Origin of the sequence: Corynebacterium sp. (assembly GCF_030535495.1) — a bacterium.
Lineage (GTDB): Bacteria > Actinomycetota > Actinomycetes > Mycobacteriales > Mycobacteriaceae > Corynebacterium.
Genome location: NZ_JAUNRW010000007.1, coordinates 1 through 47,319, shown reverse-complemented (window position 1 = coordinate 47,319; position 47,319 = coordinate 1). Strand labels below are relative to the sequence as shown.

Below are 47,319 nucleotides of genomic sequence, written 5' to 3'. Positions count from 1 at the left end.
ACGGCCAGCAGCGCGGACACAGCGAGGTCTACCGCGGCGCCGAGTACGCCACCGACTTCGTGCCGAAGGTCAAGCTCGAGGTGTTGGTCACCGACGCCCAGGTCGATGACGTCCTCGACGCCATCACCCGCGCCGCCTACACCGGCAAGATGGGTGACGGCAAGGTGTGGGTCACCCCGGTGGAGCGCGTCATCCGCGTCCGCACCGGCGACCACGATGACGCTGCTCTCTAATCTGCCCGTCCCACCCGGTTGTGCCCTCGTGGCCACCGGGTCTCTGGCGCGTAAGGAGATGGCGCCGCACTCGGACCTCGACCTGGTCCTGCTGCACCCGGAAGGGCAGATCCCGGATGTGGAGAAGCTCTGGTACCCACTGTGGAACAGCGGTTACCGCGTGGACCACGCCGTACGCACGCCCGCCGAATGCGCCGGGATGATGAGCGCCGATTCGACCGCGGCGTTGGCGTTGCTGGAGATGCGTTATCTCTCCGGTGACGCGGCGCTGGCGGCCCGCACCCGGGAGCTGGTGCTGCGGGAATGGCGCGTGGAGATCCACCGCAACTTCAACGCGCTGGTCGACACCGCCATCGCCCGCTGGCGGCGCTTCGGCTCGGTGGTCACCATGACGCACCCGGACCTCAAGAACGGCCGCGGCGGGCTGCGGGACCTCGATCTGATCCGGGCGCTGGCCCTCGCCCAGCTGTGTGATGTCCCCCCGCTGGCCGCCGAGCGCCGCCTGCTTCTCGACGTCCGCGCCCACCTCCACACCCACGCCCGCCGCCGGCGCGACGTCCTCGACCCCGAGTTCGCCACCGACATCGCCGCGGAGATGGGCCTGGCCGACCGCCATGAGCTCTCCGCCCAGGTGGCGGCCGCCGCCCGGCGTATCGACGCCGCCGTCACCGCGGCGCTGGCCACCGCGCGCGGTGCGCTCGGTTCGCGGGCCCGCGGGGAACGCCGCCCGCTGGATGTCGACGTCGTCGACGCCGGGGGAGAGATCACCCTCTCCCGCCGCCCTGATCTGGGGGACCCCGCACTGCTGCTGCGTGTCGCGGCGGCCAGCGCCCGCACCGGACTGCCCGTCACCGACCACACGTGGGCGCGCCTTATCGAGCTGCCCGACCTGCCCGAGGTGCTGCCGGCGGCCGCGGCCGAGGACTTCTTCGAGCTGCTCACCCACCCCGAGATGATCAACGACCTCGACACCCGCGGCCTGTGGACACGGCTCGTGCCCGAATGGGAGCACATCCGTGGTCGCATGCCGCGCGAGCGCACCCACATCCACACCATCGACCAGCACAGCATCGTCACCGTGGCGCACTGCGCCGCCGCCGGTGTCTCCGTCGCCCGCCCCGATCTGCTCATGCTGGGTGCGCTGTTCCACGACATCGGCAAGGGGTACGGACGGCCGCACGAACAGGTCGGGGCCGAGTTCGTCGCGCGGCTGGCCGCCCGCCTGGGCCTCAACCTCCCCGACCGCTCCCGGGTGCAGACGCTCGTCGCCGAGCACACCACCATCGCCCGCCTGGCGGCGCGCTTCGACCCGGGTGCCGACGAGACCCTCGACATGCTTCTCGACGCCGTCCACTACGACCGCGACACCCTCGACCTGCTCGAGGTGCTCACCGAGGCCGACGCCAAGGCCACCGGGCCGGGAGTGTGGAACGCGCGCCTGGAGTCCGGGTTGCGGACCCTGGTGCGGCGGGCCCGGCGGGCGCTCGTGCAGTCCGAGCCGCTGCGCCCGTACGTCCACGCTCCGGAGGACCTGAGCCTGCGGGAGGAGGAGGACCTGGTCATCGTCTCCGCCCGCGACACCGATCCGCAGCAGATCCTCGCGCTGCTCGCCGCCAAGGCGTGGAAGCTGGTCGGGGCCCGGATCTCGGGGCCGCACGCGGAGTACGACGCCCGCCCGACCGTCGAGACGCTCGAGGAACTCGATACCGCCGCGGTCATCCAGTCCCACAAGTCCGGCATCCACACCGCGGTACCGGCCCCGGTGCCTGCCCCGACCTGGGTGTCCTGGCGCGGTCAGACCCTCGAGGTACGCACTGCCGCGCGGGTCGGCGCACTGGCCGCCCTCCTGCGGGTGGTACCGGAGGTGGAGTGGCTGACCATGAGCACTCCGGGTGCCACCATGATCGTCCAGACCGCCTTCACCGGGCCGGTCGACCGCCGCAAGGTGGACAGGGATGTGACCCGCGTGCTGGGCAACGGTTAGCATGGGGACGTTGATTCATCGAAGTCGTAGGAGAGTGTCCCAGTGTTCGAGTCTCTTTCAGACCGCCTTACCGGTGCCCTCACCGGGCTACGCGGCAAGGGCAAACTGACCGAGGCGGACATCAACGCCACCGCCCGGGAGATCCGCCTCGCCCTGCTCGAGGCCGATGTCTCCCTGACGGTCGTCCGCGGCTTCATCAAGCGCATCAAGGAGCGTGCCGCCGGCGCCGAGGTCTCCGAGGCGCTCAACCCCGCCCAGCAGGTGGTCAAGATCGTCAACGAGGAGCTCGTCGAGATCCTCGGTGGTGAGACCCGCCGCCTCACCCTGGCGAAGACCCCGCCGACCGTCATCATGCTCGCCGGTCTGCAGGGTGCGGGTAAGACGACCCTGGCCGGAAAGTTGGCCCGGCACCTGGCCAAGCAGGGTCACACCCCCATGCTGGTGGCCTGTGACCTGCAGCGACCGGGCGCGGTCCAGCAGCTGCAGATCGTCGGTGAGCGCGCGGGCGTGCCCACCTTCGCACCGGACCCGGGCACCAGCATCGACTCCCACGACCACGACATGGGCACCTCCCACGGTGACCCGGTGGACGTCGCGAAGCGGGGTATCGAGGAAGCCCGCCGACTGCAGCACGACGTCGTCATCGTCGATACCGCCGGCCGCCTGGGTATCGATGAGACCCTCATGACCCAGGCGCGCAACATCCGCGACGCCGTCAACCCGGACGAGGTCCTCTTCGTCATCGACGCCATGATCGGCCAGGACGCGGTCACCACCGCCGAGGCCTTCCGCGACGGCGTCGACTTCACCGGTGTCGTCCTCACCAAGCTCGACGGCGACGCCCGCGGTGGCGCCGCGCTGTCGATCCGTGAGGTCACCGGCAAGCCCATCATGTTCGCCTCCACCGGTGAGAAGCTCGAGGACTTCGACGTCTTCCACCCCGAGCGCATGGCCAGCCGCATCCTCGGCATGGGTGACGTCCTCAGCCTCATCGAGCAGGCCGAGCAGGTCCTCGACCAGAAGAAGGCCGAGGAGACCGCCGCCAAGCTCGGCTCCGGCGAGCTCACCCTCGAGGACTTCCTCGACCAGATGCTCATGATCCGCCGCATGGGCCCCCTGGGCAACATCCTCAAGATGCTGCCCGGCGGCAAGCAGATGAACGACATGGCCGACATGGTCGATGAGAAGCAGCTCGACCGCATCCAGGCCATCATCCGCGGCATGACCCCCGCCGAGCGCGAGGACCCGAAGATCCTCAACGCCTCCCGCCGCAAGCGCATCGCCGCCGGTTCCGGTGTCACCGTCACCGACGTCAACCAGCTCGTCGAGCGTTTCTTCGAGGCCAAGAAGATGATGGGCAAGATGGCCGGCCAGTTCGGCATGCCTGGCGGAGGCATGCAGCGCTCCGCCACGAAGAAGAAGCCCAAGGGCCGCAAGGGCAAGGGCGGCAAACGCAAGCCGGTGAAGAACCGGCCGACCCAGCCGCAGATGCCGGGCATGCCCGACATGTCCCAGCTGCAGCAGCTGCAGAAGCAGATGGAGTCCGGCGGCGGTATGCCGGGCATGCCAGGTATGCCGAAGCTCCCGGGGATGCCGGGGATGCCGAAGGGCATGGAGGGCCTCGACCTGGACAACCTCGACTTCGGCCAGGGGAAGAAGTAGCGATTTCCTCCCCGGCCGCCAGCCCGGTATAGTTTTCCGGGTTACTGCGTCATGCCGCTCCCGACCACGGTCGGCCGGTCAGTCACACGCAGTGAAATCCGAGGGTTGAACCGGCCCGCCGACAGGTGGCGGGTGTCTGAACTGCCCAGTGACTTTATTGAAGGAGCCCCACATGGCTGTCAAGATCAAGCTGCAGCGTCTCGGCAAGATCCGTACCCCGCACTACCGCGTCGTCATCGCCGACGCCCGCACCCGCCGCGACGGCAAGGTCATCGAGAACATCGGCATCTACGAGCCGAAGCAGGAGCCGTCCCTCATCAAGATCGACTCCGAGCGTGCACAGTACTGGCTGTCCGTCGGCGCCCAGCCGACCGAGCCGGTTCTCGCCCTGCTCAAGGTCACCGGTGACTGGCAGAAGTACAAGGGCATCGACGGCGCCGAGGGCACCCTGAAGGTGGCCGAGGAGAAGCCGTCCAAGCTCGACCTGTTCAACCAGGCTCTGGCCGAGGCCAACGAGGGCCCGACCGTCGAGGCCATCACCGAGAAGAAGCGCAAGGCCAAGGAAGAGGCCGAGGCCAAGTCTGCCGCCGAGAAGGAGGCTGCTGAGAAGGCTGCCGCCGAGGAGGCCGCTGCTGCTGAGGCTGCTGAGTCCGAGGAGGCTCCGGCCGAGGAGTCCGCAGAGGCTTCCGAGGAGAAGGACGCAGAGTAAAGCGTTCTTGCTGATCAACCCCGCTCTCGAGCGGGGTTGTTTTCATTTTGCAGTTCCGAAGGCGTGGGGTAGCAGGGCGGTGAAGTCGAGGTCGTGGCCCTCGACCAGGACGCGGCGGCACCCGAACTCGGAGAGCACCTGGCGGCAGGAGCCGCAGGGCCAGCAGGGGCCGTCGGGACCTGCGACGGCGACGGTGTCGATCTCCCGGAACCCGGCCGCGACCATCGCCATGACGGCACCCCGCTCGGCACAGATGGTTTCCCCGAACGCGGCGTTCTCCACATTGCATCCGCTGAAGATCTGACCCGTCGACGTGAGCACGACCGCGCCCACCGGGTGATTGCTGTAGGGGGCGTAGGCGTGGCGGGCGGCGGCGCGGGCGGCGTCGAGAAGCATGGTTCTCCCTAAGGTGGGGGACATGGACATGATCGACATTATCCGCACCAAGCGCGACGGCGCCGCCCTGAGCACCGCGCAGATCGACTGGGTCATCGCCGCCTACACGCACGGGCGGGTCGCCGAGGAGCAGATGTCCGCGCTGGCGATGGCGATTGTCCTGCGGGGGATGGAGCGCCGCGAGATCGTCGACTGGACGAACGCGATGATCGACTCGGGGACGCGGATGCGATGGGAGGGCAGCGTCGATAAGCACTCGACAGGAGGGGTGGGGGACAAGATCACCCTGCCGTTGGGTCCGCTCGTGGCCGCGCACGGGGTCGTCGTGCCGCAGTTGTCCGGGCGCGGGCTGGGGCACACGGGCGGCACGCTGGACAAACTCGAGGCGATCCCGGGTTGGCGGGCGGAGCTGAGTGAAGCTCAGATGCGGTCGGCGCCGGGTGGTTTCGTGGCGGCCGCGGGCGCGGACCTGGCTCCCGCGGACCGCAAGCTGTACGCGCTGCGGGATGTCACCGGCACGGTGGATTCGATCCCGCTCATCGCCAGTTCCATCATGAGCAAGAAGATCGCCGAAGGCACGGACGGTCTGGTCCTGGACGTCAAGGTCGGCCCGGGTGCGTTCATGACCTCGCTTGACGACGCCCGCGAGCTCGCCCGCACCATGGTCGAGCTCGGGCAGGATGCGGGAGTGCGCAGTTGCGCACTGCTCACGGACATGTCGACGCCGTTGGGGCGCACGGTGGGCAACGCACTCGAGGTGCGCGAGGCCGTGGAGGTGCTGGCCGGTGGTGGGCCGGCGGATGTGGTGGAGTTGACGCTGGCGCTGGCCCGGGAGATGCTCACGCTGGCCGGGGTGGATGCCGATCCCGCCGCAGCGCTGCGCGACGGTCGCGCCATGGACACCTGGCGGGCGATGGTCCGCCACCAGGGCGGGGATCCGGATGCCCCGCTGCCGCGCGCCGCCCACACCCATGATGTGCTGGCGGAGCGCGACGGCCACGTCACGCTTCTCGACGCCCGCGAGGTCGGGGTCGCGAGCTGGCGGCTCGGCGCCGGTCGTTCCCGGAAGGAGGACGCGGTGCAGGCGGGGGCGGGTGTGGAGATCCATGCTCCGGTGGGTACGCGCGTGCGGCGGGGCGACCGGCTGCTCACCCTGCACACCGACACCCCGGAGCGCTTCGAGCGGGCCTTGGAGGGACTGCACCCGGTCATCGGCGACACCCCGCCGACACCGCGCACCCTCATCCACGAGCGGATCGGCTAGAACTGGAAGGTATGAAGCGCACTGACCTCGCCCGGTACATCGACCACACCCTCCTCAAGCCCGAATCCACCGCTGCGGAGGTGGACGCCCTCGTCGCGGAGGCCGCGGAGCTCGGCGTCTACTCCGTGTGCGTCTCGCCCTCGCGGCTGCCGGTGGAGGTGCCCGGAGGTGTGAAGGTGGCCACGGTCTGCGGGTTCCCCTCCGGCGCACACCACGCCCACATCAAGGCCGCCGAGGCGGCGCTGGCGGTGTCCACCGGGGCGGACGAGGTCGACATGGTGATCAACCTCGCCTTCGCCCGGGACAACGAGTTCGAGGCCGTCGAGTCCGATATCCGCGCGGTCCGCGACGCGATCCCCACGGCGGTGCTCAAGGTGATCCTGGAGACGGCCGTGCTGAGCGACGAGCAGATCACCCATTGCTGCGTCGCGGCGGAGCGGGCGGGAGCGGACTTCGTCAAGACCTCCACCGGGTTCCACCCCGCGGGCGGTGCCACGGTGCACGCGATCGAGCTCATGCACGCCGCGGTCGGTGGGCGCCTGGGGATCAAAGCCTCCGGCGGGATCCGCGACACCGAGACCGCCCTGGCCATGATCGAGGCCGGCGCCACCCGCCTGGGTTGTTCCTCCTCGGCCGCCGTGCTGTCCGGGCTGTGAACCCGGCCGAGTGGGCGGCGCATGACCCGGATCCGGTGACCCGGGCAGAGGTGCTGGGGTGGATTGCGGCGGATGACCCGCGGCTGAGTTCCCGGTTCGCGGGCCCGTTGACGTTCGGCACTGCCGGGCTGCGGGGGCCGATCGGGGCGGGGGAGTCCGCGATGAACGTCGCCACCGTCACCCGGGCCACCGCCGGGCTGGCGGCCTGGCTGGGGGTGGGTGCACGCGTGGTCCTCGGCTGCGATGCCCGCCACGGTTCGGCCGCGTTCTACGAGGCGGCCGCCGAAGTGTTCTCCGCCGCCGGTGTCGAGGTGCTGGCCCTGCCACCGCGCCAGCCCACCCCGCTGACCGCGTTCGCCGTGCGCCACTTCCACGCGGATGCCGGGGTGATGATCACCGCGTCCCACAACCCGGCCACCGACAACGGCTACAAGGTGTTCGACGCCTCCGGCTCGCAGATCATCCCGCCCAGTGACGCCGAGATCGCCGCGGCCATCGATGCCGCCGGATGGGCCGATGAGATCCCGCGCTCGCGGGGGAACATCCGGGAGGTGGACGTCGTGGAGGACTATCTCGCCCGCGCCGTCTCGCTGATCGACGCCCCTTCCTCCCAACCCGTCATCGTCACCACCGCCCTGCACGGTGTCGGCGCCGCGGTACTGGCGCGGGCCCTGCGGGAGGCGGGTTTCGCCAACGTGCACCCGGTGGCGGAACAGCAGGACCCGGATCCGGATTTCCCCACCGTCGCCTACCCCAACCCGGAGGAGGCCGGGGCCCTGGACCTCGCCTTCGCCCTGGCGGCGGAGGTCGACGCCGACCTCATCCTGGCGCTGGACCCGGACGCGGACCGCTGCGCCGTCGCCGTAGCGGGGCGCCCGTTCACGGGGGATGAGATCGGCGCGATCCTCGGCTGGGACATCGCCTCCCGGACCGGGGAGGGGGTGCTGGCGTGCTCGCACGTGTCCTCGCGGCTGCTGGGGAAGATCGCCGCGGATCAGGGGCTGGGTTTCGTGGAGACGGACACCGGTTTCAAGTGGATCGCCCGGGTGCCGGATCTCGTCTTCGGCTATGAGGAGGCCCTGGGCTATTGCGTCGATCCGCGGTATGTGGCCGACAAGGACGGCATCACGGCGTGTCTGCGGGTGGCGGAGGTGGCGTCGAGAAGCGATCTTGCGGCGCTGCTCGATGACCTCGGTGACCGCTTCGGCCATCACCTGACCCGGCAGGTGGCGGTGCGGGTGGCGCAGCCGGCAGGCGAGCGCGTGGTGCGGGAGTTCGGCGCCGACCGCGTCATCGTGCGGCCCTCGGGAACGGAACCGAAGGTCAAGTACTACTACGAGACCGTGGCGCCGACGCGGCAGGAGGCGCAGCGGCGGCTGGAGCGGCTCATGAAAGACCACCACCCCTGATGGCCCGGGGGCCGTCAGGGGTGGAGGGTGGTGCGTGGTTTAGCGCAGGTCGCGGTTGTCGCGGTTGAGGTTGTCACCCTCGACCTCGATCTCCTCGTGAGCGACATCCTCGGACACGGTCTCGGTGTCGCGGACGGTCTCCTTGCCCAGGCTGACCTTCTCGACCGGGACGGTCTCCTTGGTCACGTTCACGCGCTCCTCGCTGAGGGTGACGGTGGTCTCGTCGTCGGCGAGGGCGCCGCCGCGGGCAGCTGCAGCGTCGTCGGCGTCGATCGGGGTGCGCTCCAGGCGGACCTCCTCGCGCTCAACCGGAACCTCGACGGTCTCGGTGTCGCGGACGACGTACTTGCGCAGGCGGGCCTCACCGGTGGCGACGCGCTCCTTGTCGACGTTGAGGCGCTCCTCGGAGCGGACCATCTCGCCCTCTGCGGCGACATCACGGTTCACGTCGCGGTCTGCGGCGACACCGGCGTGGACGTCGCGGTCAGCCACGTCGCGGTCGACCACATCACGGCGGTCATCGGTGGTGCCGTAGCCGGCGCGGTCGCGGGTGTCGACATCAGCGTCGTAGGTCTCGACGTTCTGGGTGGACTCCAGGCCGAAGTGGCGGTAGATGGTGGCCTGGTCCTCATCGGTGAGGTGGGCGTCGTTGTCGACGCTCGGTGCGTCCTCGATGCGGTCCTTGGTGAAGGCCAGCTTGAGGTTCTCACCATCGAGACGGTGGCCGCGCAGCGGGACGAGGGAGGAGCCCATGCCGAACAGGCCGTGGCCGACCTCAACGAAATCCGGCTGGCCGCTGGCGTCGTTGATGTAGACCTCCTTGACGGAGCCGAGCTTCTCACCGTCGGCGTCGTAAGCGGTTGCGCGGGTGATGTCTGCGATGTTGCGGTTAACCATTGTCTTGAATGTCCTTTCGTGGGAACGTCAGTGGAACAATCACCACGGTAGGGATCTGGGGCAGCGGCGTGGGGGCGGTGCGGGCCTCGTCAACCATCGTCGGTCACTGCTCGAATCTGGCCCTTGACAGCCTTGGAAAGTGTCGTTAGGGGGCATTCGCGCCGCGCATTAGCAATTTTGCATGCACAATCCGACATGGGATCGGCGGGCGGGCGGCCGGTTTTTCGAACTTTTCGTGACGATTCGGTTAAGAAATTTGATATGTGATATACATCACATAGCGCTGAGGGGCAGCGCCAGCTCCATCATGCGCGTCAGCGCGGTCTCCCTGTCGGCCGCCGATGTCGCCGCTCCCGTCACGATGTTGTCGGAGACGGTGAACACCCCGAGGGCATCGACACCGGCCTCCGCGGCCACCGCGTAGAGGCCGGCGGACTCCATCTCCACGCCCAGAACGCCCATCCGGGCCCAGCGGGAGATCGCTGTGTCATCGGCGTGGTAGAAGATGTCGGAGGACAGGATGTTGCCCACATGCACCTTCACCTCCTGCCGGGCGGCCTCCTCGGTGATGGCCTGCAGCAGGCTCCACGACGCAATCGGCGCGAAGGTGCCGGGCAGGTTGTACTGGGAGAGGAAGCGGGAATCGGTGCAGGCTCCCTGGGCGATGATGATCTCGTAGAGATCCAGGTCCGGCTGCATAGCACCGCAACTGCCCACCCGGATCAGACGCTGCGCGCCGTAAACGTGGATGAGTTCGTGCGCGTAGAGGGAGATGGACGGGATGCCCATACCGGAACCCATGACGGAGACCTCATGGCCCTGCCACGTGCCGGTGAAGCCGAGCATGTTGCGCACCGCGTTGAACTGGACGACATCCTCCAGGTACGTCTCCGCGATGAACTTCGCGCGCAGCGGATCACCGGGCAGCAGCACGGTCCGGGCGATCGGGGCGCCACCCGGGTTGATGTGCGGGGTGTCGGGAAGCTCAGGCATGGCGCTCTCCCGTCAGCATCGTCAGCAGGAGGATGCTGCGATCCGGGGCGTCCGCGGGGCACTCCACCCGGTGCGTGACATGCTCAGGCAGGTGGACCACCACACCCGGGTCCAGGCGCACCGTCTCCTCGCCACAGGTGAAGTCCAGCTCGCCCGCGACGCACTGCACGGTGATGGGATGAGCGGAGCGGTGGTCCGGCAGGTCCTGTCCCGGGGCGAAGGTGAAGACGATGAGATTCGCACCGTCACCCTGCAGCAGACGCTGGACCGCCGGGCGGGGTCGTGAGGGATGGGGTGCGGGGGCGGCGTCGAGAAGCGGAAGGACGTTCATGGCGTTGAGGCTAGCCGACTAGCATGAAGGCCGTGAATGACAATGAGGTCCAGATCGGACGTGTGATCAAGCCCCACGGCGTGCGCGGTGAGCTCGTCGTCGACCCCACGACGGATGACCCGGACGGGCGCTTCGCCGTCGGGACCGTGCTGTCGGGTCGCCAGACCGGTAAGACGCTCGAGTTGACGGTGAAGTCCGTGCGCCCGCACCAGGGTCGGCTGCTGGTGACCTTCGAGGAGATTCCCGGCCGCACGGAAGCCGAATCGCTGCGCGGACTGCGATTTTTCGCCGAGCCGGTCATCGACGAGGAGGATGACTCCTACTACGACCACGAACTCATCGGCCTGCGGGTGCTCAACGTCGGGGCGGTGAGCGAGGAGGAGGCCACCGCACGCGCCTACGAGGGCGCGCAGCCGGAGCCGGAGGACATCGGCGAGATCACCGGGGTCGTGCGCGGCACCGCCTACCGCCTCCTCGAGGTGCGTCTCGACGACGGCGGCGGCGAGGCCATGGTCCCCTTCGTCCACGCCATCGTGCCCATCGTCGACCTCGACAACGAGGCCGTCGTGATCACCCCGCCGGAAGGGCTGCTGGACCTGTGAGGCTCGACGTCGTCACCATCTTCCCCGAGTACCTCGACCCGCTGCGCCACGCCCTGCTGGGCAAGGCCATCGAGCAGGGCAGACTGTCTGTCGGGGTCCATGACCTGCGCCACTGGGCGACGGACGTGCACAAGTCCGTCGACGACACCCCCTACGGCGGTGGCCCCGGCATGGTGATGAAACCGGAGGTGTGGGGCCCCGCGCTCGATGATGTCGCCGCCGGGCGCGCGGGCGTGGAACTGGAGAGTTCGCTGCCGCACCTGGAGAAGCCGGTGGACACGGACGAGTCCTCCTACGCGGCCGGGGAGCGCGACGAGCGTCCGCTGCTCATCGTGCCCACCCCCGCCGGGAAGCCCTTCACCCAGGAGGACGCGCGCGCCTGGTCGCACGAGGATCACATTGTTTTCGCCTGCGGGCGTTATGAGGGTATCGATCAGCGCGTCATCGTCGATGCCGACAACCGTTACCGCGTCCGCGAGGTCTCCATCGGCGACTACGTCCTCATCGGCGGGGAGGTGGCGGTGCTCGTCATCGCCGAGGCCGTGGTGCGCCTGATCCCCGGGGTGCTGGGCAACCGCCGCAGCCACGAGGAGGACAGCTTCTCCGACGGGCTGCTCGAGGGCCCGTCCTACACCAAGCCCCGCACGTGGCGTGACCTCGACGTTCCCGACGTGCTGCTGTCCGGCAACCACGCCCGCGTCGACCGGTGGCGCCGCGATCAGGCGCTGCTGCGTACGCAGGCTGTCCGCCCCGAGCTGCTTATCGACGCCGACCTCTCCGCCGCCGACCGCAAGGTCCTGGGCCTGGAGTAGTCAGTGCAGGTCGCCGCCAGCCAGAAAGTCGGCGGCATTGACCTGGATCACGTGGTCAGTATCCAAGGCGATCCGGTCCATGGTCGACGGGTCGACGACGTAGTGTTTTCCGTTCGTGCGGAGCCAACCGCGCCCGCGGGTGTCATAACGGTGGCAGGCGTAAATGAGATGGGCGTTCTCCATGAGGGTGAGGAATCTGTCTACGGTTGGCGAATTCGTCTTGTGTCCTTCACCTCCCAGCGTTGTGACGATCTTGTTCACGGAAATCGGGGAGCCGATGACATCAACGACGGTGCGTGCCACCTTGAGGAACACTGCGGCGTCCCGGAGCTGGCCGCGCAGCGCGATTTCGCAGGTGAATATGGAATCGAAAAAGTGCATCGTTGAGCTGTGCCGTCACGTGCGGGTCCGTGGAAAGAGTGGATGCCGGAAAGCCTCCGATCTCCACCCACGCCCGGTAGGAGTGCTCAGGAGGAGTGGTGGGCGGTGTCTCGCGGAAGTGTCGAAACTCAGCCAGGGAGAGATGTAAAGCGTACTTTAAGAACTGACCCGAATCGCGAATTCTCATAACGTACTTTAAACACTCCGACCACGGCCCCATGCTCACGGGAGGGAGTAGCGTGGGGCCATGTCTCGAGTCATCTCCACGGATCTCAACATCCTCGCCCGCCCCGCCGACTGGGAAAAGGTGTCCGCGCAGCTGCCCGCGGCACTGGGCGAGGCCGGGTACGACGTGGCCTCCGTCCACGGTGAGATCGTCGACCTCACCTGCGAGCCGGACAACATGCTGCTCACCCAGTTCGCGCAGGAGCAGGGACACATGCCCGTCACCGAGTCGCTGTACCGGGTGATCATCAACGGCCGCAGCGATCTCGACCTGCGCGCGGCCACCGCGGCCGTGGTTGCTGCGCTGCCGGCGGGCACCTACTGGTACGGCACGAGCCACCTCGGGGAGACGGAGCCGGGGGTCGCGGCCGCCTGCGCCTGGCAGGACAGGTCCTAAATCCATGGCCATGTTCGACCGCGCCGCGGAGGCCTTCGACCGGCACGCCGCCGACAGCGCCTACAACGCCCACTATGACCGCCCCGCGCTGCTCGAGCTGCTCGGCGACGTCGCCGGCCTGCACATTCTCGACGCCGGCTGCGGCTCCGGCCACTACGCCGCCGAGCTGCTGGCCCGCGGGGCGTCGGTGGTGGGCGTCGACGCCAGTTCCGAACTCATCCGCCTGGCCCGCAGGCGCGCGCCGGAGGCGGAGTTTCACGTCCAGCCCCTGGAGGAACCGCTGGACTGGCTGGCCGATCGCAGCGTCGACCGCGTGCTCATGGCGCTCGTTCTGCACCACCTGCACTATCCCGTGGAGGTGTTGCGCGAACTGCACCGCGTCCTGGCCGATGACGGCCGCCTCGTGCTCTCCACCGGCCATCCCACCGATGACTGGCGACGCCGCGGCGGCAGCTACTTCACCACCGAGCGCATCGAGGAGACGTGGTCGATGGGCCTGCAGGTTGCTTATCGACGCGCCCCCCTGTCCACCCTGACCGACGAGTTCGCGGAGGCCGGGTTCGTCGTCGAGAAGCTCGTGGAACCACGACCGACCGAGACGATGAAGCAGAAGTATCCGGAGGCGCACGAGAAGCTCTCCCGGGTACCGGCCTTCATCGCCTTCCAACTGATGAAACACCCCGGGAGCATCCGATGAAACGACTGATCAGCGCCGACACCTCCGAGATCCTCGACTTCACACCCGCCCAGCTCAAGCAGGCGATCGCGGCCAGCGAGGGGCGGGTGGTGTGCGCGGAGAACATCACCGCGCTCATCCCGCAGATCACCGACATCACCAACGCCGAGATCGCCCGCGCCTTCGGGGCCGACCTCATCCTGCTCAACTTCCTCGACGTCGAGCATCCCTACATCCACGGGCTCGACGTCACCGACGATCCGGTGCGGCGCCTGCGCGAGCTCGTCGGGCGCCCCGTGGGCATCAACCTCGAACCCGTGGACCAGGCTGCGACGATGCTGGAGGAACGCCAGGATGTCGCGCCGGGCCGGCAGGCGCTGCGGGAGTCCATCATCCGGGTAAGCGAGCTCGGCGCGGATTTCCTCTGCCTGACCGGCAACCCGGGCTCCGGGGTGAGCAACGCACAGATCGCCGACACCATCGCGCTGTGCACAGAGCTTTTCGACGGCCTCATCATCGCCGGAAAGATGCACGGCGCCGGGGTGGGTGAGGGGGTCGTCGATAAGCAGGCGGTGTCGGACTACCTGGACGCGGGCGCCGACATCATCCTCGTCCCGGCAGTGGGAACCGTTCCCGGATTCACCATGGATGAGCTCGTGGAGATCGTCCGTGCCGTGCATGCGCGCGGCGGACTGGTGATGACAACGATTGGCACGAGCCAGGAGACCTCCGACCCGGCCACCATCCGCCGCATCGCGCACGACAACAAGATCGCCGGCGCCGACATCCAGCACATCGGCGACGCCGGGCCCGGCGGGTTGGCGGACCCGATGAACATCTATACGCTCAGTGAGACGATCCGCGGACGGCGGCACACAATCTCCCGAATGGCAAGGTCAATACGCAGATGACGAAGCAGGACGAACCCGAACTCCCCGGGTTTCTCGCCCACCCCGACCGCACCGACAAGATCCTTTTCACTGCGCTCATCCTCATGGGGCTGTGGGCACTGGCGCTCATCCCGCTGCGTGCCTGGCTGCTGTCGCACCCGCTCATCTACACCCTCGCCGTCGGCGGCTACACCTCCGCCGTTGTCTCGGGTGCCAACGCCTCGGTGGGCAACGGCGTGTGGTGGGTGTATCTGCTGTGCACCGTCATCGGCGCAGTGAAATTCATGCCCGTCTACTGGGCGATGGGCCGCAAGTGGGGCATGGAGTTCATCGACATGTCGCTGCAGTACATGCCCCGCGCGCACCGCTTCTTCCAGCGCGCCGTCGCCGCGGAATCGCGGAAGATGTACGCCGGCACCCTCGCCTTCATCCCGCTGGGCTACCTGCCGGGACCGGTTCCCAACACCATTGTCAACGCCGTTGCCGGCCTGCTGAAGATCCGCTTTGTCATCATGCTCGCCGTCAACGTGCTCTCTGTTCTGGCCGTCAACGGCCTGTTCCTGTGGCTCGGTTTCACCTACGGTGAGCAGGTGCTCGAGGTCGTCGAGGTGATCAACCGCTACCTGCTGTGGATCACCCTGGGACTCCTCGCGCTCATGTTCTTCCGCGCCTGGCGGCAGGGGAAGCGGAAGGCGCAGGCTTAAGAAGCCGGGAGTGCCCCGCGTAGACTGTGCCGAATGATCGTCTCCACCATCGCCCGCGAACTGCAGGTCCGCGAGGGCCAGATCCGCGCCGTCCTCGACCTGCTCGCGGAAGGCAACACCGTCCCCTTCATCGCCCGCTACCGCAAGGAAGCCACGGGCGGTCTCGACGACACGCAGCTTCGCACCATCGAGGAACGCGCCACCTACCTGCGCGAACTCGAGGAGCGCAAGCAGGCCGTCCTCGAGGCCATCGATGAGCAGGGCAAACTCACCGATGACCTCCGCGCGCTCATCCTCGCCTGCGAGACGAAGGCCCGCCTGGAGGACCTCTACCTGCCGTTCAAGAAGCGCCGTAAGACGAAGGCGGACATCGCCCGCGAGGCCGGGCTCGAGGCCCTCACCGATGCGCTTATCGACGCCCCCTCTTCCGCCCCCGAGCAGCTCGCCGCCGATTACCTCACGGACGGTTTCGAGGATGAGAAGAAGGCCCTCGAGGGGGCGCGGGCGATCCTCATCGACCGCTTCGCCCTTGATGCCGACCTGGTCGGCGAGGTCCGCGAGCAGATGTTCCGCACCGGCCAGATGACCTCCACGGTCGCCCCGGGCAAGGAGAACGAGGGGGCGAAGTTCAAGGACTACTTCTCTTTCTCCGAGCCCTTCACGAAGCTGCCCTCCCACCGCATCCTGGCGCTGCTGCGCGGCGAGTCCGAGGGCGTGCTCCAGCTGCACCTCGACCCCGGTGACGATGCTATCTACGAGGGCATGATCGCCTCCCGCTTCGACCTGCCCGTGGGGGAGTCCCGCTGGCTGGCCGACGCCGTCCGCTTCGGCTGGCGCACCAAGCTCGCCGTCTCCTCCGGCCTCGACGTGCGGATGCGCCTGAAGGAGAGGGCCGAGGAAGGTGCCCTGGACGTGTTCGCCACCAACCTCCGCGATGTCCTGCTCGCCGCCCCCGCCGGGCAGCGCGCCACCCTGGGGCTGGACCCGGGCTTCCGCAACGGCGTGAAGTGCGCCGTGGTGGACCCGACCGGCAAGGTGCTGGCCACCTCCATCGTCTACCCGCACCAGCCGCAGAACCGCTGGGACGCCGCCCGCCAGGAGCTCGCCGGCCTGTGCGCCACGCACGGGGTGGACCTGTTGGCCGTGGGCAACGGCACCGCCTCCCGGGAGACGGAGAAGTTGGCGGGGGAGATCGCGGACCTCATCGCGTCGGCGGGTGGGACGCGGCCGACCCCGGTCGTGGTCAGCGAATCCGGGGCGTCGGTGTACTCTGCCTCCGAGATCGCGGCCGCCGAGTTCCCAGAGATGGATGTCTCCCTGCGCGGGGCCGTCTCCATTGCGCGTCGCCTGCAGGACCCCCTGGCGGAGTTGGTCAAGATCGACCCCAAGGCCATCGGCGTCGGCCAGTACCAGCACGACGTCAACCAGCATGCCCTGGCCCGCACCCTCGACGGTGTCGTCGAGTCAGCGGTCAACGCCGTCGGCGTGGACCTCAACACCGCCTCGGTCCCGCTGCTCGAGCGCGTCGCCGGGGTCACCGGCACCCTGGCGAAGAACATCGTCGCCCACCGCGACGACCACGGTGCCTTCCCCAGCCGGAAGGCCCTGCTGAAGGTCCCGCGCCTGGGGCCGAAGGCCTATGAGCAGTGCGCCGGCTTCCTGCGGATCTCCGGTGGCAGTGACCCGCTCGACGCCTCCGCCGTGCACCCCGAGGCCTACCCGGTGGTCGCGCGCATCGCGAAGGCCACCGGCCTCGACGTCGCGGAACTCATCGGCAACACCCGGGTGCTCTCCGGGCTGCGTGCCGCTGACTTCGCCGACGACACCTTCGGCATCCCGACGGTCACCGACATCATCGCCGAGCTGGACAAACCCGGCCGCGACCCACGCCCGGAGTTCAAGACGGCCACCTTCAAGGAGGGCGTGGAGAAGGTCTCGGACCTGCGGCCCGGCATGATCCTCGAGGGCACCGTCACCAACGTCGCGGCGTTCGGCGCGTTTGTCGACGTCGGCGTCCACCAGGACGGACTCGTCCACGTCTCCGCCCTGTCGGACCGCTTCGTCTCCGACCCGCGCGAGGTGGTGCGCTCCGGACAGGTGGTCAAGGTGAAGGTGATGGAGGTCGATGTCGATCGCCAGCGCATCGGCCTGTCCCTGCGGCTTGACGACGAACCCGGCCAGCCGAAGAAGAAGCCGCAGCGGGGAAATCAGCGGGGTGGGCAACGCGGGCCGCGTCAGCAGGAGCAGCGCCCGGCTGGCGGCTCGATGGCCGACGCCCTCAAGCGTGCCGGCCTGGGGCGCTGAGCCCACCCGTCCTTTGTGCAAATCTCCTATGCACAAGCATGGGGGAGATGCACGAACTCAGCGGGGAGCCGTCAGCTACCCGCCCAGGCCGTTGATCCCGCCGGGCAGGTCGATAAGCTCGTAACCGAGGTCCGCGTACTGCGCGCAGAACTTCGCCGAGCGCACGCCGGAGGCGCAGTGCACCACCACGCGCGAAGCATCTCCCAGCGCGTGGCGCACGGTATCCGGCCCGGTGATCTCCGACAGCGGCAGCCGCACCGGATCCAGCTCGGCGAGAGAGTCGTTGAGAATCTTCTCGTGGGGTTCGCGGATGTCGAGGAGGATGGCTGATCCGGCGCGGACGTCGGCAAGCGGGGAGGGGCCGACCGCGCACACCACGTCGCCGTAGGACGCGTCCAGCTCCGTGACCAGCTCACGAGCCGGGTCGGCCGCGATCTGGAAGGTGCGGGTGGAACCGGGAAAGGCGTCGTAGCGCAGCATCCGGCCGGGCACTACCTCGAGGCCGGACAACCAGCCGATGGCGGTGGTGGCCAGCAGAGCACCGATGACGGCGGTGGTGGCGCCGAGGACGCCGGCGGTGGCGCAGTCCTCGATACCCGGCGGCTGCTCAGGGAAGAGGTCGCGCAGGCCCACGCCTCGTGAGGCGGGTCCGGAGTTGAACAGGCAGACATCCCCGTGGAAGCGCAGCACGGTGCCCCACACGAGGGGAGTGCCGGTGATCTCGGCGGCGTCGGCCACGAGGTATTTCGTCTGGAAGGAGTCGGAGCCGTCGAGCACCAGGTCCACGGAGCCGACCAGCTCCACCGCGTTGGACACATTCAGGCGTTCGTTCAGCGCGGTCACCTGGATACCCGGCTGCAGTTCGGCGAGGCGCTCGGCGGCGACCTCCACCTTCACCCGTCCGACATCGGAGGCGCCGAAGAGGATCTGGCGGTGGATGTTGGTGATGTCGACGGTGTCGTCGTCGATGACCGTGATGTGCCCGACCCCGGCGGAGGCCAGGGACTGCATGGCGGGGCAGCCGAGGCCGCCGGCGCCGATGACCAGGACGTGGGCGTCGGCAAGCGCCTGCTGCTGGTCCATCCCGAAGCCGGGCAGGGCCAGCTGGCGGGCCACCCGGCGCAGTTCTGTCTCACGCATCTACAGCACCTGGTCCGACCAGGACACCAGCCCGTCGAAGCTGGAGGAGGCGACGGCGTGCTCGCGGCGTGGGATCCGGCCAGCGCCAGCGGCCAGGCGACCAGCCTCCACGGCCATTCTGATGGCGGTGGCCATCGCAACCGGATCCTGCGAGCGGTTGACGGCGGAGGCCAGCAGCACGCCGGAGCAGCCGAGCTCCATGGCGAGGGCGGCGTCGGAGGCGGTGCCGACGCCGGCGTCGAGAAGCACGGGCACAGAGGTCCGCGAGCAGATCAGCTCGATGTTGTGCGGGTTGAGAATGCCCAGCCCGGTGCCGATCGGCGAACCGAGCGGCATGACAGCCGCAACACCGACGTCCTCCAGGCGCTTGGCCACGACCGGGTCATCGGAGGTGTAGGCCAGGACGACGAAGCCCTCGGCGACGAGGAGCTCGCAGGCGTCGATAAGCTCGACGACGTCGGGGAGCAGGGTGTGCTCGTCGGCGATGACCTCCACTTTCACCCAGTTGGTGCCCAGCGCCTCGCGGGCCAGCTTGGCCGTGATGACGGCGTCGCGCGCGGTGCGGCAGCCGGCGGTGTTGGGCAGCGGGGCGATGTCGAGGCGCTGGAGCAGGTCGAAGACGGACTCGCCGCCGTCCGTGCGTGCCGCGTGGCGACGCATGGCCACGGTGGTCAGCTCCGTGCCGGAGGCCACGAGCGAATCCTCGAGCATGGACATCGACGTCGCCCCGCCCGTGCCCATGATGAGGTGGGAACTAAAGGTGCGGTCGGCGATGGTGAGCATGGATCAGCCTCCCTGGACGGCGGTGAGAATGTCGATGGACTGGCCCTCGGCGAGTTCGCGGTCCCATTCGGAACGCGGGACGACGTCACCGTCGACGGCGACGGCGACTCCGGCGGCGGGAAGCTCGCCGAGGGTCTCCTCGACGAGGCCGAGGAGGGTGGTGGCGGTGGTCTCGACGGGCTCGTTGTTGACGGTCAGGTTCATGTCACTCCTTGTGTCGGTGCGGGTCGCACGCCGCGAGGTCGATCCCCGGGTCCGTGCCCTCCACGAGGTGGACGGCCACGTCGGCGGCCAGTGCGGTCAGCAGGATGCCGTGGCGGAAATACCCGGTGGAGACGATGAGGTTCTCGTTCACCCTCCCAAGGTACGGAAGATCGTCCGGGGTGCCCGGGCGCGCGCCCGTGGTGGCCTCGAGGAAATCGCACTCCTCCAGGCCGGGGACCAGGCGGGTGGCGTCGCGCAGCAGATCGTGGACGGCACCGGTGCGGGGAACGGGGCGGTCATCCTCGCGGGAGGTGGCGCCGACGGCGATGGTGTCATCGGAACGCGGGATGAGATAGACGGGGCGGTCCTCGACGAAGCCGCGCACCACGCGCGTGAGCATGGGCTGCAGGTGAGCGGGCACACCGAGGCGCAGGATGTCGCCGTAGACGGGCCGCAGCTTGAGCCCGGGGTGGAGGGCCCCGGCGCCGAGGCCGTTGGCCAGGATGACCGGGCCGGCGGGCAGTTCCTCCGCGCGCTCCCGGAGGATGGGGACGTTGAGGTTGGCCAGGGCGTCGAGAAGCGCGGCGGCGAACAGACGCGGGTTGACCTGGTGGTCGCCGGGGATGTGCACGGCGCCGGCCAGCTGCGGACTCAGCGCGGGCTCGAGCGAACGCGCCTGCCGCAGGGGCAGCCGCTCGGCGGTCATGGCGTGCGTGGCCTGGTACTCGGCCAGCTCCGCGAGGTGCGTGGCATCGGCCCGGTCCGCGGCCACCACGAGGGTGCCCTCGGTGCGGTATCCGGTGGGCAGGTCCGTGTGCTTATCGACGACCCCCATCAACCCCGGATACAGCTCCGCCGAGCGCAGCATGAGCGGGAACAGCGGCTCCTGCCGGTAAACCACCTCGGCCACCGGGGCCAGCATGCCGCCGGCGTGGTGGGTGGCGCCGGAGGCGGGGGCGGGATCCTGCAGGGTGACCTCGTGTCCGCGGTCGGCCAGGCGCAGGGCGGTCGCCAGGCCGATGAGCCCGCCGCCGACGACGGTGATCACTGGAAACCCTCCACCAGGCGGGCAGCGTAGGCGCGGGGATCGTCGGCGTTCATGAGACCGCGGACCACGGCCAGGCCGGCCACCCCGGTGGCGGCCAGGTCGGCGGCGTCATCGGCGGTGACGTCCCCGATGGCGACCACCGGCACCTGCGAGAGCGCCGCGAGCTCCCGGTAGCCGTCGAGGCCCAGCGGAGGGCGGCCGGAGTCCTTCGTGGGGGTGGGGCGGTACGGCCCGGCGCCGATGTAGTCGATGATGTCACCGTGGTCGTTGGCGGCGGCGACCAGCTCCGGGGTGCCCGTGGTCAACCCGATGATGGCGTCGGGACCGAGCAGATCCCGGACCTGCTCGACGGGCAGATCACTCTGCCCGACGTGGACGCCGTGGACGGGCAGACCCTGGCGCATGAGGGCGAGGGCGACGTCGACGCGGTCGTCGATAAGCACCGTCGCACGGTCACCGACCTCGCGGGCGACGGCGGCGGTGAGCTCGTAGAGATCGCGCGCGTCGATCGGCTTGCTGCGCACCTGCACGGTGCCGCAGCCGCCGTCGACGGCCGCGCGGACCACGTCGAGGATGTGTTCGCGGGTGCCGGAGCCGGTCACGAGGTAGCAACGCAGGTCAAGGGAGGGACGCATCATTCACCGATTCGAGGTAGACGTGGGAACCGCGCTTGCGGAACTCCTCCGACATGGTACGCATGCCGTCCTCCGCCTCCGGCGCACCGACCTGGGGGATGCCGAGCTTCGAGCCGAAGGCGTCGCGGATGTCCTGGCTGATGCGCATGGAGCAGAACTTCGGGCCGCACATGGAGCAGAAGTGCGCGGTCTTCGCCGGCTCCGCGGGCAGGGTCTCATCGTGGTAGGCCTGCGCGGTCTCCGGGTCGAGGGACAGGGCGAACTGGTCGTGCCAGCGGAACTCGAAACGCGCCTTGGACATGGCGTCGTCCCAGTCGCGGGCGCCCGGATGGCCCTTGGCCACATCCGCGGCGTGCGCGGCCAGCTTGTAGGTGATCACGCCGGTCTTGACGTCGTCGCGGTTGGGCAGACCGAGGTGCTCCTTCGGGGTGACGTAGCACAGCATGGCGGTGCCGCCCATGGCGATGTGTGCGGCGCCGATGGCGGAGGTGATGTGGTCATAGCCGGGAGCGATGTCCGTGACCAGCGGGCCGAGGGTGTAGAAGGGGGCGTCGGAGGCCCACTCCTGCTCCAGCTCGTTGTTGACCTGCACCATGTTGAGCGGCACGTGGCCGGGGCCCTCCACCATGACCTGGACGTCGTACTCCCAGGCGCGGCGGGTGAGCTCGCCGATGGTCTTGAGCTCCGCGAACTGGGCGTCGTCGTTGGCGTCGGCGAGGCTGCCCGGGCGCAGGCCGTCACCGAGGGAGAAGGCGACGTCGTAGTGGGCGAAGATCTCGCAGAGCTCGTCGAAGTTCTCGTAGAGGAAGGACTCCTTGTGGTGCGCCAGGCACCAGCCGGCCATGATGGAGCCGCCGCGGGAGACGATGCCCGTCACGCGCTCGGTGGTCAGCGGGATGAACGGCAGGCGCACGCCGGCGTGGACGGTCATGTAGTCCACACCCTGCTCACACTGCTCGATGACGGTGTCGCGGAAGATCTCCCAGGTCAGGTCCTCGGCGATGCCGTTGACCTTCTCCAGCGCCTGGTAGATCGGGACCGTGCCGATGGGGACGGGGGAGTTGCGCAGGATCCACTCGCGGGTGGTGTGGATGTCGTTGCCGGTGGACAGATCCATGACCGTGTCCGCACCCCAGCGGGTGGCCCAGCGCAGCTTCTCCACCTCCTCCTGGATGGAGGAGGTGACGGCCGAGTTGCCGATGTTCGCGTTGATCTTGGTGAGGAACTTCCGGCCGATGATCATCGGCTCCGACTCCGGGTGGTTGATGTTGTTCGGCAGGATCGCCCGGCCGCGGGCGATCTCCGAGCGCACGAACTCCGGCTCGCAGTGCTCACGCAGGGCGACGAACTCCATCTCCTTCGTGATGATGCCCTGCCGCGCGTAGTGCATCTGCGTCACGCGCTTGCCCGAGGTAGCGCGCAGAGTCGGGCGCTTCTCGCCCTGCCACTCGGCCGAAGCCTCGCCGCGCCGGGTCGCCGTCTTGCCGTCATCGGCCAGGTTGCGGGGGCGGCCCTCGTACTTCTCGACGTCCCCGCGTTCCGCGATCCAGTCCGCGCGCAGCGCCGGGAGCCCGACGGTGACATTGCACTCCGGGCCGCGCGTGCGGTAGATGCGGAAAGGCTCGTTGGGGCCGGTGGGGGAGTCATCCAGGTGGATCTCCGTCTCGGGGACGCTCAGGCCGTGGGACTCGATGGGCGCGAAACGGTGCTTGGGGTGAATTTCCGTGCTGGAGTCATGGGTAGGCTGCATTGCCTCGCCTCTCTTCCTTCGCCGGTACTAACCGGACAGGTTCGAACGGTGCTTGCGCGGCTGACCAGCGCAATCTCAGCCCGATGCCTCGGGCGCCCGTGGGGTCGTCGGTCATCGTAGCACCCGTGGTTTTGCCCGGGGGTGGTCGGTGTGGGAGACTGTGCAGGTTGTATGTCACGGGCACGAACCGGTCGAGCGTCCCAACAGGGAAAATGCCGCCAGGGTCCTCTGTCCAGAACTGAAAAGGAACATGTCGCATGAACATTCTCGACAAGGTTGATGCCGCGCAGCTGCGCGACGATATCCCGGCCTTCCGCGCCGGTGACACCCTCGACGTCCAGGTCAAGGTCATCGAGGGCTCCACGGAGCGTACCCAGCTGTTCAAGGGTGTCGTCATCCGTCGCCAGGGCTCCGGTATCCGCGAGACCTTCACCGTCCGCAAGGTCACCTTCGGCATCGGTGTGGAGCGTACCTTCCCGGTCCACTCCCCGAACATCTCCTCCATCGAGGTCGTTCGTCGCGGTGACGTCCGCCGTGCGAAGCTGTACTACCTGCGCGAGCTGCGCGGCAAGGCAGCCCGCATCAAGGAGAAGCGCTAGTCTTCACCGGAACATCCCCCGTACCTGCTGGTGCGGGGGATGTCCTTTTGGGCGTACCGTGGGTCCGATGATGCTCGTCGATGCCCCACGTGGCCGCCAGTTTCTCCTCGAGGTGGCTCTGGCCGGGGATGATGTGGACCTCGGTGGGGCCCTCCACCACGCATGCCGTGCCTTCGAGCCGCCCAGGTCGGTCAGCTATTACACCGCCTGCGGTGGCACGTCGGAGCCGCCGCAGGATGCCCCCGAGGTGAGTCCCGCTGAGGTCGCCGCCCGGCTGGAGCAGGTGCCGGTGGTCCAGCCCGCCTTCGACGTCGTACGCGACGTCGTCGCCCAGGTCGTGGACAGTGCCGCCTATTGGCAGCCTCCGTCCGGGCAGGACCGATTGCTGGCGACCCCGGAGATGCGGGAGGCGCTCGCCCGGGTGGAGAAGCACCTGGACATCCCGTGGTTCGACACCGCCTTCAACGCCGATGAACAGTGGGAGTGGTGGTGGCGTGAGGAAGGCAGCCATGCACACGTGAGGCGGTCGGTGGACCGGGCACTGCGGGAGTGGGGAGCATGCGTGCGCGGGGAGGAGCGGAGGCTGCGCCGCAGCCGCCCCTCCAGCGGACAGTGGTGGTCCACACCGCCGTTCGACGCGCAGCTGAGCACCACGTTGCTTAACGACGCTTCACCGGCCGGTCTGCACTTCGTGGAGGACTCCTTCGGCTGGACACAGGCCCGGGGTCGGCGGATCGATGTACCGGCCGGGGCGCGCGTCGCCGAGATCACCGGACCGCACGACTGGGCGGACCTGTGCCGCCGCTTCCCCCTCGAGGTCACCCGCCAGAAGCGCTACGACTGGGACGCGTGCACCGGCCGGAAGGGACGCTGGCTGATGCCGGACTACGAGGAGATGGCCCACCACGTCGACGCCGTGCACCTCACCGTTCGCGGCTACCTCACCACCGCCGGCCGGGCGGTCCCGGTCGACGAGGAGCACGCCAGCGTGCTCGCGGGCTGGGCCCCGGAAAGCACCTACTGGCTCCGGAATGTGAGCGCGGGGAAGGAAGTCCGGGACTGGAACGTGGCCGGCTGACCGTTCAGCAGGGCAGCCGCGCGCTACGCCAGCAGCTGGCGCGAGGCGAGGTCGCGGTACAACTCACTCGACTCCATCAGTGACGCGTGGGTGCCGACGCCGACGACGCGGCCGTCGGCAAGCACGATGATCTGGTCGGCGTCGGTGACCGTCGACAGGCGGTGGGCGACGACGACAAGGGTGCGGTCGGCTGCGGAGGCGTCGATGGCGTCGAGGATGAGCTGCTCGTTCTGGGAGTCGACGGCGGAGGTGGGTTCGTCGAGAAGCAGGATGGGGGAATCCATGAGCAGCATGCGGGCCAGGGCGAGGCGCTGGCGCTGACCTCCGGAAAGGGTCAGGCCGCGGTCGCCGAGGACGGTGTCCAGGCCCTCGGCCTCCGCCATGCGTTCGCGCAGATTGACCTGGTCGAGCGCCCACCAGCACTGCTCATCGGTGGCCTCCGGGGTGGCCAGGCGCAGGTTGTCGCGGACGGTGCCGGCCAGGACGGCGGCCTCCTGTTCGACGTAACCGACGATGTCGCGCACCGAGGAGCGCGTGAGCCCCGCCATGTCCTGATCTCCCAGGTAGAGGCGCCCGGAGGTGGGGTCGTAGAAGCGCTCGATGAGCGCCAGCATGGTCGACTTGCCGGAGCCGGAGGGACCGACGATGGCGGTCTTGGTGCCGGCGGGGATGTCGACGGTGACGTCGTGAAGCACGGGGGCGTCGTCGGAGTAGGCGAAGGAGACGTCGTCGAAACGCACGGAGTGGGCGGGGCGGGCCGGCGTGCCGTCCGTTGACTCGGGCTCCTCGTCCATGACCTGCTCGATGCGTTCGATCGCACCCATCGCCTGGCGGATGGTGGTGATCGCCCCGAATATCGAGCCCAGCGGCATGGACACCATGAACAGGTAGAGAACGAAGGTCACCAGGTCGGCGACGGAGATCGTCCCGGCGGCCACGCGGGCGCCGCCGATGCCGAGGACCAGCAGGAAGGAGCCCTGCATCGCCAGCCCGGCGGCGGGGAAGATGAGCGCCGCCACCCGCGCGATGCGCACTCCCTGGTACCAGGCGTGGTCGGCGTCGGCACGCAGGTTCGCCTCGACGGAATCCTGGGCGCCGGACGCGCGGATGGTGCGCACCGCGACGAGGGCGCGGTCCATGCCGGCGCCGAGATCGCCGACCGCCTCCTGGGCGCGCTTGGTGTAGCGCTGGATGAGGGTGGAGGAACCGATGACCGCCACCAGGGTCACCGACACCACGGCCATGACCAGACCCAGCATGAACACGTCGACCATGGCCATGAGGATGATGGCGCCGATCATCGTGGCCAGGCCGCCGATGGCGCTGACCAGGCCGCCGGTGAAGGCGGAGCGGATGATGGTGGTGTCCGACCCCAGGCGGGTGACCAGGTCACCGGTGCGATGGCGGTCGTAGACGGCGATGGGCAGGCGCAGGAGCTGGCCGATGAGATCGTGGCGGGTCGCCTTCACCGCCGATTCCGCGGTGACGGTGAGCAGATAGGACTGCGCCGCGCCCAGCACCGAGGACACCACCAGCAGGCCCACGAGAATCCAGGCCAGGTGCGCGATGGGGCCCTGCCCGACGGTGGAGATGAGCTGGTTGATCACCAGCGGCTGCGCCAGGCCCAGTGCGGATCCGACGAGGGAGAGGACCACGGCCACGGCCAACGCACCCTTGTGGTGGGCGAGCATGGCCAGCAGAGCGCGGAACGCGGAGGACTTCATGTCGAATCAGTCTAGGCCCGTTGCCTGCTGCTAGGCTCGGTCCCCGTGAGTGATGCGGAGAAGAACCACGAGGAGCGGACGGGGTCCACGGCGGCGTCGGCCAGCGGGGCGGACCAGGCAGAGAAGAAGCCCACCCCGTGGTACATCGAGATTCCGGTGGTCATCGCGGTGACCCTGCTGGCGATCTTCCTCATCCAGACGTTCGTGGGGCGCGTGTACATGATCCCCTCGCAGTCGATGGAGCCCACCCTGCACGGTTGCGCAGGCTGCACGGGTGACCGCATCTTCGTGGACAAGATCAGCTACCGCTTCGGTGATCCCCAGGCCGGGGATGTGGTGGTGTACAAGGGCACCGACTCCTGGAACCAGGGGTTCGTCTCGCAGCGTTCCCAGAATGATGTGGTGCGTGCGCTGCAGAATGCCGGCTCCTATGTCGGACTTGTCGCACCCGATGAGAATGACCTGGTCAAGCGTATCGTCGCCACCGGCGGTCAGACCGTGTCCTGCCAGGAGGGGGACCCGGCCGTGATGGTCGACGGGCAACCGATCGACCAGTCCTACATCCTCGAGCCCCCGGCCTACCCGGTGGATCCGACCACGGGATCTGAGGCCTGCGGCGGTTCCTATTTCGGCCCGCTGACGGTGCCCGAGAACAACTACTTCATGATGGGCGACAACCGCACCAACTCCGCCGACTCCCGTGCGCACATCGGCGACGAGTTCCAGGGCACCATCCCGGACGAGAACATCCGCGGCAAGGTCCAGGCCATCATCTTCCCCTTCAACCGCATCGGCGGTGTCGCGGACCCCGCGATCCAGGAGTAGTGGAGGAGCTTCTGCGCGCCCGCGGCCTCGGCCCCGTGGCGGGCGTCGATGAGGCGGGGCGCGGGGCCTGCTGCGGCCCGTTGACCGTCGCCGCCTGCATCCTCCCGCCGGGTGAGATTGAGGGGCTGGAGAAACTCACCGACTCCAAGAAGCTCACTCCCGCCTGGCGGGAGCGGCTCTACCCGCGCATTATCGACGCCGCCCTCGCCTGGTCCGTGGTGAGCATCTCGGCCGCGGCCATCGACGCCCGCGGTATCCAGCACGCCAACATCTCCGGCATGCGGCGGGCGATCGCCCAGCTCGAGGTCCGCCCCGGGTACGTGCTCACCGACGCCTGGCGGATCCCGGGCCTGGATGTCCCGCATCTGCCGGTGGTGGGCGGGGATGCGCACGTGCGCGCCATCTCCGCGGCGAGTGTCCTGGCGAAGGTTTCCCGCGACCGTCTCATGGTGGAGATGGACGCGCGCCACCCCGGTTACGGACTGGCCGCGCACAAGGGTTACTCGACGAAGGCACACATGGCTGCGGTGCGGCAGCACGGCGGGTGCGCGGAGCATCGCTACACTTACGCCAACGTCGTCAAGGCCCACGACGAGTGGCTGGAACATGGAGGTTTACGTGAGCGCTGAGGAACTCGACAACTACGAGGCAGAGGTGGAGCTCTCCCTGTACCGCGAGTACCGGGACGTGGTCAGCCAGTTCTCCTATGTCGTGGAGACCGAACGCCGCTTCTACCTGGCCAATGCGGTGGAGCTCATCCCGCACAACGACGGGCGTGACGTCTACTACGAGGTCCGCATGTCCGATGCCTGGGTGTGGGACATGTACCGCGCCGCCCGTTTCGTGCGCTATGTCCGCGTGATCACCTACAAGGACGTCAACATCGAGGAGCTGGACAAGCCGGACCTCATGCTGCCTGAATAGATGAAAGACCACAGCCTCAAGCGCCATTTCACGGGCGACTGCGCCCGGCGCATCGCGGCGATGGTGGGGGAGCGCCTCGACGGGGAGGATTTCGCGGGGGCCGTGGACCGGCGGGTGGAGGGCCTGGAACTCAAGGACCGGGTGCTGGTGATCGCCGAGGAGCTGCGGGAGAGGCTGGGTGGGGACTATGTGGCGTCGATAAGCATGCTCGTCGATGCCCTGGGGCCCGAGCTGCGCGACGACCAGGGGATGTTCACCGAGTCGTGGTACCTCATGCCGGTGGCCCGGTTCGTGGAGGAGTTCGGGCTGGAGCATCCGCGCGAGTCGCTGGCGGCGATCGAGGAGATCACCCGCCGCCACACGGGCGAGTACGCGATCCGCCCGTACCTTGCGCGGTGGCCGCAGTTGACGATGGATACCATCCGCACGTGGGCAGAATCGGACAGCCACCATGTGCGGCGTCTGGCGTCGGAGGGCATCCGGCCGCGGCTGCCGTGGGCGGGCAGGTACGCCCCGTTCGTTGCCGATCCGCGGCCGGTCATCGCGGTCCTCGACATGCTTATCGACGACCCGTCGCTCTACGTCCGCACCTCCGTGGCCAACAACCTCAACGACATCTCCCGGGATCACCCCGGGCTGGCCGTGGAGACGGCGCGGCGCTGGTGGGCGATGGATTCGGAGCGGACGCGGTGGATCGTGACCAAGGGCCTGCGCACGCTGGTCAAGCAGGGTGACCCCGACGCTCTGGAAGTGCTCGGGGCGGGCCGTGACCCGGCGATCATGGTGCGTTCGGTACGGGTGACACCGGAACGCGTACGGATCGGCGAGGCCACCGAAATCGCCGTGACCGTGGCCAACGAATCCGGGCAGGCGCGCGACGTCATCGTCGACTATCGGATACATTTCCGCCGCCCCGACGGTTCCCTGCGTCCTGCGACCTTCCGACTCGGGCGGGTGTCGGTGGCGGCCGGCGAGGTGGCTGAGGTACGCAAGCGCCGCACCTTCCGGCAGCTCGCGACGAGAACGCTGCACCCCGGGGAGCACGCGGTGAGCGCTCAAGCCAACGGCAATCCGGGTGAGACCGTAACCTTCCACCTTCTAGCAGAAAACTCCGGATAGCGTCGTCCGCGGTGGCCCCGGGATGTGGATAACCCGAGTTATCCACAGATTCGGGGTCTTGCCCATTGCCTGTGCTTTTCTTTTCGCCTCTCGACGCCCACCCTGGGAACCACATCACTTCCAAGGGGGGAAACCACATGTCAGTTGCTCAGAAACGTCGCACCCGGCTCGGCCGACAGGGAGAGTCCGAGGCCGCCGCCTTCTACCGCCGGCGCGGAGCCGAAGTGCTCGACCGGAACGTCGCCTATCCCGTCGGTGAGCTCGACCTCGTCTGCCGGGAGCCGGACGGCACCATCGTGTTCGTCGAGGTCAAGACCCGCTCCGGCCGCGGCTACGGCGGTGCGGAGGCCGTGACCGGCCGAAAGCTGGCCCGCATCCGCCGGGCCGCCACGCGCTGGCTCGAGGGTCGGGAGTATGTGGGCGTGCGTTTCGACGTCCTCGTGTTCACCACCATCCGCCACGGCTTCGACGTGGAGTTCTACGAGGGGGTCGACCATGGCGCTTGGTAGAACCAGCACGGTGGCCCTCGACGGGGTGGTGGCCCGCCCGGTGACGGTCGAGGCCAACGTCGGCCCCGGACTCCCGGGCATCCACCTTGTGGGCCTGGGGGATACCGCGGTGAGCGAATCCCGCGACAGAATCCGCACCGCCGTGGCCAACTCGCGCCTGCCGTGGCCGAAGACGAAGATTGTGGTGTCGATGTCCCCGGCCTCGTTGCGTAAATCCGGTTCCCACTTCGACCTGCCCACGGCACTGGCCGTCCTCGCAGCCGGGGTTTTGGCCCCGCGGCTGGACAGTGCGGTGGTGGTCGGGGAACTGGGTCTCGACGGCTCCGTCCGGGAGGTCCCCGGTGTCCTGCCCGCCCTGCTCGCCGCCCGCGCGCATGGCTTCCGCTACGCGCTTATCCCGCCGGGAAATGCTGCCGAGGCCACGCTTATCGACGGGTTGACCGTCCTCGCGACACCGACCCTGTCCGCCGCCTGGGCCTGGGCCACAGGCCGGGGTGAGCTGCCGGTGGCGCGGGGGAGAGAGGGCGTGGATAAGCGGGACGTGCCGGATTTCGCTGATCTGGCCGGGCAGCGGGAGGCGCGGTTCGCGGCCGAGGTGGCGGCGGCGGGTGGACACCACATGCTGCTCCTCGGGCCGCCGGGTTCGGGAAAGTCGATGATCGCCGCCCGCCTGCCCGGGATCCTGCCGCCGTTGACACCGGCGCAGGCTCTGGAGGCCACGGCTGTGCATTCCGTGGCGGGTAACGGCCGGGTGATGCGCCAGGCGCCCTTCATCGATCCGCATCATTCGGTGAGCAGGGCAGCACTGCTCGGTGGTGGATCGGGGAACGCTCGGCCGGGGGCGGTGAGCCTGGCCCACCACGGGGTGCTGTTCATCGACGAGGTGTCCGAGGTTCCGGCCGCCATCCTCGACGGCCTGCGCACCCCGCTGGAGGACGGGGAGGTGCGCCTGATGCGGTCGCAGAGGGAGGTGGTGTTTCCGGCGCGGTTCCAGCTGGTGCTCGCCGCCAACCCCTGCCGGTGCGCGACGGAGGACCCGGCGCGGTGCCAGTGTAAATCCCACGAGCGCGCCGGTTACCTGCGCAATCTCTCCGGACCGATGCGCGACCGGCTGGACATCACCGCGCGTACCTCCTCGGCCGGGGTGCTCGTGGGGGAGGAAGAGTCCTCACGGGCCATCCGCGAGCGGGTGAGTGCGGCCCGGGAGCGGGCGCGGGTGCGTTTCGGATGCGTCAACGCCGCCATGGACCCCCATCGGTTGCGCCGGGACTACCCCGCGGATGAGGCCGGCATGGCGACGCTGGGGTCGTTGCTGTCCACCGGTGACATCACCCAGCGCGGTGTGGACCGGGCGCTCAAGCTGGCCTGGACGCTGGCCGATCTTGACGGGGTGTCCCGACCTGATCTGGGCCACGTGCTCCGCGCCGCGGAACTGCGGGAGGGGGCATGAGCGAGCTGGACTGGGCCTACCTCAACCGGGTCGTCGAGGGTCCTTCGCGTCCTTTGCAGCAGCTGCTGGCTGCCGGAAGGGATGTCGGCGAAATCGCGCACGGGGTCCGCTCCCGGGCCTCGTGGCTGGGGGAGCTGGCCGGGCAGACAGCCGCGCGCTGCGGTTGGGAGCGGATGGAGGAGGACCTCGTCGCCGCGGCGGCCGTGGGTGCGCGGTTGATCACCCCCGAGAGCCCGGAGTGGCCGACCTCCGAATTCGACCGGGCTTTCGGATTCGCCGCCACCGGTCGCAGCGAGCATCTGCGCAGCTACCAGGACGATGCCGTGCCACCCCACGCCCTGTGGGTCCGCGGCGGGCCGTTGGGGGCCGCGGTGGCGCAGTCGGTCGCCATCGTGGGCACGCGGGCCGCCACCCGCTACGGGTTGGACGCGACGCGGCAGATCGCCACCGGCCTGGCGTCCCACCACTGGACGGTGGTCTCCGGGGGAGCGTTGGGCATCGACACCGTCGCGCACGAATCAGCCCTCGGTGCCGGCGGGCTGACCGTGGCGGTGGCGGCCTGCGGCATCGACCGCACCTATCCCGCCCGCAACGCGGCGCTGTTCGACCGGATCGCCGGGCAGGGGGTGTGCGTGTCGGAGTACCCGCCGGGCACCCCGCCGCAGCGTCACCGCTTCCTCACCCGCAACCGGCTGGTGGCCGCCCTGACGTCCGGGACGGTCATCGTCGAGGCCGCCTGGCGATCCGGTGCTCTCAACACCCTTTCCTGGGCGGAGGGTCTCGGCCGCGTGACCATGGCGGTGCCGGGGCCGATCACCGGCGCCGGATCGTTGGGCTGCCACGAGAGGATCAAGGAGGGGCGAGCGCAGCTGGTCACCGGGTCGGATGACATCCGGAGCCTGCTCGGGGCGGTCGGCGCGCTCGATGTCGCCGAGCAGTACGAGCTGGCCTTCGCCGCCACGCCGGTGCAGTCTCTGTCACGCAATGAACTGCGGGCCTTTGACGCCATCGAGCCTGCCGGATCCATTGCGCAGGAAGTGGCCGCGTCGGCCGGCCTCCCGCTGCCGCTGACCGTCCACCTGCTCATGGACCTGTGCAAGCGGGGGGTGGTGGTGCGGGAGGGGACGACGTGGAAGCGGGCGGATAGACTGTGACCTCATGAACAGTCACCAGCTGGCGGAGGCGATCGAGGACTTCGTCGATCACTCCCGGCTGGTGCTCGGCCGCTCGGAGGCCACCGTCCGTGGCTACCGCTCGGACCTGCGCTCACTGGCGGAGAACGTGCCGAACTTCGCCGGGTTCACGCTGCCTGCCCTGCGTGCCTGGCTGGCGGCGGCGGTGCGGGAGGGGAAATCGCGCGCCACCATCGCCCGCCGGACGGCCTCGGTCCGCAGCTTCTCCACGTGGGCTCTGCGTCAGGGGCACCTCGAGGCGGATGTGGCGGCGCGGTTGGTGTCACCGAAGGTGAGCCGGCCCCTGCCCGAGGTGCTGGGTGTGACGAAGGCCGGGGAATTCGTGGGTAACGCCGCCTCCGCGGATGAGATCGAGTTCCTCCGGGACAGCGCCATGCTGGAGCTGCTGTACGCCACCGGGGTGCGCGTCTCGGAGCTGGCGGGCATGGATGTCAAGGATCTGGACCTGACCCGCCGGACCGTCCGTGTGTTGGGTAAGGGTGACAAGGAGCGCGTCGTGCCGTTCGGGGACGCAGCTGCTGACGCGGTGACGCAGTGGCTGGACCGCGGCCGCGGTGAGTTGGCGGGGGAGACCCCGGCCCTGTTCGTCGGCGTGCGTGGCGGGCGAATCGATCCCCGCCAGATTCGGCGTGTCGTGGAGAAGGCCGGCCAGGTCACCGGCCAGCGCATCTCCCCGCACGGGCTGCGTCACACCGCCGCCACCCATCTGCTCGAGGGCGGGGCCGATCTGCGCGTGGTGCAGGAGATGCTCGGGCATTCCTCACTGCAGACCACGCAGATCTACACGCACGTGTCGGCGGAACGGCTCAAGGACGTGTTCCACCAGGCGCATCCGCGGGCGTAGCGTTGTCACCGGCTCCCTAGTCGTATATGGTGATTCATGTGAGGTATGAACCCTCAGTTGTGACTATTCGCTCCACTCCCGGTGAGGAGGGTAGTTGCGGGTTATTTACGCAGACCGAGAGTTGAAACGGATCGCCGAGGATCCGGGCTACCACGCTGCTCGCTGGAGCCCGGACATTGTCAAGAGCTACCGCAAGAAGATTCAGATCATCACGAGCGCCACCGATGAACGGGACCTTCGGGCGATGACATCCCTGCGGCTGGAGAAGCTGTCCGGTGATCGCGAGGGCACGTCGTCCATCCGGCTCAACCGGAGGTACCGGCTGATCCTCCGTTTCGACACCGACGACGCCGGGCGGATGGTCATCATCCTGGAGATGGTGGATTACCACTGAAAAGGTCAATGAGAGCAGGTGAATTCGATGAGCACGACCCCCATGGCAGAGGCGTTTCCGGCCGGTGAGTTCCTCGCCGAGGAACTGGAGGCACGGGGATGGTCGCAGCAGGACTTCGCGGCAGTATTGGACCGGCCGGTGCAGTTCGTGTCGGAGGTCATCACGGGAAAGCGTGAGATTACCCGCGAATCCGCCGCCCAGATCGGGGCTGCCCTCGACACTTCGGCGGAGCTGTGGTTGAACCTCCAGGACACCTACCTTTTGTGGCTGCAGTCGCAGGACACCCAGGTGCAGGAGTCCATCGATTCGGTGCGGACCCGGGCCCGCCTACAGGAACTGGCACCGGTGCGGGAACTGCAGAAGCGAGGTCTGGTCAGCACCGGTGACACTGCGGAGCAAGTGCGAGATGTCCTGGATCTGCTGGGGATGAGATCCCTCGATGACACTTCCGCCCTGGCTTTCTCTGCCCGTCGCAGCAATACCGACGACACCGTGACCCCGGTGCAGCGGGCCTGGGTGGCGTGCGTGCACAGGGTCGCGGAGAACCTGCCTGCAAGGGAGTACAATCGGGACGCTTTCGAGGTCGCGGTGCGCACGCTCTCGTCGGCAGCCCGGGAACCATCAGCTCTGGCCACGTTCCAGGCATTGTTCGCGGAGGCGGGCGTGCGGCTGGTGTACCTGGAGGCATTTCCGGGTGGAAAGCTCGACGGTTGCGCACTGCTTCTCGACGGCGCCCCGGCCATCGGTGTCTCCGGCCGCGGGAAACGCCTGGATAAAGTCCTCTTCACCATCCTCCACGAGGCTGCTCACGTCCTGCTCGGGCACCTGAGTGGTACGAACGACGCGATCGCCGACGATCTCAGCGCCCCCGGTGAGGACAAGTGGGAACAGGAAGCAGACGCCCTGGCGGGATCGCTGGCCATCGCAGGTCCGCTACCGGAGGTTCCGGGCCGGATCACCAGGAGATGGGTCGACATGGCGGCGAAGCACCTCGACGTGCACCCGATCGTGCTCATCGGGCGCCTCCAGAACGAGGGGCACATTCCATGGCAATCCACGCTGGTGCGGGAGGCCCCCAGTGCTGTTCCTCATCTGCGGCAGTGGAAGGTGCCCCTGCCGATCACGCATTCGGCTTCAACCTGATCACCGGCGCATCCAGCAGCCCCAGCGGGTTGACGTAATCCGCCGCACCCCGCCGCGCTCCCCAGTGCAGCCCCGGCCAGCCGTCCGTCGGGTGGCCGAGGGTCCCGATCGTCTGCCCTTCCCGCACCGCATCCCCGCGGGCCACCCGCGCGTGCACCGGTTGATAGGTGGTGCGTATCCCGTCGGCGTGATCCACCGACACCGTCGGGGTGCCGGCCACCACACCGGCGAAGGCCACCACCCCGTCCCCGGCGGCCACCACCGTCCCACCCACCGGCAGCGCCAGGTCGACGCCACGGTGCCCGGGCAGCCAGTTGTGGTCCGGGCGGTCGAAGGCGCGCAGCACATGAACCGAACCGGTGGGGGAGACATAGGCCCAGGCCGGAGTCCCTCCGCCCACCAGTGCCAACACCACGAAAACAACCAGCCACCGCATGCCCGCGAGGTTAGGGGGTTGGGGGAGGAGCGGGGCGTCGATAAGCAGTGGACTTGTGGATGGTGGGGCGCATGTGACCGGCCTGTGGACAATTGCGTGTCCCGGTTTGGCGATCGCAGGCCAGAGGGCTAAAGTGGGCGCCAGCAGTGTGCCCTCCAAGGTGCGCGCTGACTACGCGCGGCGGGGAACACCGACGCTGACATGGTCCCGGATATCCGGGTGTCAGTGGCTGGCCTCGTCGCTAGGGTGCAGGACAAAAACCTGCACGTCAGAAGACAGAAAACCGAAAACTACCAGAAAGTGAGCGTGACATGGCAGTCGTTACCATGCGCGAGCTTCTCGATGCCGGTGTCCACTTCGGCCACCAGACCCGTCGTTGGAACCCGAAGATGCGTCGCTTCATCTTCACCGACCGCAACGGCATCTACATCATCGACCTGCAGCAGACCCTGACCTACATCGACGCAGCGTTCGAGTTCGTCAAGGAGACCGTCGCCCACGGCGGCACCATCCTGTTCGTCGGCACCAAGAAGCAGGCCCAGGAGGCCGTCCAGGTCGAGGCCGACCGCGTCGGAATGCCCTACGTCAACCACCGTTGGCTCGGCGGCATGCTGACCAACTTCCAGACCGTCTCCAAGCGTCTGCACCGCCTCAAGGAGCTGCAGGCCATGGACGCAGCGGAGAACGGCTACGAGGGTCGCACCAAGAAGGAGATCCTCATGCTCACCCGCGAGCGCACCAAGCTGGAGCGCGTCCTGGGTGGCATCGCCGACATGACCCGCGTCCCCTCCGCTCTCTGGGTGATCGACACCAACAAGGAGCACATCGCGGTCAACGAGGCCCACAAGCTCAACATCCCGGTCGTCGCCGTGCTGGACACCAACTGCGACCCGGACGTCGTCGACTGGCCGGTCCCGGGCAACGATGACGCCATCCGCTCCACCGCCCTGCTGTCCCGCGTCATCTCCACCGCCGTGGAGGAGGGCAAGAAGGCCCGCGAGGAGCGTCAGCTCGCCGCTTCCAAGGAAGCTGCCGGTGACACCCAGGAGAAGGCCGCTGCCGACGCCGAGAAGGCCGCCGAGCAGTCCCCGTCCCAGGTCACCCAGTCCGACGCCGTGACCGAGGCCACTGAGGCCGAGTCCACCGAGGCTGCCGCCGCCGAGGCCGCACAGGTCACCGAGCCGGCCGCTGAGGCTGCTGAGTCCACCGAGGGCGCAGAAAACTAAATCGAGGCGTTCGGCCTTGACACAACTTGAGGCCCCCGCCGGTCGTGTACGCGGCGGGGGCCTTTCCCATCGACTACGCTCTGTGGTCGATAACCGTTCCGATACGAGGAGGATCGCCCCGACTATGGCGAACTACACTGCTGCAGACGTCAAGAAGCTCCGCGAGCTCACCGGCTCCGGCATGCTCGACTGCAAGAAGGCCCTGGACGAGTCCGCTGGTGACTTCGACAAGGCTGTTGAGATCCTGCGCATCAAGGGTGCCAAGGATGTGGGCAAGCGCGCCGAGCGCTCCGCTTCCGAGGGCCTGATCGCCGTCTCCGGCAACACCATGGTGGAGATCAACTCCGAGACCGACTTCGTGGCCAAGAACGCCGAGTTCAAGGAGCTGGCCGCGAAGATCGCCGAGGCTGCCGCCGCCGCCAAGGCCAACACCCCGGAGGAGCTCGCCGCCGCTGAGATCGACGGCAAGCCGGCCGCCGATGTCCTGCAGGAGATGTCCGCCAAGATCGGCGAGAAGCTGCAGCTGCGTCGCGCCGCCACCGTCGAGGGCGACAACGTCGCCGTCTACCTGCACCAGCGTGCCTCCGACCTGCCGCCGGCAGTCGGTGTCCTGGTCGCCTACACCGGTTCCGGTGCTGAGGCAGAGGCTGCCGCCAAGGCCGCCGCCATGCAGGTTGCCGCCCTCAAGGCCGGTTACCTGACCCGCGAGGACGTCCCGGCGGAGGTTGTGGAGAAGGAGCGCAACATCGCCGAGCAGATCACCCGCGAGGAGGGCAAGCCGGAGCAGGCCATCCCGAAGATCGTCGAGGGTCGCCTGGGCGGCTTCTACAAGGACGTCGTCCTCCTGGAGCAGGCCTCTGTCGCCGACTCCAAGAAGACCGTCAAGCAGCTCATGGATGACGCCGGCGTCACCCTGACCGGCTTCAAGCGTTTCGAGGTCGGCCAGGCCTAAGGCCCCGCCTCACGCTTATCGACGACCGCCGCTGCCCTCCGGGGCGCGGCGGTTTTCGCGTCCCCCGGCCACGGGATAGGATGGGATCCGATCAAACCGCCCCCTCTCAAGGAGCTCACACGGTGACCAACCCCACCCCGAAACGGACCAGCTACAAGCGCGTCATGTTGAAGCTCGGAGGTGAGATGTTCGGCGGTGGCGAGGTCGGCATCGATCCCGATGTCGTCGAGAACGTCGCCCGCCAGATCGCCGAGGTGGCCAACACCGGCGCGGAGATCGCCGTGGTCATCGGCGGCGGCAACTTCTTCCGCGGTGCCGAACTGCAGCAGCGTGGCATGGACCGCGCCCGCTCCGACTACATGGGCATGCTCGGCACGGTGATGAACTGCCTCGCACTGCAGGACTTCCTGCAGCAGAAGGGGGTGGACTGCCGCGTGCAGACCGCCATCAACATGGCCCAGGTCGCCGAGCCCTACCTGCCGCTGCGTGCTGTCCGCCACCTGGAGAAGGGCCGCGTGGTCATCTTCGGTGCCGGCATGGGTATGCCGTACTTCTCCACCGACACCACCGCCGCGCAGCGTGCCCTGGAGATCGGCTGCGACGTGCTCTTCCTGGCCAAGGGTGTCGACGGCGTGTACTCCGACGACCCGCGCACCAACCCGGATGCGGAGCTGTTCACCGAGATCACCCCGCGCGAGGTCATCGAGAAGGGCCTCAAGGTCGCCGACGCCACCGCGTTCTCCCTGTGCATGGACAACGACATGCCGATCCTGGTGTTCAACCTCCTCACCGAAGGCAACATCGCGCGTGCGGTCGCCGGCGAGCAGATCGGCACGCTCGTCAACTCCTGAGCTCAGCCTGGTAGATTGATGCAGGTAAACACACCTTAAGAAAGGCTTCACCCATGATCGACGAGATCCTCTTCGAGTCCGAGGACCGCATGACCCACACCGTCGAGCACACCCGCGAGGATCTGACGACGATCCGTACCGGTCGTGCCAACCCGGCGATGTTCAACGGTGTCATCGCCGAGTACTACGGCGTGCCCACCCCGATCACCCAGATGGCCACCATCTCCGTGCCGGAGCCGCGCATGCTGCTCATCAAGCCCTACGAGATGAACGTCATGGGCGAGATCGAGAACGCCATCCGCAACTCCGACCTCGGCGTCAACCCCACCAACGACGGCCAGGTCCTGCGCGTGACCATCCCGCAGCTGACCGAGGAGCGCCGCCGTGACATGGTCAAGGTGGCCAAGGGCAAGGGTGAGGACGGCAAGATCGCCATCCGCAACATCCGCCGCAAGGGCATGGAGCAGCTGAAGAAGCTGCAGAAGGACGGCGACGCCGGCGAGGACGAGGTCCAGGCCGCCGAGAAGGAACTGGACAAGGTCACCGCGAACTACGTCGCCCAGATCGACGAGGTCGTCTCCCGCAAGGAAGAGGAGCTGATGGAGGTCTAGGACCTCCCTGCTTCACGACGCCACCCGCGTACCCCCCGATCCTTTGTCCGTTCCCCATCATCCAGGAGGCCCCAGGTGACTGAAGCGAAGTTGGGCCACCTGCCGAAACCGCGGAACTCGGCCGGTCGGAACCTGCCGGCGGCCATCGGGGTCAGCGCGTTGCTCGGCGGGCTGGTGCTCCTGGCGGTGTGGATCGGCCCCATCGGCTGGTACCCGCTCGTGGCCGCCGCGGTGGGCGTGGCGACGTGGGAAGTGATCGTGCGGCTGCGCGAACACTCGTACTTCATCCCGCGGGCGCCCATGCTGGTGCTCGGACAGCTCATGGTGTGGCTGTCCTGGCCCTTCGGCACCACCGGCCTGGTGGCGGCCTACGTCACCGCCGTGCTGTTCATGATGTTCGGCCGGCTCTTCTACCACGGTCGCACCACCCCGCCGCAGAACTATCTGCGGGATACGGCGGTGGCGATCTTCGTCCTCACGTGGATCCCCCTGTTCGCCTCCTTCGCGGCGATGCTCTCGCTCATCTCCTCGGAGGGGATCTGGCCGGGGGCGTACATCGTCACGTTCATGCTGTGCGTGATCGCCTCCGACACGGGCGGATACATCGCCGGCGTCATGTTCGGGTCCCGCCCCATGGCCCCGGCGGTGAGCCCGAAGAAGTCCTGGGAGGGGTTTGCCGGATCCGTCACCGGAGGCGTGGTCACCGGTGCCCTCACCGTCGCGCTGCTGCTCGGTGAGGCGTGGTGGATCGGAGCACTCATGGGCCTGGGTCTGGTGGTCTGTGCGACGCTCGGTGATCTGGTGGAATCCCAGTTCAAGCGCGAGCTGGGCATCAAGGACATGTCCACCCTGTTGCCCGGTCACGGCGGCCTCATGGACCGCCTCGACGGCATGCTGCCCTCCGCGATGGTCACCTGGCTGGTGCTCAGCGTCCTGGGTGGCTGAGCACCACCGGGACTATCCGCGCATCTTCCGCTGCCGCTTGACCTGGCGGCGCAGCTCGAACATGCGGACCACACCGACGAGCGCCATGATGAGCGCACCGGTGATCGCGGAGAACAGGTAGCCGATACCGGCCGGGAAGTGGAAGGTCCACGTCAGGACGTTGAGCTCGACCTGCTGCTGGTTCTGCAGGATGAACACCAGCAGGGCGATGAGCAGGAGGGCTCCCGCGATGAGTGCCGCCCAGGTGCCACCCGCCAGTGAACCCTTGACCTTCGTCTCCACCTCGGTCTCTGTCACCGGGCCCTGCCGCGAGGGGGCCGGGTCCGGGGTGTCCTCGGCGTGGATGTCGCGGTGCTCGTCGAGGTGGTCGGGCATGGGCTCGTCGCGCACAGCGGGGGAGCGGTCCGGTTCCATGTCGTACACCGGCTCGTTGTCGTACACCGGGTCATTGCTCTGTGGTCGTGTCATACCATCATTCAACGCTGTGCATGCGAATTCCGCCACGTAACACGTCATACACTTGGGTAACAGTCCTGCGACATGCAAAGATGGGGGGCACTATGGCTGAACCCGTTGCTCTCCAGTTCTCCGCGCCGAAGCGCGGCATGCCGCCCACCCACTTCGCCGATCTCACCCCCGAGGAGCGCGTCGAGCGCATCACGGCGCTCGGCCTCCCGAAGTTCCGCGCCGATCAGATCGCCCGCCACTACTACGGCCGCTTCGAGGCGGATCCCTCCACCATGACGGACCTGCCGGCGGATGCCCGCGAGACGGTGGCCCGGGAACTCTTCCCGACGCTGCTCACCCCGATCCGTTCCATCGAGACCGACGACGGGGACACGACCAAGTCCCTGTGGCGCCTCAACGACGGAACTCTGCTGGAGTCGGTCCTCATGCGCTACCCGGACCGTGCCACGTTGTGCATCTCCTCCCAGGCCGGCTGCGGCATGGCCTGCCCGTTCTGCGCCACCGGCCAGGCCGGACTGGACCGCAACCTCTCGGCGTCCGAGATCGTCGACCAGGTGCGCGCGGCCGCCGCCACGATGGAGGCGGAGGGCTCCCGCCTGTCCAACATCGTGTTCATGGGCATGGGGGAACCGCTGGCCAACTACAAGCGCGTCGTCTCGGCGGTGCGCCAGATCACGCAGCCCTCCCCGCAGGGCTTCGGTATCTCGCAGCGCAACGTCACGGTCTCGACGGTGGGGCTGGCCCCGGCGATCCGCAAGCTCGCGGACGAGAACATGTCCGTCCGCCTCGCGGTGTCCCTGCACACCCCGGATGATGAGCTGCGCGACACCCTCGTGCCCATCAACAACCGATTCTCCGTCGAGGAGGTGCTCGACGCCGCCCGCTACTACGCCGACAAGTCCGGGCGCCGCGTGTCCATCGAGTACGCCCTCATCCGCGACATCAACGACCACGACTGGCGTGCGGACCTGCTGGGTAAGAAGCTGCACAAGGCCCTCGGCCCGAAGGTCCACGTCAACCTCATCCCGCTCAACCCGACCCCGGGCTCGAAGTGGGACGCCTCCCCGAAGGACCGACAGGCCGAGTTCGTCCGCCGCGTCATCGCCCAGGGCGTGCCGTGTACGGTGCGCGACACCCGTGGCCAGGAGATCGCCGCCGCCTGCGGCCAGCTTGCTGCCGAGGAGAAGTAGCGACGCTACCGTGGGGGCATGACTGACCCCACTCTGCAGGCACTGGCGGTCCGGGACCTGACGAAGGTCTTCGGGAGCCAGGTGGCCGTCGACAAGCTCTCTCTCGATATCCCGCGCGGATCCATCTACGGCATCGTCGGCCCCAACGGCGCGGGCAAGACGACGATGATTTCCATGGTCGCTGGCCTCGCGCGCCCGACGGAAGGCCGCGCCTGGGTCGCCGGCCATGATGTGTGGCAGGATCCGCTGCCCGCGAAGCAGGCGATGGGCCTGCTCGTGGACGGGGTACCGGTCTTCGACCGCCTCTCCGGACGCGAGTATCTGCAGTACCTCGGCGGTATCCGCGGGCTGCCGCAGGCGGAGGTGGAGCACCGCGCCACGGAGCTTCTCGACGCCCTCGGCCTCACCGACGCCGGACCGAAATTCATCGTCGACTACTCCGCCGGCATGACGAAGAAGATCCTGCTGGCGGGAGCGCTCCTGCACAACCCGGAGATCCTCATCCTCGATGAGCCGCTCGAGGCCGTCGACCCGGTGTCGGGTCGCCACATCCAGCAGATCCTGCGCCGGTACGCGGCCCGCGGCGGCACCGTCGTGCTGTCCTCCCACGTCATGGAGCTGGTGGAGGGACTGTGCGATCATGTCGCGATCATCCACCAGGGGACGGTACTTGCGGCCGGGCACGTCGATGAGGTGCGCCAGGGGTCCAGCCTCGTGGACACCTTCGTGCGCTACGTCGGTGGCCGCGACCTCGACGACGAGACCCTGGGGTGGCTGCGATGACCTCACTGCTGTTGCGGCTGCACCGCACCCTGTGGAAGCGCTCGATGGCGGGCAACTCGGCGTCGATGATCATGGCGGTGCTGCTCGCCCTCTACGCCTTCATCGGACTGGTGAGCCTGACCATGAGCGTGTGGATGCTCGACGCGCCGGACCGGGCCTGGGGGATGGCGGGCATGGTGGGAATGGGTGTCATCGCCTACATCGCCGTCGCGGTGGTCATCCCCTCCGGGGAGTCCCAGCTCAACGCCGCCGACTTCGCCACCCTGCCCGTCACCGAGCGGGACCTGCACCCGGCCATGGCGTGGTCCACGCTGCTGACCACCCGCGGCGCCATCGCCGCAGTGACCACGGTGCTGGCCACCGGCGTCGCGGTCTGGTTGTCAGGGTGGTGGTGGATCCTGGTCATGCCGGTCGTCCTTCTCATGACGCTGCTGCTGGGGGAGCTGGCCCGCATCCTCAGCTCCGGGGGCGGCCGCGTGTCCTCCGAACGGATGAACATCCTCTCCGGCGTGCTGGTCATCGTGATGATCTTCGGTTTCAACGTGCTCATCTCCTACGGCCTGGACAGCATCCCCCTCGACCGGATCGGCCGCATCCTCGCCTGGACCCCGGCGGCGGCCCCGGCCGGCCTGCTCGCCTCGCTTATCGACGCCGCCTGGCTCCCCGCCGCCGCCCAGCTCGCCATCACGGTGCTCACCGTCGTGCTCGGTGTCTGGTGGTGGCGTCGGGTCATCGGCCGGCGCCTCGACGCACCCGCCGATTCCGTCACCCACGAGGACACCGAGGAACGGAAGGAGGGCGTGCTGTTGCCCGGGCTGCCGTACACGCCGGGCGCGATGATCTACTCCCGCGGGTTGCGGTACTTCCGCCGCGATCCCCGCATGATCGGTTCCGTCGTCACCTTCCCGATCATCGCCGCGGTCCTGCTGGTGCAGGGGGCCACCGGTGAAGAACCCATGCTCTACGTCGGCATGATCCTCATCGCGCTCCTGTCCGGGTCCCTGGCCAGCAACGACTTCGGCTACGATGGCCCCGCCATGTGGAGCACCATCGTCGCCGGGGTGCCCGCCCGCACGTTGCTGCTCGGACGGCACCTTGCGCAGATGACACCCATGGTGGTGCTGGTGGTCCTTTTCAGCATCGCCAGCATCATCCTCGCCGACAACACCGGCCGCGCCGTGCTCGTCGGCATCGTCGCCTGCGGCATGCTCATCACCGTCGCCGGGCTGGCCCTGCTGCTGAGCACCCACAATCCTTTCCCCACCGCGAAACCGGGCACCAGCCCGTGGGCCGACAAGTCCGGATTCTCCGGTGCCGCCTTCGTGGCCGCCTTCGGCTCCCTGCTGCTCGGCTGGATCCCGGCGGCACCGGGCGCGGTCATGATCGCCGTCGGGTGGGTCGTCCCCGGTGTGCTGCTCGTGCTGGCCGTGCCCGCCGCGTTCTACTGGGTGTGCCTCCGGCTGGCGGAGAAGCGGGTGCGCGCCCGGCTGCCGGAGATCTACGGCCGAGTCTCCCGCTGGGTCAACTAAGGGCCGCGGAGGGTCGCAGAGGGCACGACAAAACCGCCCTCCCGGCGGGGGAGAGCGGTTGTAACTTCTCGTGCTGCTTAGCGGGCCTCGAGCTCGGAGGCGGCGGTGGAGCCGGTACCGGTGGCGATGGTGTCGGTGGACACAGCGTGGCGGGACTCGACGGCCGGGGTGGCGCGCAGGTGCTGGACGCGGGCCGGATCGATGTTCATGGCGATCAGCTGGGAGTCCGTCAGGTCAGCGTAGACACCGGAGAGGGTCTTCTGGTTGTAGGTCCAGTCGGGCTCGCGGTGGTTGATCGGCTGGTTACGGGCCGAGAGGGTACGCACCTGGCTCAGCTTCGGCTCGAACAGGTGGATGAGCAGACCGATGGCCACCAGTGCGGCGATGGACAGCAGCCAGATGGTCTCAACGTGGCCCTCGTGGTTACCGAAGTTGTAACCCAGCAGGATCAGGACCGACACCCAACCCGCCACCTGAACGGTGGTGCGGGAGAGCTCACTCCAGCCGTAGGCGGCGGAGGGTACATCCAGGGTGGAGGTACCGCTGTGGACCTCAGGCACGATCTCGTGGGAAGCAGCCACGTTGTTCTCCTTGTCATGAAGGCATGTTTAACTTGCCCCATATCTTTGCACATAGGTTGGCCAGGTGCGACAAAACACCCCCAAGAGTTCGGGAGTGACACAATGGGGGTCGTGAAAACATCCGCTGATACCCCCAGGCGCATTCTTCTGCTCGGATCGACCGGGTCGATCGGTACCCAGGCGATCGAGGTGATCGCAGACAATCCGGAGCTGTTCGAGGTGGTCGGCATCGCGGCGGGAGGATCGGACCCGGCACTGGTCATCGCCCAGGCCCGGCAGCTGGGCCTGGGCCCGGATCGCGTGGCGGTGGCCGGGGAGCAGGCCGCCGCCGAGGTGTCCGCAGCACTCGGTGGTCCCGTGCTCTCCGGGCCCGCTGCCGCCGAGGATCTGGTGCGCGGCGTGGAGGCCGACACCGTCCTCAACGCCCTGGTCGGATCGCTCGGGCTGGCCGCGACCCTGGCCACCATCGAGGCCGGGACCACCCTGGCGCTGGCCAACAAGGAGTCCCTGGTGGCCGGCGGTGATCTGGTCATGGCGGCCGCCGCCCCCGGGCAGATCGTGCCCGTCGACTCCGAGCATTCGGCCATGGCACAGTGCCTGCATTCGGGAACGGAACGGGAGATCGAGCGTTTCGTCCTCACCGCCTCCGGTGGCCCCTTCCGCGGCCTCAGCCGGGAGCAGATGTGGGATGTCAGCCCGCAGCAGGCGGCGGCGCACCCCACGTGGTCGATGGGGCAGATGAACACGCTCAACTCGGCGACCCTCATCAACAAGGGGCTCGAGCTCATCGAGGCGACGCTGCTCTTCGGCATTCCGGCGGAGCGAATCGATGTCACCGTGCACCCGCAGTCCATCATCCACTCCATGATCACCTTCTGTGACGGTGCCACCATCGCGCAGGCCTCCCCGCCGTCGATGAAACTGCCGATCTCCCTGGCGCTGGACTGGCCGCGGCGCGTCGCGGGTGCGCAGCCGGCGCTCGATTTCACCCAAGCCCATGACTGGCGTTTCGAGCCGCTTGACGACGCCGCCTTCCCGGCGGTCCAACTTGCGCGCGAGGTCGCCACGCGGCGCGGAACCTTCCCGGCGGTGTACAACGCCGCCAACGAGGAGGCGGCCGCCGCCTTCCTGGCCGGACGGATCCGCTTCCCGCAGATCGTCGACACCGTGGCCGAGGTCGTGGCCGGGGCCGATCAGTTCGCTGGTGTACCGTCGAGCGTCGACGACATCCTGGCGGTCGAGTCGGAGGCCCGGGCACGGGCCAACGCGATCGTCGATAAGCTCGATTCCTAAGGAGACCAGTGGGCGGATACCTGCTCGGTGTGGTCCTGTTCGCACTCGGCATCGCGGTGACCATCGCACTGCATGAGGCGGGCCACATGTACACCGCGCGCGCCTTCGGCATGCGGGTGCGCCGCTACTTCATCGGCTTCGGCCCGACCGTGTGGTCCACGCGACGCGGACACACCACCTACGGTGTGGCGGCCCTGCCGCTCGGCGGCTACTGCGACATCGCGGGCATGACCGGGCAGGATCCCCTCACCGAGGAGGAGAAGCCGCACGCCATGGTGAACAAGCCGTGGTGGCAGCGGGTGGCGGTGCTCTCCGGCGGCGTGGTGATGAACGTCATTGTCGGTGTCATCATCATCTACGGACTGGCGGTCACCTCCGGTCTGCCGAACCCCAACGTGGACACCACGCCGACCGTCGGTGAGGTCTCCTGCGTCTCCGATCAGACGGGCCCGGAGACGCTGGCCGAGTGCACGGGTCTCGGGCCGGCGGGGGAGGCCGGGGTCGAGGTCGGCGACCGGATTCTCGCGCTCAACGGGCAGGAGATGGAGTCCTTCACCCAGCTGCGGGACACGGTGCTGACCATGCCCGGTGAGGATGCCGTCCTCACCGTCGAGCGGGGCGGGCAGACGATGGAGATCACCGTCCCCGTCGCCCCGGTGACGCGTCTCGACGCCGCCGGCAATGAGATCGCCGCCGGTGCGGTGGGACTGTCCAACGCGCCCATCGACAACGCCTGGGTCTCCTACGGTCCGGTGGCGGCGGTCGGTGCCACCGGGGCGTTCACCTGGGATCTTCTCGACGCCACCGTCCGCGGGCTCGCCAGCTTCCCGGCGAAGATCCCGGGTGTGGTGGCCTCCATCTTCGGGGCGGAACGAGACATCGAGGGCCCGATGAGCGTGGTCGGTGCCTCCCGTGTCGGCGGTGAGCTGGTGGAGCGCTCGCTGTGGAACATGTTCTGGATGATGCTCGCCTCCCTCAACTTCTTCCTCGCCCTGTTCAACCTCGTCCCGCTGCCGCCGCTCGACGGCGGGCACATCGCGGTGGTGCTGTGGGAGAAGGTCAGGGACTTCTTCCGCCGTCTGCGTGGTCTGGCCCCGGCCGGTCCCGCGAACTACGAGAAGCTGCTGCCTGTGACCTATGCCATGGCCGCGGTGCTGCTGACGATCGGTGGACTGGTCATCGTCGCTGACGTGGTCAACCCGGTGCGACTGTTCGGCTAGAGTAAGGCGCATGAACATCGGACTTGGTATCCCGGACGCACCGCCCCCTACACTTGCACCCCGCCGCCAGACCCGCCAGCTGATGGTCGGCAGTGTCGGCGTCGGTTCGGACCACCCGATCTCGGTGCAGTCCATGACGACCACCAAGACCCACGACATCAACGCCACCCTGCAGCAGATCGCCCAGCTGACCGCCTCGGGCTGTGACATCGTGCGCGTCGCCTGCCCGAAGACCATCGACGCGGAGGCGCTGCCGATCATCGCCAAGAAGTCGCCGATCCCGGTCATCGCGGACATCCACTTCCAGCCGAAGTACATCTTCGCCGCCATCGACGCCGGCTGCGCCG

General features: G+C 68.3%; 52 protein-coding genes and 1 riboswitch. Of the genes, 37 read left to right on the top strand and 15 right to left on the bottom strand.

What is annotated here, in order from left to right; all coding sequences use genetic code 11:
• The 4 genes from Q4F73_RS02025 to rpsP all read left to right on the top strand — a co-directional run.
• Positions 1–233: P-II family nitrogen regulator (locus tag Q4F73_RS02025; protein WP_303357678.1), on the top strand; the 233-nt coding region annotated here is incomplete at its 5' end.
• Complete coding sequence (locus tag Q4F73_RS02020) at positions 217–2,217, top strand: [protein-PII] uridylyltransferase (RefSeq protein WP_303357677.1); 2,001 nt, start codon at positions 217–219, stop codon at positions 2,215–2,217. The genes Q4F73_RS02025 and Q4F73_RS02020, both read left to right, overlap by 17 nt.
• A 42-nt stretch (positions 2,218–2,259) precedes the next feature.
• Entirely contained in the window at positions 2,260–3,879 is a 1,620-nt protein-coding gene (gene ffh, locus Q4F73_RS02015) for a signal recognition particle protein (protein WP_303357676.1), read from the top strand.
• 172 nt (positions 3,880–4,051) lie between these two features.
• On the top strand, positions 4,052–4,588 hold the full coding sequence (rpsP, locus tag Q4F73_RS02010) for a 30S ribosomal protein S16 (RefSeq protein WP_303357675.1): 537 nt from the start codon (positions 4,052–4,054) through the stop codon (positions 4,586–4,588).
• 42 nt (positions 4,589–4,630) lie between these two features.
• On the opposite strand, the gene Q4F73_RS02005 is transcribed toward rpsP, so the two are convergent.
• Positions 4,631–5,014 carry a cytidine deaminase gene (locus tag Q4F73_RS02005; protein WP_303357674.1) on the bottom strand — a complete coding sequence of 128 codons (384 nt, stop codon included), beginning with the start codon at positions 5,012–5,014 and terminating at the stop codon, positions 4,631–4,633.
• On the opposite strand from Q4F73_RS02005, the gene Q4F73_RS02000 reads away from it, so the two are divergent.
• The 3 genes from Q4F73_RS02000 to Q4F73_RS01990 are packed head-to-tail and all read left to right on the top strand — an operon-like array spanning position 4,983 to position 8,313.
• The gene (locus Q4F73_RS02000; protein WP_303357673.1) at positions 4,983–6,248 is read left to right on the top strand and encodes a thymidine phosphorylase; all 1,266 of its coding nucleotides are present in this window, start codon (positions 4,983–4,985) and stop codon (positions 6,246–6,248) included. The genes Q4F73_RS02005 and Q4F73_RS02000 overlap by 32 nt on opposite strands.
• An 11-nt stretch (positions 6,249–6,259) precedes the next feature.
• Positions 6,260–6,904, top strand: a complete 645-nt coding sequence (gene deoC / locus Q4F73_RS01995; RefSeq protein WP_303357672.1) for a deoxyribose-phosphate aldolase — start codon at positions 6,260–6,262, stop codon at positions 6,902–6,904.
• Positions 6,901–8,313 (top strand): phospho-sugar mutase, encoded by a 1,413-nt coding sequence (locus tag Q4F73_RS01990; RefSeq protein WP_303357671.1) that lies wholly within the window; start codon positions 6,901–6,903, stop codon positions 8,311–8,313. Before deoC ends, Q4F73_RS01990 begins: the two co-directional genes overlap by 4 nt.
• A gap of 39 nt (positions 8,314–8,352) precedes the next feature.
• Here Q4F73_RS01990 and Q4F73_RS01985 read toward each other — a convergent pair whose 3' ends face one another.
• From Q4F73_RS01985 to Q4F73_RS01975, 3 genes are all read right to left on the bottom strand, one after another.
• Complete coding sequence (locus Q4F73_RS01985) at positions 8,353–9,210, bottom strand: PRC and DUF2382 domain-containing protein (protein WP_303357670.1); 858 nt, start codon at positions 9,208–9,210, stop codon at positions 8,353–8,355.
• Between the two features lie 273 nt (positions 9,211–9,483).
• Positions 9,484–10,203, bottom strand: a complete 720-nt coding sequence (gene deoD, locus Q4F73_RS01980; RefSeq protein WP_303357669.1) for a purine-nucleoside phosphorylase — start codon at positions 10,201–10,203, stop codon at positions 9,484–9,486.
• The gene (locus Q4F73_RS01975) at positions 10,196–10,534 is read right to left on the bottom strand and encodes a cupin domain-containing protein (protein ID WP_303357668.1); all 339 of its coding nucleotides are present in this window, start codon (positions 10,532–10,534) and stop codon (positions 10,196–10,198) included. The genes deoD and Q4F73_RS01975 overlap by 8 nt, the downstream gene beginning before the upstream one ends.
• Positions 10,535–10,557: 23 nt before the next feature.
• On the opposite strand from Q4F73_RS01975, the gene rimM reads away from it, so the two are divergent.
• Both rimM and trmD read left to right on the top strand, forming a co-directional pair.
• The gene (gene rimM, locus Q4F73_RS01970; RefSeq protein WP_303357667.1) at positions 10,558–11,136 is read left to right on the top strand and encodes a ribosome maturation factor RimM; all 579 of its coding nucleotides are present in this window, start codon (positions 10,558–10,560) and stop codon (positions 11,134–11,136) included.
• Positions 11,133–11,948 carry a tRNA (guanosine(37)-N1)-methyltransferase TrmD gene (gene trmD / locus Q4F73_RS01965; RefSeq protein WP_303357666.1) on the top strand — a complete coding sequence of 272 codons (816 nt, stop codon included), beginning with the start codon at positions 11,133–11,135 and terminating at the stop codon, positions 11,946–11,948. The genes rimM and trmD overlap by 4 nt, the downstream gene beginning before the upstream one ends.
• On the opposite strand, the gene Q4F73_RS01960 is transcribed toward trmD, so the two are convergent.
• Positions 11,949–12,329, bottom strand: a complete 381-nt coding sequence (locus tag Q4F73_RS01960; RefSeq protein ID WP_303357665.1) for a hypothetical protein — start codon at positions 12,327–12,329, stop codon at positions 11,949–11,951.
• Between the two features lie 247 nt (positions 12,330–12,576).
• On the opposite strand from Q4F73_RS01960, the gene Q4F73_RS01955 reads away from it, so the two are divergent.
• From Q4F73_RS01955 to Q4F73_RS01935, 5 genes are read left to right on the top strand one after another with little or no spacing between them, the layout of a single operon-like run.
• A complete protein-coding gene (locus Q4F73_RS01955) occupies positions 12,577–12,951 on the top strand; it encodes a hypothetical protein (RefSeq protein ID WP_303357664.1) in 375 nt (124 codons plus the stop codon).
• A 4-nt stretch (positions 12,952–12,955) separates the two neighbouring features.
• Positions 12,956–13,648 (top strand): class I SAM-dependent methyltransferase, encoded by a 693-nt coding sequence (locus Q4F73_RS01950; protein ID WP_303357663.1) that lies wholly within the window; start codon positions 12,956–12,958, stop codon positions 13,646–13,648.
• Positions 13,645–14,538, top strand: coding sequence for a hypothetical protein (locus Q4F73_RS01945; protein WP_303357662.1), 894 nt, complete (start codon positions 13,645–13,647; stop codon positions 14,536–14,538). The genes Q4F73_RS01950 and Q4F73_RS01945 overlap by 4 nt, the downstream gene beginning before the upstream one ends.
• Entirely contained in the window at positions 14,535–15,221 is a 687-nt protein-coding gene (locus Q4F73_RS01940; protein WP_303357661.1) for a DedA family protein, read from the top strand. Before Q4F73_RS01945 ends, Q4F73_RS01940 begins: the two co-directional genes overlap by 4 nt.
• Positions 15,222–15,254: 33 nt before the next feature.
• A complete protein-coding gene (locus tag Q4F73_RS01935; RefSeq protein WP_303357660.1) occupies positions 15,255–17,525 on the top strand; it encodes a Tex family protein in 2,271 nt (756 codons plus the stop codon).
• 75 nt (positions 17,526–17,600) lie between these two features.
• Here Q4F73_RS01935 and Q4F73_RS01930 read toward each other — a convergent pair whose 3' ends face one another.
• The 6 genes from Q4F73_RS01930 to thiC all read right to left on the bottom strand — a co-directional run bounded on the left by Q4F73_RS01930 (position 17,601) and on the right by thiC (position 23,085).
• Positions 17,601–18,665, bottom strand: coding sequence for a ThiF family adenylyltransferase (locus tag Q4F73_RS01930; protein ID WP_303357659.1), 1,065 nt, complete (start codon positions 18,663–18,665; stop codon positions 17,601–17,603).
• Positions 18,666–19,448, bottom strand: coding sequence for a thiazole synthase (locus Q4F73_RS01925; protein WP_303357658.1), 783 nt, complete (start codon positions 19,446–19,448; stop codon positions 18,666–18,668).
• Between the two features lie 3 nt (positions 19,449–19,451).
• On the bottom strand, positions 19,452–19,652 hold the full coding sequence (thiS, locus tag Q4F73_RS01920; RefSeq protein ID WP_303357657.1) for a sulfur carrier protein ThiS: 201 nt from the start codon (positions 19,650–19,652) through the stop codon (positions 19,452–19,454).
• 1 nt (position 19,653) lies between these two features.
• On the bottom strand, positions 19,654–20,700 hold the full coding sequence (thiO, locus tag Q4F73_RS01915) for a glycine oxidase ThiO (RefSeq protein ID WP_368660508.1): 1,047 nt from the start codon (positions 20,698–20,700) through the stop codon (positions 19,654–19,656).
• Entirely contained in the window at positions 20,697–21,335 is a 639-nt protein-coding gene (locus Q4F73_RS01910; protein WP_303357680.1) for a thiamine phosphate synthase, read from the bottom strand. The genes thiO and Q4F73_RS01910 overlap by 4 nt, the downstream gene beginning before the upstream one ends.
• Positions 21,319–23,085, bottom strand: coding sequence for a phosphomethylpyrimidine synthase ThiC (thiC, locus tag Q4F73_RS01905; RefSeq protein ID WP_303357656.1), 1,767 nt, complete (start codon positions 23,083–23,085; stop codon positions 21,319–21,321). The genes Q4F73_RS01910 and thiC overlap by 17 nt, the downstream gene beginning before the upstream one ends.
• A riboswitch (TPP riboswitch) is annotated at positions 23,081–23,195 on the bottom strand. Its footprint overlaps the gene before it by 5 nt.
• Positions 23,196–23,342: 147 nt before the next feature.
• Between thiC and rplS the strand changes: the two genes are divergently transcribed.
• Together rplS and Q4F73_RS01895 are read left to right on the top strand one after the other, a co-directional pair.
• Positions 23,343–23,684 (top strand): 50S ribosomal protein L19, encoded by a 342-nt coding sequence (gene rplS, locus Q4F73_RS01900; RefSeq protein ID WP_303357655.1) that lies wholly within the window; start codon positions 23,343–23,345, stop codon positions 23,682–23,684.
• Positions 23,685–23,751: 67 nt separating this feature from the next.
• Positions 23,752–24,762 (top strand): hypothetical protein, encoded by a 1,011-nt coding sequence (locus tag Q4F73_RS01895; protein WP_303357654.1) that lies wholly within the window; start codon positions 23,752–23,754, stop codon positions 24,760–24,762.
• A 23-nt stretch (positions 24,763–24,785) separates the two neighbouring features.
• Here Q4F73_RS01895 and Q4F73_RS01890 read toward each other — a convergent pair whose 3' ends face one another.
• Positions 24,786–26,486 carry an ABC transporter ATP-binding protein gene (locus tag Q4F73_RS01890; protein ID WP_303357653.1) on the bottom strand — a complete coding sequence of 567 codons (1,701 nt, stop codon included), beginning with the start codon at positions 26,484–26,486 and terminating at the stop codon, positions 24,786–24,788.
• Positions 26,487–26,531: 45 nt separating this feature from the next.
• Between Q4F73_RS01890 and lepB the strand changes: the two genes are divergently transcribed.
• The 10 genes from lepB (at position 26,532) to Q4F73_RS01840 (ending at position 34,887) form a co-directional block, all read left to right on the top strand.
• Complete coding sequence (gene lepB / locus Q4F73_RS01885; RefSeq protein ID WP_303357652.1) at positions 26,532–27,311, top strand: signal peptidase I; 780 nt, start codon at positions 26,532–26,534, stop codon at positions 27,309–27,311.
• Positions 27,311–27,940: a ribonuclease HII gene (locus Q4F73_RS01880; protein WP_303357651.1), complete on the top strand. Its 630-nt coding sequence runs from the start codon at positions 27,311–27,313 to the stop codon at positions 27,938–27,940. Before lepB ends, Q4F73_RS01880 begins: the two co-directional genes overlap by 1 nt.
• Entirely contained in the window at positions 27,930–28,235 is a 306-nt protein-coding gene (locus tag Q4F73_RS01875) for a DUF2469 domain-containing protein (RefSeq protein WP_303357650.1), read from the top strand. The genes Q4F73_RS01880 and Q4F73_RS01875 overlap by 11 nt, the downstream gene beginning before the upstream one ends.
• Complete coding sequence (locus Q4F73_RS01870) at positions 28,236–29,354, top strand: DNA alkylation repair protein (protein WP_303357649.1); 1,119 nt, start codon at positions 28,236–28,238, stop codon at positions 29,352–29,354. It abuts the gene before it with no gap.
• A 137-nt stretch (positions 29,355–29,491) separates the two neighbouring features.
• Entirely contained in the window at positions 29,492–29,863 is a 372-nt protein-coding gene (locus Q4F73_RS01865) for a YraN family protein (protein WP_303357648.1), read from the top strand.
• On the top strand, positions 29,850–31,313 hold the full coding sequence (locus Q4F73_RS01860; RefSeq protein WP_303357647.1) for a YifB family Mg chelatase-like AAA ATPase: 1,464 nt from the start codon (positions 29,850–29,852) through the stop codon (positions 31,311–31,313). The genes Q4F73_RS01865 and Q4F73_RS01860 overlap by 14 nt, the downstream gene beginning before the upstream one ends.
• Positions 31,310–32,467, top strand: coding sequence for a DNA-processing protein DprA (dprA, locus tag Q4F73_RS01855; RefSeq protein ID WP_303357646.1), 1,158 nt, complete (start codon positions 31,310–31,312; stop codon positions 32,465–32,467). The genes Q4F73_RS01860 and dprA overlap by 4 nt, the downstream gene beginning before the upstream one ends.
• Positions 32,468–32,471: 4 nt before the next feature.
• Positions 32,472–33,350 carry a tyrosine recombinase XerC gene (locus Q4F73_RS01850; RefSeq protein WP_303357645.1) on the top strand — a complete coding sequence of 293 codons (879 nt, stop codon included), beginning with the start codon at positions 32,472–32,474 and terminating at the stop codon, positions 33,348–33,350.
• A 94-nt stretch (positions 33,351–33,444) separates the two neighbouring features.
• The gene (locus Q4F73_RS01845; RefSeq protein ID WP_303357644.1) at positions 33,445–33,744 is read left to right on the top strand and encodes a type II toxin-antitoxin system RelE/ParE family toxin; all 300 of its coding nucleotides are present in this window, start codon (positions 33,445–33,447) and stop codon (positions 33,742–33,744) included.
• Between the two features lie 27 nt (positions 33,745–33,771).
• Positions 33,772–34,887: a helix-turn-helix domain-containing protein gene (locus Q4F73_RS01840; RefSeq protein WP_303357643.1), complete on the top strand. Its 1,116-nt coding sequence runs from the start codon at positions 33,772–33,774 to the stop codon at positions 34,885–34,887.
• Here the strand turns inward: Q4F73_RS01840 and Q4F73_RS01835 are convergent.
• The gene (locus Q4F73_RS01835) at positions 34,865–35,323 is read right to left on the bottom strand and encodes a murein hydrolase activator EnvC (RefSeq protein ID WP_303357642.1); all 459 of its coding nucleotides are present in this window, start codon (positions 35,321–35,323) and stop codon (positions 34,865–34,867) included. The two genes, Q4F73_RS01840 and Q4F73_RS01835, sit on opposite strands and share 23 nt — an antisense overlap.
• A 311-nt stretch (positions 35,324–35,634) precedes the next feature.
• Between Q4F73_RS01835 and rpsB the strand changes: the two genes are divergently transcribed.
• From rpsB to Q4F73_RS01810, 5 genes are all read left to right on the top strand, one after another.
• Positions 35,635–36,549 carry a 30S ribosomal protein S2 gene (rpsB, locus tag Q4F73_RS01830; RefSeq protein WP_303357641.1) on the top strand — a complete coding sequence of 305 codons (915 nt, stop codon included), beginning with the start codon at positions 35,635–35,637 and terminating at the stop codon, positions 36,547–36,549.
• A 124-nt stretch (positions 36,550–36,673) separates the two neighbouring features.
• Positions 36,674–37,501, top strand: coding sequence for a translation elongation factor Ts (gene tsf, locus Q4F73_RS01825; protein WP_303357640.1), 828 nt, complete (start codon positions 36,674–36,676; stop codon positions 37,499–37,501).
• Positions 37,502–37,665: 164 nt separating this feature from the next.
• Entirely contained in the window at positions 37,666–38,352 is a 687-nt protein-coding gene (gene pyrH / locus Q4F73_RS01820) for a UMP kinase (RefSeq protein ID WP_303357679.1), read from the top strand.
• Positions 38,353–38,405: 53 nt separating this feature from the next.
• Entirely contained in the window at positions 38,406–38,963 is a 558-nt protein-coding gene (gene frr, locus Q4F73_RS01815) for a ribosome recycling factor (protein ID WP_303357639.1), read from the top strand.
• A 75-nt stretch (positions 38,964–39,038) separates the two neighbouring features.
• Complete coding sequence (locus tag Q4F73_RS01810) at positions 39,039–39,908, top strand: phosphatidate cytidylyltransferase (RefSeq protein WP_303357638.1); 870 nt, start codon at positions 39,039–39,041, stop codon at positions 39,906–39,908.
• Between the two features lie 12 nt (positions 39,909–39,920).
• Here Q4F73_RS01810 and Q4F73_RS01805 read toward each other — a convergent pair whose 3' ends face one another.
• Positions 39,921–40,376, bottom strand: a complete 456-nt coding sequence (locus Q4F73_RS01805; RefSeq protein WP_303357637.1) for a lipopolysaccharide assembly LapA domain-containing protein — start codon at positions 40,374–40,376, stop codon at positions 39,921–39,923.
• 92 nt (positions 40,377–40,468) lie between these two features.
• Here Q4F73_RS01805 and rlmN point away from each other — a divergent pair, with 92 nt between their 5' ends.
• The 3 genes from rlmN to Q4F73_RS01790 are packed head-to-tail and all read left to right on the top strand — an operon-like array spanning position 40,469 to position 43,878.
• The gene (rlmN, locus tag Q4F73_RS01800; RefSeq protein ID WP_303357636.1) at positions 40,469–41,566 is read left to right on the top strand and encodes a 23S rRNA (adenine(2503)-C(2))-methyltransferase RlmN; all 1,098 of its coding nucleotides are present in this window, start codon (positions 40,469–40,471) and stop codon (positions 41,564–41,566) included.
• An 18-nt stretch (positions 41,567–41,584) separates the two neighbouring features.
• Complete coding sequence (locus tag Q4F73_RS01795) at positions 41,585–42,349, top strand: ABC transporter ATP-binding protein (protein ID WP_303357635.1); 765 nt, start codon at positions 41,585–41,587, stop codon at positions 42,347–42,349.
• Positions 42,346–43,878: a hypothetical protein gene (locus Q4F73_RS01790; RefSeq protein ID WP_303357634.1), complete on the top strand. Its 1,533-nt coding sequence runs from the start codon at positions 42,346–42,348 to the stop codon at positions 43,876–43,878. Before Q4F73_RS01795 ends, Q4F73_RS01790 begins: the two co-directional genes overlap by 4 nt.
• Positions 43,879–43,955: 77 nt before the next feature.
• Here the strand turns inward: Q4F73_RS01790 and Q4F73_RS01785 are convergent, their stop codons facing one another.
• Positions 43,956–44,459: a DUF2631 domain-containing protein gene (locus Q4F73_RS01785; protein WP_303357633.1), complete on the bottom strand. Its 504-nt coding sequence runs from the start codon at positions 44,457–44,459 to the stop codon at positions 43,956–43,958.
• A gap of 111 nt (positions 44,460–44,570) precedes the next feature.
• On the opposite strand from Q4F73_RS01785, the gene dxr reads away from it, so the two are divergent.
• From dxr to Q4F73_RS01770, 3 genes are all read left to right on the top strand, one after another.
• On the top strand, positions 44,571–45,752 hold the full coding sequence (gene dxr / locus Q4F73_RS01780; protein WP_303357632.1) for a 1-deoxy-D-xylulose-5-phosphate reductoisomerase: 1,182 nt from the start codon (positions 44,571–44,573) through the stop codon (positions 45,750–45,752).
• A gap of 8 nt (positions 45,753–45,760) precedes the next feature.
• Positions 45,761–46,972: an RIP metalloprotease gene (locus tag Q4F73_RS01775; RefSeq protein WP_303357631.1), complete on the top strand. Its 1,212-nt coding sequence runs from the start codon at positions 45,761–45,763 to the stop codon at positions 46,970–46,972.
• 10 nt (positions 46,973–46,982) lie between these two features.
• The coding region (locus tag Q4F73_RS01770) for a flavodoxin-dependent (E)-4-hydroxy-3-methylbut-2-enyl-diphosphate synthase (protein WP_303357630.1) at positions 46,983–47,319 on the top strand (337 nt) is incomplete at its 3' end.

What these genes read in the sequence shown, in the direction of transcription:
- Q4F73_RS02020 (WP_303357677.1), top strand. Translation starts at nt 217, where the DNA reads ATGACGCTGCTCTCTAATCTGCCCGTCCCACCCGGTTGTGCCCTCGTG.
- rpsP (WP_303357675.1), top strand. Translation starts at nt 4,052, where the DNA reads ATGGCTGTCAAGATCAAGCTGCAGCGTCTCGGCAAGATCCGTACCCCG.
- Q4F73_RS02000 (WP_303357673.1), top strand. Translation starts at nt 4,983, where the DNA reads ATGGTTCTCCCTAAGGTGGGGGACATGGACATGATCGACATTATCCGC.
- Q4F73_RS02005 (WP_303357674.1), bottom strand. Translation starts at nt 5,014, where the DNA reads ATGTCCATGTCCCCCACCTTAGGGAGAACCATGCTTCTCGACGCCGCC.
- deoC (WP_303357672.1), top strand. Translation starts at nt 6,260, where the DNA reads ATGAAGCGCACTGACCTCGCCCGGTACATCGACCACACCCTCCTCAAG.
- Q4F73_RS01985 (WP_303357670.1), bottom strand. Translation starts at nt 9,210, where the DNA reads ATGGTTAACCGCAACATCGCAGACATCACCCGCGCAACCGCTTACGAC.
- deoD (WP_303357669.1), bottom strand. Translation starts at nt 10,203, where the DNA reads ATGCCTGAGCTTCCCGACACCCCGCACATCAACCCGGGTGGCGCCCCG.
- Q4F73_RS01975 (WP_303357668.1), bottom strand. Translation starts at nt 10,534, where the DNA reads ATGAACGTCCTTCCGCTTCTCGACGCCGCCCCCGCACCCCATCCCTCA.
- rimM (WP_303357667.1), top strand. Translation starts at nt 10,558, where the DNA reads ATGAAGGCCGTGAATGACAATGAGGTCCAGATCGGACGTGTGATCAAG.
- Q4F73_RS01960 (WP_303357665.1), bottom strand. Translation starts at nt 12,329, where the DNA reads ATGCACTTTTTCGATTCCATATTCACCTGCGAAATCGCGCTGCGCGGC.
- Q4F73_RS01955 (WP_303357664.1), top strand. Translation starts at nt 12,577, where the DNA reads ATGTCTCGAGTCATCTCCACGGATCTCAACATCCTCGCCCGCCCCGCC.
- Q4F73_RS01950 (WP_303357663.1), top strand. Translation starts at nt 12,956, where the DNA reads ATGGCCATGTTCGACCGCGCCGCGGAGGCCTTCGACCGGCACGCCGCC.
- Q4F73_RS01945 (WP_303357662.1), top strand. Translation starts at nt 13,645, where the DNA reads ATGAAACGACTGATCAGCGCCGACACCTCCGAGATCCTCGACTTCACA.
- Q4F73_RS01940 (WP_303357661.1), top strand. Translation starts at nt 14,535, where the DNA reads ATGACGAAGCAGGACGAACCCGAACTCCCCGGGTTTCTCGCCCACCCC.
- Q4F73_RS01935 (WP_303357660.1), top strand. Translation starts at nt 15,255, where the DNA reads ATGATCGTCTCCACCATCGCCCGCGAACTGCAGGTCCGCGAGGGCCAG.
- Q4F73_RS01930 (WP_303357659.1), bottom strand. Translation starts at nt 18,665, where the DNA reads ATGCGTGAGACAGAACTGCGCCGGGTGGCCCGCCAGCTGGCCCTGCCC.
- Q4F73_RS01925 (WP_303357658.1), bottom strand. Translation starts at nt 19,448, where the DNA reads ATGCTCACCATCGCCGACCGCACCTTTAGTTCCCACCTCATCATGGGC.
- thiS (WP_303357657.1), bottom strand. Translation starts at nt 19,652, where the DNA reads ATGAACCTGACCGTCAACAACGAGCCCGTCGAGACCACCGCCACCACC.
- Q4F73_RS01910 (WP_303357680.1), bottom strand. Translation starts at nt 21,335, where the DNA reads ATGCGTCCCTCCCTTGACCTGCGTTGCTACCTCGTGACCGGCTCCGGC.
- thiC (WP_303357656.1), bottom strand. Translation starts at nt 23,085, where the DNA reads ATGCAGCCTACCCATGACTCCAGCACGGAAATTCACCCCAAGCACCGT.
- rplS (WP_303357655.1), top strand. Translation starts at nt 23,343, where the DNA reads ATGAACATTCTCGACAAGGTTGATGCCGCGCAGCTGCGCGACGATATC.
- Q4F73_RS01895 (WP_303357654.1), top strand. Translation starts at nt 23,752, where the DNA reads ATGATGCTCGTCGATGCCCCACGTGGCCGCCAGTTTCTCCTCGAGGTG.
- Q4F73_RS01890 (WP_303357653.1), bottom strand. Translation starts at nt 26,486, where the DNA reads ATGAAGTCCTCCGCGTTCCGCGCTCTGCTGGCCATGCTCGCCCACCAC.
- Q4F73_RS01870 (WP_303357649.1), top strand. Translation starts at nt 28,236, where the DNA reads ATGAAAGACCACAGCCTCAAGCGCCATTTCACGGGCGACTGCGCCCGG.
- Q4F73_RS01865 (WP_303357648.1), top strand. Translation starts at nt 29,492, where the DNA reads ATGTCAGTTGCTCAGAAACGTCGCACCCGGCTCGGCCGACAGGGAGAG.
- Q4F73_RS01860 (WP_303357647.1), top strand. Translation starts at nt 29,850, where the DNA reads ATGGCGCTTGGTAGAACCAGCACGGTGGCCCTCGACGGGGTGGTGGCC.
- dprA (WP_303357646.1), top strand. Translation starts at nt 31,310, where the DNA reads ATGAGCGAGCTGGACTGGGCCTACCTCAACCGGGTCGTCGAGGGTCCT.
- Q4F73_RS01850 (WP_303357645.1), top strand. Translation starts at nt 32,472, where the DNA reads ATGAACAGTCACCAGCTGGCGGAGGCGATCGAGGACTTCGTCGATCAC.
- Q4F73_RS01840 (WP_303357643.1), top strand. Translation starts at nt 33,772, where the DNA reads ATGAGCACGACCCCCATGGCAGAGGCGTTTCCGGCCGGTGAGTTCCTC.
- Q4F73_RS01835 (WP_303357642.1), bottom strand. Translation starts at nt 35,323, where the DNA reads ATGCGGTGGCTGGTTGTTTTCGTGGTGTTGGCACTGGTGGGCGGAGGG.
- rpsB (WP_303357641.1), top strand. Translation starts at nt 35,635, where the DNA reads ATGGCAGTCGTTACCATGCGCGAGCTTCTCGATGCCGGTGTCCACTTC.
- tsf (WP_303357640.1), top strand. Translation starts at nt 36,674, where the DNA reads ATGGCGAACTACACTGCTGCAGACGTCAAGAAGCTCCGCGAGCTCACC.
- pyrH (WP_303357679.1), top strand. Translation starts at nt 37,666, where the DNA reads ATGTTGAAGCTCGGAGGTGAGATGTTCGGCGGTGGCGAGGTCGGCATC.
- frr (WP_303357639.1), top strand. Translation starts at nt 38,406, where the DNA reads ATGATCGACGAGATCCTCTTCGAGTCCGAGGACCGCATGACCCACACC.
- Q4F73_RS01805 (WP_303357637.1), bottom strand. Translation starts at nt 40,376, where the DNA reads ATGACACGACCACAGAGCAATGACCCGGTGTACGACAACGAGCCGGTG.
- rlmN (WP_303357636.1), top strand. Translation starts at nt 40,469, where the DNA reads ATGGCTGAACCCGTTGCTCTCCAGTTCTCCGCGCCGAAGCGCGGCATG.
- Q4F73_RS01795 (WP_303357635.1), top strand. Translation starts at nt 41,585, where the DNA reads ATGACTGACCCCACTCTGCAGGCACTGGCGGTCCGGGACCTGACGAAG.
- Q4F73_RS01790 (WP_303357634.1), top strand. Translation starts at nt 42,346, where the DNA reads ATGACCTCACTGCTGTTGCGGCTGCACCGCACCCTGTGGAAGCGCTCG.